At 71.8% G+C, this 57671-nt stretch carries 50 protein-coding genes (2 of these 50 running past the window's edge); 35 read left to right on the plus strand and 15 right to left on the minus strand.

The features are described from left to right. The 5 genes from QC283_RS21565 to QC283_RS21585 form a co-directional block, all read left to right on the plus strand. A protein-coding gene (locus QC283_RS21565) for an NAD(P)/FAD-dependent oxidoreductase (RefSeq protein WP_279563247.1) crosses the window boundary here: on the plus strand, positions 1 to 523 show its final stretch. Its footprint begins 752 nt before the window's first position; only the last 523 of its 1275 coding nucleotides appear in the window; its start codon lies off the left edge, out of view; its stop codon occupies positions 521 to 523. Positions 524 to 599: 76 nt separating this feature from the next. Further along, on the plus strand, positions 600 to 965 hold the full coding sequence (locus tag QC283_RS21570) for an Rv2175c family DNA-binding protein (RefSeq protein WP_279563248.1): 366 nt from the start codon (positions 600 to 602) through the stop codon (positions 963 to 965). A 228-nt stretch (positions 966 to 1193) separates the two neighbouring features. Next, positions 1194 to 1856 (plus strand): thiamine phosphate synthase, encoded by a 663-nt coding sequence (gene thiE, locus QC283_RS21575; RefSeq protein WP_279563249.1) that lies wholly within the window; start codon positions 1194 to 1196, stop codon positions 1854 to 1856. 99 nt (positions 1857 to 1955) lie between these two features. Beyond that, positions 1956 to 2879: a methylenetetrahydrofolate reductase [NAD(P)H] gene (gene metF / locus QC283_RS21580; protein WP_279563250.1), complete on the plus strand. Its 924-nt coding sequence runs from the start codon at positions 1956 to 1958 to the stop codon at positions 2877 to 2879. Positions 2880 to 2935: 56 nt separating this feature from the next. Then, the gene (locus QC283_RS21585; protein ID WP_279563251.1) at positions 2936 to 3937 is read left to right on the plus strand and encodes an SCO2102 family sporulation regulator; all 1002 of its coding nucleotides are present in this window, start codon (positions 2936 to 2938) and stop codon (positions 3935 to 3937) included. 46 nt (positions 3938 to 3983) lie between these two features. Here the strand turns inward: QC283_RS21585 and QC283_RS21590 are convergent, their stop codons facing one another. After that, on the minus strand, positions 3984 to 5483 hold the full coding sequence (locus QC283_RS21590; protein WP_279563252.1) for a phytoene desaturase family protein: 1500 nt from the start codon (positions 5481 to 5483) through the stop codon (positions 3984 to 3986). Positions 5484 to 6018: 535 nt separating this feature from the next. Beyond that, complete coding sequence (locus tag QC283_RS21595; protein ID WP_279563253.1) at positions 6019 to 6648, minus strand: TetR/AcrR family transcriptional regulator; 630 nt, start codon at positions 6646 to 6648, stop codon at positions 6019 to 6021. 160 nt (positions 6649 to 6808) lie between these two features. Here QC283_RS21595 and QC283_RS21600 point away from each other — a divergent pair, with 160 nt between their 5' ends. The 3 genes from QC283_RS21600 to QC283_RS21610 all read left to right on the plus strand — a co-directional run bounded on the left by QC283_RS21600 (position 6809) and on the right by QC283_RS21610 (position 9233). After that, positions 6809 to 7507, plus strand: a complete 699-nt coding sequence (locus tag QC283_RS21600) for an SAV_6107 family HEPN domain-containing protein (protein ID WP_279563254.1) — start codon at positions 6809 to 6811, stop codon at positions 7505 to 7507. 182 nt (positions 7508 to 7689) lie between these two features. Next, entirely contained in the window at positions 7690 to 8517 is an 828-nt protein-coding gene (locus tag QC283_RS21605; RefSeq protein ID WP_279563255.1) for a methyltransferase, read from the plus strand. A gap of 278 nt (positions 8518 to 8795) precedes the next feature. Continuing rightward, positions 8796 to 9233 (plus strand): DUF3040 domain-containing protein, encoded by a 438-nt coding sequence (locus QC283_RS21610; protein WP_279563256.1) that lies wholly within the window; start codon positions 8796 to 8798, stop codon positions 9231 to 9233. 423 nt (positions 9234 to 9656) lie between these two features. Here the strand turns inward: QC283_RS21610 and QC283_RS21615 are convergent, their stop codons facing one another. The 4 genes from QC283_RS21615 to QC283_RS21630 form a co-directional block, all read right to left on the minus strand. Further along, a complete protein-coding gene (locus QC283_RS21615; RefSeq protein ID WP_279563257.1) occupies positions 9657 to 12047 on the minus strand; it encodes a transglutaminase TgpA family protein in 2391 nt (796 codons plus the stop codon). 115 nt (positions 12048 to 12162) lie between these two features. After that, positions 12163 to 13527 (minus strand): DUF58 domain-containing protein, encoded by a 1365-nt coding sequence (locus QC283_RS21620; RefSeq protein WP_279563258.1) that lies wholly within the window; start codon positions 13525 to 13527, stop codon positions 12163 to 12165. Then, positions 13527 to 14600: an AAA family ATPase gene (locus QC283_RS21625; protein WP_383527511.1), complete on the minus strand. Its 1074-nt coding sequence runs from the start codon at positions 14598 to 14600 to the stop codon at positions 13527 to 13529. The genes QC283_RS21620 and QC283_RS21625 overlap by 1 nt, the downstream gene beginning before the upstream one ends. A gap of 259 nt (positions 14601 to 14859) precedes the next feature. Continuing rightward, complete coding sequence (locus QC283_RS21630) at positions 14860 to 15408, minus strand: beta-class carbonic anhydrase (RefSeq protein WP_279563260.1); 549 nt, start codon at positions 15406 to 15408, stop codon at positions 14860 to 14862. A gap of 422 nt (positions 15409 to 15830) precedes the next feature. Between QC283_RS21630 and rsmH the strand changes: the two genes are divergently transcribed. From rsmH to divIVA, 16 genes are all read left to right on the plus strand, one after another. Continuing rightward, the gene (gene rsmH / locus QC283_RS21635; protein WP_279563261.1) at positions 15831 to 16787 is read left to right on the plus strand and encodes a 16S rRNA (cytosine(1402)-N(4))-methyltransferase RsmH; all 957 of its coding nucleotides are present in this window, start codon (positions 15831 to 15833) and stop codon (positions 16785 to 16787) included. A gap of 59 nt (positions 16788 to 16846) precedes the next feature. Next, a complete protein-coding gene (locus tag QC283_RS21640) occupies positions 16847 to 17344 on the plus strand; it encodes a septum formation initiator family protein (protein ID WP_279563262.1) in 498 nt (165 codons plus the stop codon). Then, the gene (locus QC283_RS21645; RefSeq protein ID WP_279563263.1) at positions 17341 to 19308 is read left to right on the plus strand and encodes a peptidoglycan D,D-transpeptidase FtsI family protein; all 1968 of its coding nucleotides are present in this window, start codon (positions 17341 to 17343) and stop codon (positions 19306 to 19308) included. The genes QC283_RS21640 and QC283_RS21645 overlap by 4 nt, the downstream gene beginning before the upstream one ends. Before the next feature lie 236 nt (positions 19309 to 19544). Beyond that, positions 19545 to 21065 carry a UDP-N-acetylmuramoyl-L-alanyl-D-glutamate--2,6-diaminopimelate ligase gene (locus QC283_RS21650; protein ID WP_279563384.1) on the plus strand — a complete coding sequence of 507 codons (1521 nt, stop codon included), beginning with the start codon at positions 19545 to 19547 and terminating at the stop codon, positions 21063 to 21065. 37 nt (positions 21066 to 21102) lie between these two features. Continuing rightward, on the plus strand, positions 21103 to 22518 hold the full coding sequence (locus QC283_RS21655) for a UDP-N-acetylmuramoyl-tripeptide--D-alanyl-D-alanine ligase (protein WP_279563264.1): 1416 nt from the start codon (positions 21103 to 21105) through the stop codon (positions 22516 to 22518). Further along, positions 22518 to 23609, plus strand: coding sequence for a phospho-N-acetylmuramoyl-pentapeptide-transferase (gene mraY / locus QC283_RS21660; protein WP_279563385.1), 1092 nt, complete (start codon positions 22518 to 22520; stop codon positions 23607 to 23609). Before QC283_RS21655 ends, mraY begins: the two co-directional genes overlap by 1 nt. 11 nt (positions 23610 to 23620) lie before the next feature. Further along, positions 23621 to 25036: a UDP-N-acetylmuramoyl-L-alanine--D-glutamate ligase gene (murD, locus tag QC283_RS21665; protein ID WP_279563386.1), complete on the plus strand. Its 1416-nt coding sequence runs from the start codon at positions 23621 to 23623 to the stop codon at positions 25034 to 25036. Between the two features lie 75 nt (positions 25037 to 25111). Then, complete coding sequence (gene ftsW / locus QC283_RS21670; RefSeq protein WP_279563265.1) at positions 25112 to 26482, plus strand: putative lipid II flippase FtsW; 1371 nt, start codon at positions 25112 to 25114, stop codon at positions 26480 to 26482. A gap of 6 nt (positions 26483 to 26488) precedes the next feature. Further along, positions 26489 to 27583 (plus strand): undecaprenyldiphospho-muramoylpentapeptide beta-N-acetylglucosaminyltransferase, encoded by a 1095-nt coding sequence (murG, locus tag QC283_RS21675; RefSeq protein WP_279563266.1) that lies wholly within the window; start codon positions 26489 to 26491, stop codon positions 27581 to 27583. Positions 27584 to 27642: 59 nt separating this feature from the next. Beyond that, positions 27643 to 28437 carry a cell division protein FtsQ gene (gene ftsQ / locus QC283_RS21680; RefSeq protein ID WP_279563267.1) on the plus strand — a complete coding sequence of 265 codons (795 nt, stop codon included), beginning with the start codon at positions 27643 to 27645 and terminating at the stop codon, positions 28435 to 28437. A gap of 288 nt (positions 28438 to 28725) precedes the next feature. Next, a complete protein-coding gene (gene ftsZ / locus QC283_RS21685) occupies positions 28726 to 29928 on the plus strand; it encodes a cell division protein FtsZ (protein ID WP_279563268.1) in 1203 nt (400 codons plus the stop codon). Next, the gene (gene pgeF, locus QC283_RS21690) at positions 29925 to 30653 is read left to right on the plus strand and encodes a peptidoglycan editing factor PgeF (protein WP_279563269.1); all 729 of its coding nucleotides are present in this window, start codon (positions 29925 to 29927) and stop codon (positions 30651 to 30653) included. The genes ftsZ and pgeF overlap by 4 nt, the downstream gene beginning before the upstream one ends. A gap of 6 nt (positions 30654 to 30659) precedes the next feature. After that, entirely contained in the window at positions 30660 to 31379 is a 720-nt protein-coding gene (locus tag QC283_RS21695; protein WP_279563270.1) for a YggS family pyridoxal phosphate-dependent enzyme, read from the plus strand. 129 nt (positions 31380 to 31508) lie between these two features. After that, positions 31509 to 32150, plus strand: coding sequence for a cell division protein SepF (locus QC283_RS21700; RefSeq protein ID WP_279563271.1), 642 nt, complete (start codon positions 31509 to 31511; stop codon positions 32148 to 32150). An 81-nt stretch (positions 32151 to 32231) separates the two neighbouring features. Beyond that, positions 32232 to 32516, plus strand: a complete 285-nt coding sequence (locus QC283_RS21705; RefSeq protein ID WP_003976737.1) for a YggT family protein — start codon at positions 32232 to 32234, stop codon at positions 32514 to 32516. Between the two features lie 55 nt (positions 32517 to 32571). Then, positions 32572 to 33768: an apical growth/hyphal branching protein DivIVA gene (gene divIVA / locus QC283_RS21710; protein ID WP_279563272.1), complete on the plus strand. Its 1197-nt coding sequence runs from the start codon at positions 32572 to 32574 to the stop codon at positions 33766 to 33768. A gap of 180 nt (positions 33769 to 33948) precedes the next feature. On the opposite strand, the gene ileS is transcribed toward divIVA, so the two are convergent. After that, positions 33949 to 37095, minus strand: coding sequence for an isoleucine--tRNA ligase (gene ileS / locus QC283_RS21715; RefSeq protein ID WP_279563273.1), 3147 nt, complete (start codon positions 37093 to 37095; stop codon positions 33949 to 33951). A 594-nt stretch (positions 37096 to 37689) separates the two neighbouring features. Between ileS and QC283_RS21720 the strand changes: the two genes are divergently transcribed. From QC283_RS21720 to QC283_RS21740, 5 genes are all read left to right on the plus strand, one after another. Further along, entirely contained in the window at positions 37690 to 38478 is a 789-nt protein-coding gene (locus QC283_RS21720) for a TraR/DksA family transcriptional regulator (protein ID WP_279563274.1), read from the plus strand. 109 nt (positions 38479 to 38587) lie between these two features. Then, on the plus strand, positions 38588 to 39181 hold the full coding sequence (lspA, locus tag QC283_RS21725) for a signal peptidase II (protein WP_279563275.1): 594 nt from the start codon (positions 38588 to 38590) through the stop codon (positions 39179 to 39181). Between the two features lie 77 nt (positions 39182 to 39258). Beyond that, entirely contained in the window at positions 39259 to 40203 is a 945-nt protein-coding gene (locus tag QC283_RS21730; RefSeq protein ID WP_279563276.1) for an RluA family pseudouridine synthase, read from the plus strand. Then, positions 40200 to 40685, plus strand: a complete 486-nt coding sequence (locus QC283_RS21735) for a GNAT family N-acetyltransferase (RefSeq protein ID WP_279563277.1) — start codon at positions 40200 to 40202, stop codon at positions 40683 to 40685. The genes QC283_RS21730 and QC283_RS21735 overlap by 4 nt, the downstream gene beginning before the upstream one ends. An 89-nt stretch (positions 40686 to 40774) precedes the next feature. Then, a complete protein-coding gene (locus QC283_RS21740; protein WP_279563278.1) occupies positions 40775 to 42361 on the plus strand; it encodes a Na+/H+ antiporter in 1587 nt (528 codons plus the stop codon). A 45-nt stretch (positions 42362 to 42406) separates the two neighbouring features. Here QC283_RS21740 and QC283_RS21745 read toward each other — a convergent pair whose 3' ends face one another. After that, a complete protein-coding gene (locus QC283_RS21745) occupies positions 42407 to 43531 on the minus strand; it encodes a mechanosensitive ion channel family protein (RefSeq protein ID WP_279563279.1) in 1125 nt (374 codons plus the stop codon). Between the two features lie 60 nt (positions 43532 to 43591). Between QC283_RS21745 and QC283_RS21750 the strand changes: the two genes are divergently transcribed. Then, positions 43592 to 44236: a dienelactone hydrolase family protein gene (locus QC283_RS21750; protein ID WP_279563387.1), complete on the plus strand. Its 645-nt coding sequence runs from the start codon at positions 43592 to 43594 to the stop codon at positions 44234 to 44236. Here the strand turns inward: QC283_RS21750 and QC283_RS21755 are convergent. The 4 genes from QC283_RS21755 to QC283_RS21770 all read right to left on the minus strand — a co-directional run bounded on the left by QC283_RS21755 (position 44221) and on the right by QC283_RS21770 (position 48978). Beyond that, a complete protein-coding gene (locus QC283_RS21755) occupies positions 44221 to 45906 on the minus strand; it encodes an alkaline phosphatase D family protein (RefSeq protein WP_443032659.1) in 1686 nt (561 codons plus the stop codon). The two genes, QC283_RS21750 and QC283_RS21755, sit on opposite strands and share 16 nt — an antisense overlap. Positions 45907 to 45981: 75 nt before the next feature. Continuing rightward, entirely contained in the window at positions 45982 to 46782 is an 801-nt protein-coding gene (locus QC283_RS21760) for a DsbA family protein (protein WP_279563280.1), read from the minus strand. Positions 46783 to 46860: 78 nt separating this feature from the next. After that, complete coding sequence (locus QC283_RS21765; protein ID WP_279563281.1) at positions 46861 to 47568, minus strand: hypothetical protein; 708 nt, start codon at positions 47566 to 47568, stop codon at positions 46861 to 46863. A gap of 69 nt (positions 47569 to 47637) precedes the next feature. Next, positions 47638 to 48978: a DUF2252 domain-containing protein gene (locus tag QC283_RS21770; RefSeq protein WP_279563282.1), complete on the minus strand. Its 1341-nt coding sequence runs from the start codon at positions 48976 to 48978 to the stop codon at positions 47638 to 47640. 292 nt (positions 48979 to 49270) lie between these two features. On the opposite strand from QC283_RS21770, the gene dnaE reads away from it, so the two are divergent. Further along, entirely contained in the window at positions 49271 to 52810 is a 3540-nt protein-coding gene (gene dnaE / locus QC283_RS21775) for a DNA polymerase III subunit alpha (RefSeq protein WP_279563283.1), read from the plus strand. 127 nt (positions 52811 to 52937) lie between these two features. On the opposite strand, the gene QC283_RS21780 is transcribed toward dnaE, so the two are convergent. Continuing rightward, positions 52938 to 53102, minus strand: a complete 165-nt coding sequence (locus QC283_RS21780; protein WP_279563284.1) for a hypothetical protein — start codon at positions 53100 to 53102, stop codon at positions 52938 to 52940. 237 nt (positions 53103 to 53339) lie between these two features. Here QC283_RS21780 and QC283_RS21785 point away from each other — a divergent pair, with 237 nt between their 5' ends. The 4 genes from QC283_RS21785 to QC283_RS21800 all read left to right on the plus strand — a co-directional run bounded on the left by QC283_RS21785 (position 53340) and on the right by QC283_RS21800 (position 57376). Beyond that, positions 53340 to 54560 carry an NYN domain-containing protein gene (locus tag QC283_RS21785; protein ID WP_279563285.1) on the plus strand — a complete coding sequence of 407 codons (1221 nt, stop codon included), beginning with the start codon at positions 53340 to 53342 and terminating at the stop codon, positions 54558 to 54560. A gap of 185 nt (positions 54561 to 54745) precedes the next feature. Then, positions 54746 to 55720, plus strand: a complete 975-nt coding sequence (locus tag QC283_RS21790) for an ABC transporter ATP-binding protein (RefSeq protein WP_279563389.1) — start codon at positions 54746 to 54748, stop codon at positions 55718 to 55720. Positions 55721 to 55809: 89 nt separating this feature from the next. Then, positions 55810 to 56634: an ABC transporter permease gene (locus QC283_RS21795; RefSeq protein WP_279563286.1), complete on the plus strand. Its 825-nt coding sequence runs from the start codon at positions 55810 to 55812 to the stop codon at positions 56632 to 56634. A gap of 34 nt (positions 56635 to 56668) precedes the next feature. Further along, positions 56669 to 57376, plus strand: a complete 708-nt coding sequence (locus tag QC283_RS21800) for an AAA family ATPase (RefSeq protein ID WP_279563287.1) — start codon at positions 56669 to 56671, stop codon at positions 57374 to 57376. A gap of 37 nt (positions 57377 to 57413) precedes the next feature. On the opposite strand, the gene QC283_RS39645 is transcribed toward QC283_RS21800, so the two are convergent. Next, positions 57414 to 57488, minus strand: a complete 75-nt coding sequence (locus tag QC283_RS39645) for a 50S ribosomal protein bL37 (RefSeq protein ID WP_383525684.1) — start codon at positions 57486 to 57488, stop codon at positions 57414 to 57416. A 51-nt stretch (positions 57489 to 57539) separates the two neighbouring features. Next, on the minus strand, positions 57540 to 57671 hold the 3' portion of the coding sequence (ybaK, locus tag QC283_RS21805) for a Cys-tRNA(Pro) deacylase (protein ID WP_279563288.1). Its footprint extends 369 nt past the window's final position; the window shows 132 of its 501 coding nt (coding positions 370-501); its start codon lies off the right edge, out of view — the gene reads right to left on this strand; the stop codon is at positions 57540 to 57542.

Raw genomic sequence — 57671 nt, forward strand, 5'->3', positions numbered from 1 at the left:
CGCCCGGCCCGCCACCGCCTGGCTCGCCGGCTCGGGGATCGCTCTCGGCGCGCAGGGGGAGGTCCTGGCCGACGACCGCCTGCGCACCTCGGCGCCGGACGTCCACGCGGTCGGCGACTGCGCATCCTTCCCCTCCGGCCGCTACGGCGAGCGGCTGCTGGTGCACCACTGGGACAACGCCCTCCAGGGGCCGCGCACGGTCGCCGCCGACATCGTCGGAGCCGTCGGCGGCGAGGCTGTGGCGGCCTACGACCCGGTGCCGTACTTCTGGTCCGAGCAGTTCGGCCGCTTCGTCCAGTACGCCGGTCATCACACGGCCGCCGACACCACCCTGTGGCGCGGTGACCCCTCGGGGCCGGCCTGGACGGTCTGCTGGCTGCGCGAGGGCCGCCTGGCCGCCCTGCTGGCGGTGGGCCGCCCCCGGGACCTGGCCCAGGGCAAACGCCTGATCCAGGCGGGTGCGACGATGGACCCGCGGCTGCTGGCCGACCCGGCGAGGCCGCTGAAGGCGGCGACCGCGTAGTCCCTCCGGCGGGTGCCCGGCCCGGGCCGGACGGGTCCGGCTTCCGACTGTCAGTGCCAGATGGCAGGCTTGGGTCGTGACCGAGATTGACGCAAAGACCGATGCTCTCGTGCCTGCCTGGCTCACCGTTCCCGACATCGCCGAGATGCTCGGTGTCGAGGTGACCCGCGTACGCCAGCTGATCAAGGAAGGCCAGCTCATCGCCGTACGCCGCGGTGAGAACCGCGCGCTGCACATCCCCGCGGCCTTCATCGACGAGGACAAGGTCGTCAAAGGCCTGGTCGGGACCCTGACGCTGCTGCGGGACGACGGCTGGACGGCCGAGGAGATGCTGGAGTGGCTCTTCACGCCCGACGAGACCCTGCCCGGCACCCCCGCGCAGGCGCTGAGCGAGAATCGCGGCACGGAGGTGAAGCGCCGCGCCCAGGCGCTCGCCGTCTGACCTGACACACCACCGTGCGTGCGGGCCGCGGCCCACGGCCCCAGCGGCCGGTCCGCCGCCCGCACGCCACATGCCACACGCCATGCCACACGCCACGACCGCGATCCACTGCCGCCGAGCGGGGGACATCCGGGCCGTGGCGGCGCCCGCGGCGCCACCGCGGCACGCAAGCCAAGGCCGTGCGGCCCCGCGCGGGCCCCGCGCCACCGAACCCTGGGGGACACCAGCATGCCCGGCACCGACGCCACCGCCACCGCCCGATCCCGGCTCGCCGACGCCCGGCTCTACCTGTGCACGGACGCCCGCCGTGACCAGGGCGACCTGCCCGAGTTCCTGGACGCGGTGCTGGCCGGCGGCGTCGACATCGTGCAGCTGCGCGACAAGGGCATGGAGGCGGGGGAGGAGCTGGAGCACCTCGAGGTCTTCGCCGAGGCCTGCGCCCGCCACGGCAGGCTCCTCGCGGTGAACGACCGGGCGGACGTCGCCCACGCCGCCCGCGCCGACGTGCTGCACCTCGGACAGGGCGACCTGCCGGTGCCCGCCGCCCGGGCGATCCTCGGCGACGACGTCCTCGTGGGCCGCTCCACGCACGCCGAGTCCGAGGCCGCCTCCGCCGCCGTCCAGGACGGCGTGGACTACTTCTGCACCGGCCCGTGCTGGCCCACTCCCACCAAGCCCGGCCGCCACGCGCCCGGCCTCGGCCTGGTCCGTCACACGGCGTCCCTGGGCACCGACCGCCCCTGGTTCGCCATCGGCGGCATCGACCTCGGCAACCTCGACGAGGTACTGGAGGCCGGTGCCCGGCGCGTCGTCGTCGTCCGGGCGATCACCGCGGCCGACGACCCGGGCGCGGCGGCCGCCGAGTTCGCGAAGCGACTGCGGCAGGCGTAGATCGAGGACTGTGTCCAAGGAGTGGACAACAACTCGACAATGCGGACAAATATCCCGCATCCGGTTGGGTGACCGCCGCCCCCTGGCTAACCTGCCCGTATGGCCCTCGGAACCGCAACCACCAGGACTGATCGCGCACGCACCGTGCGCGACATGCTCGCGTCCGGCAAGACGACGTACTCGTTCGAGTTCTCCGCGCCGAAGACGGCCAAGGGCGAGAAGAACCTGTGGAGCGCGCTGCGGCGGGTCGAGGCGGTCGCGCCCGACTTCGTCTCCGTGACCTACGGCGCCGGCGGTTCCACACGCGCGGGGACGGTCAAGGAGACCGAGCAGATCGTCGCCGACACGACGCTGACCCCCGTGGCCCACCTCACCGCCGTCGACCACTCCGTCGCCGAGCTGCGCAACATCATCGGTCAGTACGCGGACGCCGGGATCCGCAATATGCTGGCGGTGCGCGGCGACCCGCCCGGCGACCCCACGGCCGACTGGGTCCCGCACCCGCAGGGGCTGACCTACGCCGCCGAACTGGTCCGGCTCATCAAGGAGTCGGGCGACTTCTGCGTCGGCGTCGCGGCCTTCCCGGAGATGCACCCGCGCTCCGCCGACTGGGACACGGACGTGACGCACTTCGTCGACAAGTGCCGGGCCGGCGCCGACTACGCGATCACGCAGATGTTCTTCCAGCCCGAGTCCTACCTGCGCCTGCGCGACCGGGTCGCCGCGGCCGGCTGCGAGACCCCGGTGATTCCCGAGGTCATGCCGGTGACCAGTGTGAAGATGCTGGAGAGGTTGCCAAAGCTCAGCAACGCCTCGTTCCCGGCCGAGCTGAAAGAGCGGATCCTCGGAGCAAAGGACGATCCGACCGCTGTACGCTCCATTGGCATCGAGTTCGCCACGGAGTTCTGCGCGCGGCTACTGGCCGAGGGTGTGCCCGGACTGCACTTCATCACGCTCAACAACTCCACGGCGACCCTGGAAATCTACGAGAACCTGGGCCTGCACCACCCACCGCGGGCCTAGACCGGTCGCACGTATTTACGACACACTGCGTAACGGCCACTGGGAGAGGGGCGTACATGGGCTGGACGGTCCTCTACATCGCGTTCGGCGGCGTCGCACTGTGGCTGCTCGGTGAGGTGCTGCTGCAGTACAAGGCGCGGCTGCGCTACCGGCTGCTCGCCTTCGGCGGCTTCCTCGGTGTCGTGATCGGTGTCCTGATCCCGTCCGTCGTCGTCATCGGGCTGGGCGCGGCCGCCTTCGCGGTCGGTCAGACCTACGTCACGCTGTCGTTCCGCCGAGGCTTCGAGGCCGGCTGGGCGGTCAACGCCCCGTCGAGCCTCGTCGGCAAACGCGGCCGTCCCGAACGCGGCCGCCGGGAACCGACGTTGGAGGTCTCCGGTCTCGAAGCGGCCGAGGGCGCCCGGCACGACCACGACGCCTACGGTGACGGCGCACAGAGCCATGCCGCGGGGCAGGGCGGCCTCCCGTACGGCCACGACGACTACGGCCACGACGACCGCGACGACGTCTTCACCCCGGCCCGCGCGGCCGACCCCACGGCCGCGGAGACCACCGCCGTCTACGAGCCGCAGCCCATGCCGGACGACACCGGCTCGTACGGTGTCTACGCCGACGCCGGCTTCGGCCACGACCAGCAGGCACCGGCCGGGGCCGCGCAGGGCGCCGACCCGTCCTACGCCTACGACTACCCGGGCTACGGGCAGCAGCAGGGGTACGGCTACGACACCGGCGGCCAGCAGCAGTACGCCGCCTACTCCGACCCGTACATCGGCACCCACAACTACAGCGGTGCGTCGTACGACACCGGCTCCTACGACACGACCGGCGGGCAGCAGTACGGCCAGCAGGGCTACGGGCAGGACCAGTACGCCACCGGCACGCCCGGCGGCTACGGCGGCGAGACCCCGGCCGGCGGGGTCTGGGTGCCGCAGCAGCGCAGCACCGACGACCCCTACGGCGGCGAACTCCCGCAGGAGCAGACGTACCCGTACCAGGGCGACGGCCGGCCGCAGGGCCAGAACCAGGGCCAGGGCTACGACGAGCAGTACCGTTTCTGACGCGGCCCGCGTGGCCTCAGCCGCCCGGTGAGGGGCGCCCGCCCGCTCACTGGGAGCCCCGGAACTCCGGTCCCTCCACGACGAGTCCGGCGACCAGCGCGCCCGACATGCCCGCGTGCGGCAGGCCTCCACCGGGGTGGGACCAGCCGCCGGCCGTGAACAGCCCGCCGACGCGCGTGCCGTTCGCCGCGTGCAGCAGGCGTCCGCCGCCCCCCGCCAGCGCCGGAACGGGCACCGCGCCGCCCTCCGCACCGGTCGCCTCCGCGACATCGGCCGGGGTGCGCACCTCCTGCCACAGCAGACGCTCACGCAGATCCGGAATCGCACGCTCGGCGACCTCGACGAGGCGCCCGGCGAGGTCTCCGGCATCGGCCCCGCCGCCGGCGGGCACCACCGAGGTCAGGGTGACCGCCTCGTGGTCCGCGTCCGGGACCAGCGCCGCGTCATCGGGGCGCAGGACCGTGACGGTCGGACGCGCGGGCACGCCGGGTGCCGGGCCGAACAGCGCGTCCAACTCGGCCGCACGGTCCGGCGCGTGCACCACCGTCCGGTGCGCCGTGCCCGGGGGACGGCCGCCGCGCAGCGCCAGCAGCACCGTCAGCCGGCTCGCCCCACCGCGCTGCGCGGGCACCTCGCCGTCGCCCCGCACCGCCGACCCCCCGCACAGGCGGTCCAGCACACCGGGCGCCACACCGGCCACCACGAACTCCGCCTCGGCGACGCCGCCCTCGGCCAGCTCCACCCCCGCCACCCGGCCGTCCTTCTCGACGACTGCCGTGACCTCGGTGCCGAAGCGGAACTCGACCCGGCGGGCCAGACACCGCTCGTACACCGCCCGCGCCAGCTCCCGCAGACCGCCGCCGCGCACATACCACACACCGAAGGCGTACTCCATGTACGGCAGCACGGCGGCGTTCGCCGGGGCGGTGCGGGGGTCCAGGCCGTACGCGAGCGCGTGGCTCTCCAGGAGGGCGGCGAGCCGGGCGTCCCGCAGCTCCCAGGCGCCGACCTCGGCGAGCGTGTCGGCCCGGCGGGTGCGCAGCAGCCGCTTGTGCGGGACCGCGGGATAGGGCTCGCGCTCGGCCAGCACCTCCCAGTTCGGCCACAGCGGCTCCTCCAGGAGCGGGCGGCGCGTCCGGTCCCAGGTCTCCCGGGCCCGCACCAGGAAGTCGCCCCAGCGCTGTCCGGCGGCCCGGCCGAGCGCCTCGTCCAGGGAGGCGACGACGCCCGCCCGGGAGGCGTTCGGCAGGGAGACCTCCGTGCCGTCCGCGAACACGTGCCGTGCCGACGGGTCGACCTGGACCAGCTCGACACACGCCTCCAGCGGCTCCTTGCCGGTCTTGACGAACAGATCGCGCCACACCGCGGGCAGGGGCAGCAGACCGGGGCCGGTGTCGAAGGAGAAGCCGTCCCGCTCGAAGCGGCCCAGGGCGCCGCCGTACGTCCGAGCCCGCTCGTACACCGCCACCCGGTGGCCCGCGACGGCCAGCCGGGCGGCGGCCGCCATCGCGCCCATCCCGGCGCCGATCACCGCAATCCGTGCCATGCCAGGGACTTTATCCGCCGCCACCGACAATCCGGCCCCAGGGGCCACCGGGCCGCACACCTGCGGGAACGGCCGGACACCTGCGGGAACGGCCGGACACCTGCGGGAACGGCCGGCGACCGACCAGTTCCGGGTACCGCGACGGGCGCGCGTGACCGGCCGGGGACACACCGCTGTGGGCCGGGGTACGCACGACTGAGTACCCGTACCTAGCCCGGTAGATGAGTACCCGCGCGGATGGGCCACCACCTGCGAGAACGAGAGAGTGGAGGCACGGAGAGGGGCACGGCTCCGGAACCGGCGACACGGGGCGCCGGAACGGAGCCGGGCCCGCGATCCGCTCCTTCCGCCGACCGCGGTCGGCGGGAGCGAGGCACGGGGGATCCCGGGGGAACGACCGAGGACGGGAGTTCCGACGGGGGGACGTACGGGGGAGCAGGAGAAGGCGCCGGTCCGACGGTGGCCCGCGGGGGACGCGGCCACCACGGGCCGGCGCTCTTCGCACGCGGCCGGTCATCCGGGCGCGGTCCCCGGCTCAGGGGCGTCCGCTCACGCGCCCCTGCAGCAGCCGCGACAGGGCCGCGTGCACGTCGTCGAGGGAGCGTTCCGCCTGGAACGCCTTCCAGTCCAGCGCCGCCACCAGGACCATGCCGACCAGCGCCGCAGCGGTCAGCGGTACGTCGATCTCCTCGCTGAACTCACCGCTCGCCACGCCCTCGCGCAGCACGCCCTCCACCACCGCGACGGCCTCCTGCCGGACCACCAGCAGCGTGGACTGCCAGGCCCGGTTGGTCCGCCACAGCTCGGCCACGTAGAGCTGGGTGAAGGCCGGGTAGCGGTCGATGAAGACGAGCCCCGCGCGGACCATCGCGTCCAGGGCGTCGACCCGGCCGCGGCCCTCCCGCGCCGTCCGCTGTGCCGCCTCCCGCAGCGACGCGGTGAGGAGCCCGACACCATGGCGCAGCAACTCCTCGAAGAGGACGGACTTGCTGGCGAAGTTGTAGTAGACCGTGCCCTTCGCGACCCCGGCGCGTTCGGCGATCTCGTCCACGGTGGTGGCGGAGAAGCCCTGCTCGGCGATGAGGGTGACGGCCGCCTCGTAGAGCTTCTGCCGGGTGGCCTCGCGACGGCTGCCGCCGTGCGTGGCGGCGCTGCTGCTTTCCATGGTCCCGATTGTCACAGCACCTTTCCGGACCAGCCGACTCGAACCTACGACCGAAGCAAAAGTCCAGGTCGGGGCGGATTGTCAGTGGCATACCTCACGATGGGCACATACGGCACCTCCTGCCCGGGCGTGCCGTCACGGAGACGACAGGAGGATCGTCATGGCCCACTCGTCCGCAGCCGCCGCCCGGCGGCGCCGCGCGGCCGGCCCTGCACCCTCACTGACCGGCCCGGCGAGCGACGTGCACCCCGTGCTCCGCCGGACGACCGCCCCGCCCGCCGCCCTCGACCTGCTCGCCCAGGCCCGGACCGGACTGGAGGAGGCCACCGTCCTCGAAACGCCGAACGAGCGCTACGCGACGGCCCATCTCGCCGCCCTGCGCACCGCGGCCGCGGTGCTCGCCGCACGAGGCCGTCCCGAGACCACCCCACGGGCCCGGGCCCGCATCCGCAGCGCCTGGGAAGTGCTGCCCGAGATCGCCCCCGAGCTCTCCGACTGGAGCGCGCTGTTCGCCGCGGGCGCCCGGCGCCGGGCGCGGGCCGAGGCGGGCATCCAGGGCGCCGCCAACCGGCGTGACGCCGACGACCTGATACGCGACGTGGCGATGTTCCTGCGCCTCGTGGAGCGGATGCTGGTCCTCCAGCCGGTGCTGCCCCAGCCCCGCCCCGACGCGGACCGGCCGGAGACGGACCGGCCGGACACGGACCGCCCCGCCGCCGACCGGCCCGGCGCCGACCACCCATCCGCCGACCGGCCGGGCTTGAGCGGACCGGGCTCCGACGGACCGGGCTCCGACCGTCCGGGAGGCGGCCGGGCGGGAGACGGCCGGGCGGGTCACCACCTGCCGGACGTGGGATGAGTGCTTCGGCGAAGGGGGCCCGGGCTCCCGCGGGGCCGGTGGTACGGGATGACCGGTCGGCGCACCGGAGGCAATAGGGTGGGAGGCGCCTGAAGCCTGCCCCTTCCCGGTACCCGGGCCGGGGCGGCAGCCCGTTCGCTCCGCCCGTGCCGAGGCGGTGCCGCGCCGAGGAGTCAACTGCCGTGTCGGACCCGATGCGCCCGCCCGTCTCCCCCCACCGCCCGCAGACGGCGTCGCCGCGCTCGGAGCCCTCTCGTTCCCGCGCCGCCCTGCGTACCGCTGTGGTCTGGGACGTTCTCCAGGACGCCCTCGACCGTCGGGTCAAGGCCACGGGCCGCCAGGCGCTGGACGTCCTGGACACCGGAGGCGGCAGCGGCAACTTCGCCGTGCCCGTGGCCCGCCTCGGCCACCGCGTCACCGTCGTCGACCCGAGCCCCAACGCGCTGTTCGCCCTGGAGCGCCGCGCCGCCGAGGCCGACGTCGCCGACCGTGTGCGGGGCGTCCAGGGAGACGCCCACGGCCTCTTCGACGTGGTCGAGCGCGGCGGCTACGACGTGGTGCTGTGCCACGGCGTCCTGGAGTACGTGGACGACCCCGCGGAGGGCATCCGCAACGTGGTGGCCGCCCTGCGCGCCGAGGGCGTCCTCAGCCTGCTCGCCGCGGGCCTCGGCGGGGCCGTGCTCGCGCGTGCCCTCGCCGGCCACTTCACGGAGGCCCGGCAGGCCCTCGGTGACCCGGACGGCCGCTGGGGCACGGGTGATCCCGTGCCGCGCCGGTTCACCGCCGAACAGCTCACCGGACTGGTCGAGGCCGCGGGGCTGCGGATCGGCGCCGTGCACGGCGTACGGGTCTTCGCCGACCTCGTTCCGGGAGTACTGGTGGACACGGAGCCCGGAGCCATGGAGGCGCTGCTGAAGCTGGAGGCCGCGGCGGCCGAACTCGCCGCGTTCCACTCCGTGGCCACCCAGCTTCACGTGCTCGGTGAGACGCGAGGGACCCAGGAGGCCTGAGCCGCCCGGTGGGGTAAGGCGCTGATCAGGGACGCGACTGCAGATGGAGTACGCCACAGGCCCCCCGAACGGCGGCCAGTCGCCGTATGATCGAGGGAGACCGCCCGGCATGACGGGTCGGCCGCTGGGGAATGGGAACTTCAGCGAGCCGGCACGGCCATGACGGAGACCGGTTGGCCAATTGGCGTAGAGGGGCGGGTTTCACGGGGGCGATTCCCTGCCTATCCTGAAGGGACCCCCCCGGGTCGCCCCGGCGACTGCACGATGAGGAGGACTCCGTGCCGCTCTCGGAGCACGAGCAGCGAATGCTCGAGCAGATGGAGCGAGCGCTGTACGCCGAAGATCCCAAGTTCGCGACAGCGCTCGAGGGAAGCGGGCTGCGTACGTACACCCGGCGACGGGTCTACCAAGCGGTCGCGGGCTTCCTCGTAGGTATTGCGCTCCTCATGGCCGGTATGGTCGCCCAGCAGGTCTGGCTCAGTGTGGTGGGCTTCCTCGTCATGCTGGGCTGCGCGGTTCTCGCCGTGACCGGCTGGCGCAAGGCCCCGAAGCCGGGCGAGCAGCCCGCCGCCGGCGCAGGTGGTGGCGGGGCCGGTGGAGGCGGTGCCGGAGGTGGACCGCAGGCGCGCCGTCAGGGGCGGCAGAAGCGCTCCATGATGGACCGCATCGACGAGCGCTGGCAGCGCCGCAGGGATGAGCAGCAGGGCGGCCAGTAGCCTCCCAGCAGCCGCTCAGCAGAACATCCGCGTGAGGGGGTGACCACCGTCCGGGTGGTCACCCCCTCACGCGTACCCATGTGTGCCGGAGGTGCCGGAGGTGCCGGAGGCCGCGGAGCGGGGGCGGTCGGTCACCCGGCGAGCGCGATGGGTGTCCCGGAGGGGACACGGTGGGCAGCCCGACGGGTCCGGGCCGGGCCGGGGCCGGCGCATCCGCGCGGGCTTGGCGCCCCTGGCCGCCCAGTGCAGAGCCTCTGGCAGCCCAGGCCACACCACCGACTCGTCTCCACGTCCCGGTCCCGCGCGGGACGCGGCCCCGCTCCGTGGGTTCAGCCCGGTCGGTCCGGCCGGTGGGTTCAGCCCCGTCGGTCCGGCCCGTGGGCTCAGCCCGGTCGGTCCGGACCGACTTCGGCCCGTCGGCTCTCAGCCCTGCTGCCCCGATGCCTTCCGCCACGTGGGCCGGGCCGCCACGGCCCGCTGCTTCAACGCCGCCCACCGGGCCGAGACCGCCCAGACCACCCGCACGGTCGAACGCGGTGCGAACCGTGCGCGCAGCCGCGTGCCACGGCCGACCGCGGCCCGCAGACCGGCGCTCGCCCGGTGGACGTCCTCCGTGAGACCCGCCGTCAGGCGCGGCCGGGGCGCGTAGAGAACCTGCTCCACGGCATCCGCGACCCGGTGCACCGCCGCCGCGGCCGTCGGCTCGAGCCGGCCGAGCCGAACGATCCGAGCCGCCGCCTTGCGCGGGGTCTGAGACTCCTCCGGCAGGATCCCGAAGTCCCATGCCGTATCGGTCAGCTCCTGCCAGACCGCGAGGGTGTGCGGCCCCGCGTCCGCCTCGGCGCGGCCGTGCGCCCCCAGCCGTACCGACCGGGTGCGCAGCCGCCACAGCATCGGCGCGAGCGGGATCAGCGGCACCGCGAGCCCGCCCAGGACCCAGGCCAGCACCCCGTACCACTTCGGACCGTCCCCGCCCGTGACCGGCACGGCCACCGCCGACTCGCCACCACAGGCGTCCAGCTTCTTGTCCTGGGCCGTGCAGCTCTCGCTCGTCGAGGGCGCCGCCGACGGCTCCGTCTCCGCGTTCCGGGACGGCAGCGCGGGGTCCGGAACGGTGCTGCCCGGCGTCTCCGTCTGCGTGTACGACGGGGTCGTCCCGCGGGTCGGCGTCGGCTCGAAGCGGGTCCAGCCCACGCCCTCGAAGTACACCTCGGGCCAGGCGTGGGCGTCCCGCAGCCCCACCGACACCGAGCCGTCCGCCTGCGGGGAGCCCGGCGCGAAGCCGACCGCCACCCTGGCCGGTATGTCCAGGGAGCGGGCCATGGCCGCCATGGCGAAGGAGAAGTGGACGCAGAAGCCCTGCTTGTCCTTGAGGAAGCGGGCGATCGCCTGCGAGCCGCTGCCGACCTTGACCTCGGTGTCGTACTCGAAACCGCCGTTGACCGCGAAGTACTCCTGGAGCTTGACCGCCTGCTCGTAGGAGTTCGCCGCGCCCGCGGTGACCTGGCGGGCGGTTTCGGAGACCACCTCGGGCAGCGAGTCCGGCAGCTCGGTGTGCTCCCGCTTCAGTGCCGCGGGCGGCGGCGGAGCGGCGGCGAGCTGGTCCGCCGTCGGCTGCACGTTCAGGCTCCGCACCTCGTACGTCAGCCCGCGCGTGTTCTGCCCGTGGTCGCCGACCAGTGTCATGCCGACGGGCTCGTAGCGCCAGCTGCCCGCGATGCGCACGCCGCTCGGCGGGTACGGCATCGGCAGCCAGTCCTGGGCGTACCAGTCCGCGGCCGAGATGGTGGTCCGGGTCTCCACCCGCTTGGTGTCGGGGCCGAGGCCGACCGGTGTGGGGAACGAGCCGTCCGGCACGGCGGTGATGTGCCGCTTGGACGGCTTCCAGGTGGTGCCGTCGAAGTCGTCCAGGGAGACGATGCGCAGGTACAGGTTCGACAGGTCCTCCGAGTCGGTGTCGACGGAGAGGACCTCCCGGTTCTCGTCGACGTTGAGGCTGTCGCGCAGGGAGACCAGGGGGTTCACCGCGGAGATCGTGCCGCCGCCCCCGCTCCCGGAGCCGACGCCCGTCTTGGCGCTGTCCAGCAGCCCGCCGTCCATCGCGGGCAGGGCGAGCGGTACCACCAGGGCGACGCCCAGCGCGAACGCGCCGATGCGCCGCCCGGTGCGGACCGGGGCGACCGCGCCGCTCCGCTCCCCGCCCGGAGTGCGCGGTGTGCCGCCGAAGACCCGGCCCCACTGCGAGAGCCGGTCACGTCCCTCGGCCAGGAGCAGCATCAGGTAGCCGGCCGCCGCGACGAGGAACCACAGCCAGTCGGTGCCGCCCTCGGACAGCCCCGCGGCCACCGAGTACAGCGCGAGCAGCGGCAGCCCGGCGGGGGCGGCGCTGCGGAAGGTCACCGCGAGGGCGTCCACCAGCAGCCCGATCACCAGGACACCGCCGACCAGCATCAGCCGGATGCCGTCGGACTCCAGCGGCGCCGGGATCGCGTACCGGGCGATGTCGTCGCCGCCCTGTCGCAGCAGGTCGGCGAAGCGCTGGAAGGCCTGCGGGCCGGGGACCAGCCCGGCGAGCGCCTGCTGCCGGGCGAAGACCAGGGTCAGGAACACCAGCGTGACCAGGGCCTGCGCGGCGATGGTCAGCGGCCGGGCCAGCGGAACCCGGCGGGCCGCCGCGCCCACCCCGGACTGGACCGCCAGCAGCAGCGCGGCCTGCAGGATCCAGGTGGCCGGGTCGACCAGGGGCAGCAGCGCGCACGCCGCCATCAACGTGGCCGCCCACGCGCACAACGCCAGCCGCGCCCGCCCGCTCATCGCGTGCCCTCCCGGCCGGTGGCCGTCGTGGGCCCGGTGTGCTCGTGGCCCGCCGGTGGCCGGTGTCGCTCAGGCGTGCCTGCCCGGGCGTGTGCCGCAGGTCGTTCCGTCGCGCTCATCGCGTGCCCTCCCCGCCGCTCGCCGCCGTCAGGCCCGTGCGTTCGTGGTCCGCCAGGCGCCACAGCTCCTCCATGGTGGCCCCCCGTGGCACGATCACGGCGGTCCAGCCCGCCTCGCGCAGCATCCGCAGCCGTTCCTCGCCCCTGTCCGACGGACCGGGCACGTCGGCCGGTTCCCGCGCCCAGGTCTCACTGTCCAGGACGAAGGCGACCGCGCCGCCGCTGCGCTGCCGCATCTTGGCGGCCACCGTGGCCTGCTCCTCGTCCAGGTCGCCGAAGAACGCCACCAGCAGCCCCTCGTTCCCGCCGCGCAGCATGTCGTACCCCTGGGACAGGCCCGTGCTGTCGGAGTGGTCGATCACCGCGAGGGTGTCCATCATCAGCCCGGCCGCGTCGGCCGTGCCCTGGCTCGCGCCGGCGAAGCCGTCGGTGCCCTCGCCGGGCACCGAGTTGCCGGTGTCCGTGAGCAGCCGGACGGAGAAGCCCCGCTCCAGCATGTGCACCAGCACGGAGGCGGCGCCGGAGACCGCCCACTCGAAGGCCGAGTCGGGCCCGGTGCCTTCGTAGGCCACGACCCGGGTGTCCAGGAGCACCGTGCAGCGGGCGCGCTGCGGCTGCTCCTCGCGGCGCACCATCAGCTCGCCGTAGCGCGCGGTGGAGCGCCAGTGCACGCGGCGCAGGTCGTCGCCGTAGCGGTACCCGCGCGGAATCACGTCGTCGTCGCCCGCCAGCGCGAGCGAGCGCTGCCGGCCCTCCCCGTATCCCTTGGCCTCTCCGCTCAGCCGCACCGGAGGCAGCGCCTCCACGCGCGGGATCACGGTCAGGGTGTCGTACGTCGAGAAGGAGCGGGTCAGCTCGCACAGCCCGAACGGGTCGGTCAGGCGCAACTGGAGCGGGCCCAGCGGATAGCGTCCGCGCAGGTCCGAGCGGACCCGGTAGGACACCTCGCGGCGACCGCCCGGCTCCACCCGGTCGAGTACGAAGCGGGGGCGCGGTCCGAGGACGTAGGGCACCCGGTCCTGGAGCATCAGCAGGCCGGTGGGGAGCCGCGAGACGTTGTCGACTCGCAGATGCACCCGGGCCTCGCTGCCCGCGGGCACCCGCCCGGGGGAGAGCCGGCGGCTGCCCGCGACCCGGTACCGGGTGCGGTAGAGCACGGTCGCGCAGACCAGCGGCAGCACACCCAGCAGCAGTCCCACCCGGAGCAGGTCGCTCTGGCCGAGGACGTAGGCACAGACCGCGGCGGCGATGCCCGCGGCGAGGAAGGAGCGCCCGCGGGTGGTCAGCCCGGTCAGGGCGGTACGGATGCCGCCGCCCTCGCCCCGGTCGTCCTGTGACCGGTCCGTCCCCCCGGCGTCCATCACAGCCTCCGCGGCGCTTGGTGGTCGTACGTCGACGAGCCGCGGCCGGTGCCGAAGCCCGTGGCCTGCTGGGATGCCGCGGGCACCGGGGTGCGCTGGAGGATCTCCTGGACGACCTGCTCGGCGGTGCGGCGGTTCAGCTGCGCCTGGGCGGTGGGCAGCAGGCGGTGGGCCAGGACGGCGACCGCGAGGGCCTGCACGTCGTCCGGCAGCGCGTACTCCCGGCCGCTCAGGGCGGCGGACGCCTTCGCCGCGCGCAGCAGATGCAGCGTGGCGCGCGGCGAGGCGCCGAGTCTGAGATCCGGGTGGGTGCGCGTGGCGGCGACCAGGTCCACGGCGTACCGCCGGACCGGGTCGGCGACATGGACGCCCCGGACCGCCTCGATCAGCTTCAGGATCTCGTGCGCGTGCGCCACCGGTTGCAGGTCGTCCAGCGGGTTCACCCCGCCGTGCACGTCGAGCATCTGCAACTCGGCGTCCGGGCTGGGATAGCCGATGGAGACGCGCGCCATGAAACGGTCGCGCTGGGCCTCCGGCAGCGGGTAGGTGCCCTCCATCTCGACCGGGTTCTGCGTCGCCACCACCATGAAGGGGCTGGGCAGCTCGTAGGTCTGGCCGTCGATGGTGACCTGTCGCTCCTCCATCGACTCCAGCAGGGCGGACTGCGTCTTCGGCGAGGCGCGGTTGATCTCGTCGCCGATGACCACCTGCGCGAAGATCGCGCCCGGTTTGAACTCGAAGTCCCGGCGCTGCTGGTCCCAGATGGACACCCCGGTGATGTCCGACGGCAGCAGGTCCGGCGTGAACTGGATCCGGCGCACGGAACAGTCGATGGACCGCGCCAGCGCCTTGGCCAGCATGGTCTTGCCGACTCCCGGGACGTCCTCGATCAGCAGGTGTCCCTCGGCGAGCAGCACGGTCAGCGAGAGCCTCACGACCTCGGGCTTGCCCTCGATCACGCTCTCCACCGAACCGCGCACCCGCTCGACCACAGCGGTCAGATCATCCCCAACCCTTGAATACGCTTGGGCGGGGGCGCCCCCATGGCTCGCCTGATCGTCATAGGTCGTCACCGGCCCTCCTCGGCCTTTCCCCGCGCTTCCTGGGAAGCGGGAGTACCCCAACTTGCCGGGCGGGCCCCCGCATCGCGGACCGGCCCACCCCGAATCACGGACAGCGCGCGAAAATAGTTCCGCACGACACCACTTCCCCGCATTCTTGCTGCCGTTACCGATTCGTGTCACTCGCCTGTGGACAACTGGCCGCGATATGTCGGGCCTTGCGTCCTTTGCGGCGCTTGCGCGGCGGGACTCGTCGGGGTGGGCGACGGGATCAGGCGGGGTCGACCTCGCGCAGCAGGCCCGTCCTCACGTCGAAGACGAAGCCGCGCACGTCCTCGGTGTGCAGCAGGAACGGCGAGGTACGCACCCGCTCCATCGACTGCCGCACGTCCTGGTCGGCGTCCCGGAAGGCCTCCACCGCCCACGCCGGGCGCTGGCCGACCTCCAGCTCCAGATCGTGCCGGAACTCCTCGGTGATGGACTCCATGCCGCAGCCGGTGTGGTGGATGAGGGCCACACTGCGGGTGCCGAGCGCCCGCTGGCTGATGGTGAGCGAGCGGATCACGTCGTCGGTGACGACACCGCCCGCGTTGCGGATGGTGTGGCAGTCACCGAGCGCCAGGCCGAGCGCCGCGTGCAGGTCGAGACGCGCGTCCATACAGGCCACGACGGCGACGCGCTGTACGGGGCGGGCGTCCATCCCGGGGTCGGTGAACGCGGCGGCGTAGCGCTTGTTCGCCTCGACGAGCCGGTCGGTGACGGTGTGGTCGCCGACCGTGGCGGATCCGGAGCCGGCGGGTACCGATGCAGAAGTCGTCATATCCATGACGTTACTGGCCGTCCCCCCGCGCGGCCCGCTGTGAAGCGGGACAAAGAACGCCATCGAGGCCGGTTGTGAGCCAACCCACAGGGGGAGCGGACGCGTCCGTACGAGTGAAAAGCCGTACGGCACCGGTTTGCGGACGCCGTACCCGCGACGCGCAGGCCGGTTGATTGACCGGGCGACAGGGTGGACTAAAGTGACGCGAAGCGGGAGGCGAGGCTCTCCCTGCTGGACTGAAATCCCCGGAGACCTGGGCGACGTCCCGCCAGATCTCCCCACGTGCGCGGCGCGTACGTACGGCTCGGCCTCCTCCCGCTCCCGGCCGGCCGACGCTTTTGGCGCCGGCAGGCCTCCCCTTCACGAGCGGGAGGGGACCCGGCGGTGCGTGACGCCGCGCCGGACCTGAGAGGCCGCCCCACTTGAGCCAGAGTCGACACGTCCCGGTGATGCTCCAGCGGTGTCTGGACCTGCTGGAGCCCGCCCTGACGGAGCCGGGCGCCGTGGTCGTCGACTGCACGCTGGGACTCGGCGGGCACAGCGAGGCGCTCCTCGAACGCTTCCCCGAGGCCCGGCTCGTCGCCCTCGACCGGGACAAGGAGGCCCTGCGCCTGTCCGGCGAGCGGCTCGCGCCGCACGGTGAGCGCGCCACCCTCGTGCACGCCGTGTACGACGAGCTGCCCGACGTACTGGACCGGCTCGGCATCCCGCGCGTCCAGGGCGTGCTGTTCGACCTCGGCGTGTCCTCCATGCAGCTCGACGAGGCGGACCGCGGCTTCGCCTACGCCCAGGACGCCCCGCTCGACATGCGGATGGACCAGACGACCGGCATGAGCGCCGCCGAGGTCCTCAACACCTACCCGCCGGGCGAACTGGTCCGCATCCTGCGCGCGTACGGCGAGGAGAAGCAGGCCAAGCGCATCGTGTCCGCGGTCGTGCGCGAGCGCGAGAAGGAGCCGTTCAGCAACAGCGCGCGCCTCGTGGAACTGATCCGCGCCGCGCTGCCGCAGGCCGCCAAGCGCACCGGCGGCAACCCGGCCAAGCGCACCTTCCAGGCCCTGCGCATCGAGGTCAACGGGGAGCTGTCCGTCCTGGAGCGGGCGATCCCGGCCGCCGTCGAGGCCCTCGGCGTGGGCGGGCGGATCGCCGTGCTGTCGTACCACTCCCTGGAGGACCGGCTGGTCAAGCAGGTGTTCGCGGCCGGCGCCGCCAACACGGCGCCGCCCGGACTGCCGGTCGTTCCCGAACGCTACGCGCCCCGGCTCAAGCTCCTCACCCGTGGTGCCGAACTTCCCACCGAGGAGGAGATCGCCGAGAACCGGCGGGCGGCACCGGCACGGCTGCGCGGAGCCCAGCGCATCAGGGAGTCCATCGGGTGAAACGAGCGAGGCAGGCCAGGAGCGGGCCCGGACGGCCCACCCGGGCCCAGGGAGGGCGAGTGAGCGGGAAACCCGAACTGAAGGGGAGGGCGGCCCGGCTGGCCCGGCTCCTGCCGCCCGCGGGCGGACGCGGCCAGGCGGCCCGGGCTCCGTTCGTCCTCCTCGTGGTCGTCCTCCTCGGCGGCGGCCTCATCGGGCTCCTGGTGCTGAACTCCGCCATGAGCGAGGGCTCGTTCCAACTGGACGACCTGAAGCAGAAGACCAAGGAGCTCACCGACGAGGAGCAGGCGCTCCAGCGGGACATCGACGCGTACTCCGCGCCCCGGGCCCTCCAGCGCCGCGCCCGTGAACTGGGCATGGTGCCCGGCGGCGATCCCGCCTTCCTGGCCCCCGACGGCACCGTCAAGGGCTCGCCGAGCCCCGCGCCCGCCGCCGCCACCCCGCTGGTCCTCGCCCCCGAGGCGCTCACGGCACCCCCCGCCACGGCACCCCCCACCACCGCGGCCACCCCCACCAGCACGACCACCCCCGCCCCGACCCCGACTCCCGGCAGGTGACGGAAGTGTCCGACAGGGAACCGCCGCGCCGCCGAGTGCCCGGACCCGCCAGGCCCGTCCGCCCCGGCGGACGGCGGCAGCCCGGTCCCGGCGCCCGGCCCGCCCGCCGGCCGGGCCCGCCCCGGCCCGCCGCACCCCGCACCATCCGGCTGGGCAGCCCCCGCCCGCGCCTGCGCATGATCGGCCTCGCGCTGACCCTGGTGCTCTCCGCCTTCGTCGTGCGGCTGCTCCAGGTGCAGGCCGTCGACGCCGGCACCTACGCCGCCAAGGCCGAGCAGAACCACTACGTCGTGCACGCCCTGCCCGCCGAGCGCGGCGGGATCACCGACCGCAACGGCGTCGCCCTCGCGTCCACCGTGGACGCCTACGACATCACCGCCGACCCCACGCTGTTCACCCGTGAGCAGCTGGACGTCGGTGACGGCCCCGAGCAGGCGGCCGCGCTCCTCGCGCCGATCCTCGGCGAGGACCCGGCGGACCTGGTCGACCGGCTCCGTCCGGAGAACGGGAAACTGCGCTACGTCGTCCTCGCCCGCCGGCAGACCCCGCAGGTCTGGAACCAGATCAAGGACCTGAAGACCGCGCTCGCCAAGAAGGCGGAGACGGACAAGTCCGCGGTCAACGTCCTCGCGGGTGTCCTCGCCGACCCCAGCAGTAAGCGCGTGTATCCGGGCGGCGACCTCGCGGCCGGCGTCATCGGCTGGGTCGGAGCGGACGGGAAGGGCGGCGGCGGCCTCGAACGGAAGCTGGACAAGACGCTGGCCGGCAAGGACGGCGAGATCCGCTACGTGCAGTCCGGCGGCCGGCAGGTGCCCACCGCCGGCTCCACCGGGACGCCCGCCGTGCCCGGCAGCGACGTCGAGCTCACCATCGACCGCGACATCCAGTGGGCCGCGCAGCACGCCATCAGCGAGCAGGTGGAGAAGTCCAAGGCGGACGGCGGCTACGTCATCGTCCAGGACACGGCCACCGGAGAGATCCTCGCCATGGCCAACTCGCCCGGCTTCGACCCCGCCGACCTCGCCCACGCCGACCCGGACGCGCTGGGCAACGCCGCCCTCCAGGACGCCTTCGAGCCCGGCTCCACCGCCAAGGTGATGTCGATGGCGGCCGTACTGGAGGAGAACGCCGCCACGCCGATGACCCACCTCGTCATCCCGAACCGGCTCAAGCGCGGAGACCGGCTCTTCAAGGACGACATCGACCACCCCACCTGGTACCTCACGCTCAACGGCGTGCTCGCCAAGTCCAGCAACATCGGCACCATCATGGCCACCGGCGAGCTGGGCAGGACGCAGGAGGAGGCCAACAAGGTGCTCTACTCCTACCTCCGCAAGTTCGGCCTCGGCAGCCACAGCGGTCTCGGCTTCCCCGGCGAGACGAAGGGCATCCTGGCGCCGCCCGACCAGTGGTCGACCTCGCAGCAGTACACGATTCCTTTCGGCCAGGGCGTCTCCGTGACCGCGCTGCAGGCGGCCTCCGTGTACTCGACCATCGCCAACGGCGGCGTCCGCGTCGAGCCCACCCTCGTACGCGGCACCAAGGGGGAGGACGGACGTTTCACCCCGGCCGCCGAACCCGAGAAGACCCGTGTGATCAGTGAGAAGACGGCGAAGACCCTTTCGCAGATGCTGGAGTCCGTCGTCGACGACGAGGAGGGCACCGGCACCAAGGCACGCATTCCCGGCTACCGGGTCGCGGGCAAGACGGGCACGGCCAACCGGGTGGATCCGGCCACCGGCAAGTACCACGGCTACACCTCGTCGTTCGCGGGTTTCGCCCCCGCAGACAAGCCTCGTGTCACCGTCTACTGCGCCATCCAGAACGCGACCGAGGGCAGCTACTTCGGCGGCCAGATCTGTGGCCCCATCTACAAGCAGGTCATGGAGTTCGCCCTGAAGACCCTCCAGGTCCCGCCGACCGGGGCCGACCCCGCGAACCTCCCGGTCACCTTCAAGCCCTGACCCGGGGCGACGGACCCGGACCAGCACCCAGCAAGCCAGAGCCAATACCGAGCCCGTACCGAGCCAGCGCCGATTCAGTACCGAGCCACCAGGAACCACCCGTGACGACGATCACCCCCGATCCCGGGAACCAGAGCACCTCCCCCACCTCACTTCGCCCGGAAGCGGGTACGCCCGGTACGCTCACCGCCGTGCCACACGCTGATCAGTCCCAAACCACCCAGAAGGGCCACCCCGTGACCTATCCGGGACCGCCCCGGCCGGCGCGGATCTCCGCCACAACCCTGGCGGAACTCGCCGGTCAGCTGGGTGTCACCGCACCGGACAGCAGCGCGGAGGTCACGGGCATCACCCATGACTCGCGTGCCGTCCGCCCCGGTGACCTGTACGCCGCCCTCCCCGGAGCCCGCGCCCACGGCGCCGACTTCGTCACCCAGGCCGCCGGCCTCGGCGCCGCCGCCGTGCTGACCGACCCGGCCGGCGCGGAGCGCGCCGCCGCCACCGGTCTGCCGGCGCTCGTCGTCGACGACCCGCGCGCGCGGATGGGTGAACTGGCGGCCACGATCTACGGCCACCCCGGCCGCGATCTCCTCCAGATCGGCATCACGGGCACCTCCGGCAAGACCACCACGGCCTACCTCGTCGAGGGCGGCCTGCGCACGGCGAAGTCCACCGGGCTCATCGGCACGGTCGAGATGCGCATCGGCGACGAGCGCATCAAGTCCGAGCGCACCACGCCCGAGGCCACCGACCTCCAGGCGCTGTTCGCGGTGATGCGCGAGCGCGGCACCGAGGCGGTCGCCATGGAGGTCTCCAGCCACGCCCTCGTGCTCGGCCGGGTCGACGCCTGCGTCTTCGACCTCGCGGTCTTCACCAACCTCAGCCCGGAGCACATGGAGTTCCACTCGGGCATGGAGGACTACTTCCAGGCCAAGGCGCAGCTGTTCACGCCGGAGCGCAGCAGGCTCGGCGTCGTCAACGTGGACGACGAGTACGGACGCCGCCTCGCGAACGAGGCCACCGTCCCGGTCGTCACCTACTCCGCCGAGGGCCACCCCGACGCCGACTGGCGCGCCGACGAGGTCGAGGTCGGCCCGCTGGACTCGACGTTCACCGTGCTCGGGCCGAAGGGCGAGCGGATCGCCGCCAAGTCGCCGCTGGCCGGCCCGTTCAACGTGGCGAACACGCTCGCCGCGATCGTCGCCCTGGCCGCGGCCGGCCTCGACCCGCAGGCCGCCGCCGACGGCATCGCCGCGGTGCCGGGCGTGCCCGGCCGCCTGGAGCGCGTGGACGAGGGCCAGCCCTACTTCGCGGTGGTCGACTACGCCCACAAGACCGACGCGGTCGAGTCCGTCCTCAAGGCGCTGCGCAAGGTCACCGAGGGCAAGCTGCACGCCGTGCTCGGCTGCGGCGGCGACCGGGACACCACCAAGCGGGAGCCGATGGGCGCCGCCGTGGCCCGGTTCGCCGACACCGCCGTACTGACCTCCGACAACCCCCGCTCCGAGGACCCCCTCGCGATCCTCGCCACCATGCTCCAGGGCGCGTCCTCCGTGCCCGCGTACGAGCGCGGCGAGGTGCAGGTCTTCGAGGACCGGGCCGCCGCGATCGCCGCCGCCGTCGCCCGGGCCGAGCCCGGCGACACCGTGCTGGTGGCGGGCAAGGGCCACGAGCAGGGCCAGGACATCGCCGGGGTGGTCCGTCCCTTCGACGACCGCCAGGTGCTTCGCGAAGCCATCCAGAAGACCCAGGGATGAAATCCCGCATGATCCATATGATCCAGGGGACGAACTTGTGATCACCCTCTCTCTCGCCGAGATCGCAGAAGTCGTCGGCGGGCGGATGCATGACATACCGGACGCGTCCGCGCAGGTCACCGGGCCGGTTGTCCGGGACTCCCGGGAAGCGGGGCCCGGCTGCCTCTTCGTCGCCTTCGTCGGCGAGCGGGTGGACGGCCACGACTTCGCGCCGGCGGTCGTCGAGGCGGGCGCGGTGGCCGTGCTCGGCTCCCGCCCCGTCGGCGTGCCCGCGATCGTCGTGGACGACGTCCAGGCCGCCCTCGGCGCCCTCGCCCGGCACGTCGTACGACGCCTCGGCGCCACCCTCGTGGCCCTCACCGGGTCCGCCGGCAAGACCAGCACCAAGGACCTCATCGCCCAGGTGCTGCGCCGCGAGGCGCCCACGGTCTTCACGCCCGGTTCCATGAACAACGAGGTCGGGCTGCCGCTCACCGCGCTCACCGCCACCGAGGAGACGCGCTTCCTCGTCCTGGAGATGGGCGCCCGCGGCATCGGCCACATCCGCTACCTCGCCGAACTGACCCCGCCGAAGGTCGGCCTCGTCCTCAACGTCGGCTCCGCGCACATCGGCGAGTTCGGCGGCCGGGAGCAGATCGCCCAGGCCAAGGGCGAGCTCGTCGAGGCGCTGCCGCCGGCCGAGGAGGGCGGCACCGCGGTCCTCAACGCGGACGATCCCCTCGTACGGGCCATGGCCTCCCGAACGAAGGCGAAGGTGATCCTTTTCGGAGAGTCCGACGAAGCGGACGTACGCGCCGAGAATGTGCGACTCACGGACAGCGGACAGCCCGCCTTCAGGCTTCACACACCCTCCGGTGCAAGCGATGTGACCATGCGCCTGTACGGTGAGCACCACGTGTCGAACGCGCTCGCCGCGGCCGCCGTCGCCCACGAGTTGGGCATGTCCGCAGACGAGATCGCCACCGCGCTCTCCGAGGCGGGCTCCCTCTCCCGCTGGCGGATGGAGGTCACCGAGCGCCCGGACGGCGTGACGGTCGTCAACGACGCCTACAACGCGAACCCCGAGTCCATGCGAGCCGCCCTGCGCGCGCTCGTGGCCATGGGCAAGGGACGTCGTACGTGGGCGGTGCTCGGCAAGATGGCCGAGCTCGGGGACGAGGCGCTCGCCGAGCACGACGCGGTCGGGCGGCTCGCCGTCCGGCTCAACGTCAGCAAGCTCGTCGCGGTCGGGGGCAGGGAAGCCCGATGGCTGCAACTGGGCGCATACAACGAGGGTTCGTGGGGTGAGGAGTCGGTGCACGTGTCCGACGCACAGGCGGCGGTCGACCTGTTGCGCAGCGAGTTGCGCCCAGGGGACGTCGTGCTCGTGAAGGCGTCCCGTTCGGTGGGTCTGGAGAGCGTCGCCACGGCGCTGCTGGAGACCGGCGCCGAGGGTGAGGTTGCCGCCCGATGATGAAGCAGATCCTGTTCGCGGGAGTCATCGGCCTCTTCCTGACGCTGGTCGGCACTCCGCTGCTGATCAAGCTCCTGGCCCGCAAGGGCTACGGCCAGTACATCCGCGACGACGGGCCGCGCGAGCACGCCAGCAAGCGCGGTACGCCGACGATGGGCGGTATCGCCTTCATCTTCGCGACGGTCGCCGCGTACTTCCTCGCCAAGGTGATCACCGGCTACACGGACCCCGAGGTCGACGCCGCGCCGACCTTCTCGGGCCTGCTGGTGCTCGGCCTGATGGTGGGCATGGGCCTGGTCGGCTTCCTCGACGACTACATCAAGATCGTCAAACGGCGGTCGCTGGGCCTGCGGGCCAAGGCGAAGATGGCCGGCCAGCTGATCGTCGGCATCGCCTTCGCCGTGCTCTCGCTGCAGTTCGCGGACAACCGGGGCAACACCCCGGCGTCCACGAAGCTGTCGTTCATCACCGACTTCGGCTGGACCATCGGCCCGGTGCTGTTCGTCATCTGGGCGCTGTTCATGATCCTCGCGATGTCGAACGGCGTGAACCTGACCGACGGCCTGGACGGTCTGGCCACCGGCGCCTCCGTCCTGGTCTTCGGCGCCTACACTTTCATCGGCGTCTGGCAGTTCCAGGAGTCCTGCGCCAACGCGCTGACCCTGACCAACCCGGGCGCCTGCTACGAGGTGAGAGACCCCCTCGACCTCGCCGTGGTCGCCTCCGCGCTGATGGGTTCCTGCCTCGGCTTCCTGTGGTGGAACACCTCGCCGGCCAAGATCTTCATGGGTGACACCGGCTCGCTCGCGCTCGGCGGCGTGCTCGCGGGTCTGGCGATCTGCTCGCGCACCGAACTGCTGATGGCCATCCTCGGCGGCCTGTTCGTCCTGATCACCATGTCGGTGGTCATCCAGGTCGGCTCCTTCCGCCTCACCGGCAAACGGGTCTTCCGGATGGCGCCACTCCAGCACCACTTCGAACTCAAAGGCTGGTCCGAGGTCCTTGTCGTGGTCCGCTTCTGGATCATCCAGGGCATCTGTGTGATCGTCGGACTGGGCCTCTTCTACGCGGGATGGGCAGCGGACAAGTGACCTCCTCCTCGGTGCCTTTCGACTTCCAGGGCACGCACGTCACCGTCGCGGGACTGGGCGTCTCCGGTGTCCCGGCGGCCAAGGTCCTGCACGGCCTGGGCGCGCGCGTCACCGTCGTCAACGACGGCGACGACGAGCGCGCGCGGGCGCAGGCGGCCGAACTGGAGGCGCTCGGTGTCACCGTGCGCCTCGGCGACGGGGACACGCTGCCCGACGGCACCGAGCTGATCGTCACGGCGCCCGGCTGGAAGCCCACCAAGCCGCTGTTCACGGCCGCCGGGGAGGCCGACGTCCCGGTCTGGGGCGACGTCGAACTGGCCTGGCGCCTGCGCGGCCTCGACGGACGGAAGGCCGCGCCCTGGCTGGCCGTCACCGGCACCAACGGCAAGACCACCACCGTGCAGATGCTGGCGTCGATCCTGAAGGCCGCGGGCCTGCGCACCGCCGCCGTCGGCAACATCGGCGTCTCGCTGCTGGACGCGGTCACCGGCGAGACGGAGTACGACGTCCTGGCCGTGGAGCTGTCCAGCTACCAGCTCCACTGGGCGCCCTCCCCGCGCCCCCACTCGGCCGCCGTGCTCAACCTCGCCCCCGACCACCTCGACTGGCACGGCTCCATGGAGGCCTACGCCGCCGACAAGGGCCGGATCTACGAGGGAAACACCGTCGCCTGCGTCTACAACGTCGCCGACAAGGCGACCGAGGACCTGGTCCGCGAGGCCGACGTCGAGGAGGGCTGCCGGGCGATCGGCTTCACCCTCGGCACCCCGGCACCGGGCCAACTCGGCGTGGTGGAGGGCATCCTGGTCGACCGCGCCTTCGTCGAGGACCGGCAGAAGAACGCCCAGGAACTCGCCGAGGTCTCCGACGTCGACCCGCCGGCCCCGCACAACATCGCCAACGCCCTCGCCGCGGCGGCCCTCGCCCGTGCCTACGGCGTCCCCGCCGCGGCCGTACGGGACGGGCTGCGCGCCTTCACGCCCGACGCCCACCGCATCGCGCACGTCGCCGACGTCGACGGCGTGGCGTACGTGGACGACTCCAAGGCCACCAACACCCACGCCACCGAGGCCTCGTTGGCGGCGTACGGGTCGATCGTCTGGATCGCCGGCGGGCTGGCCAAGGGCGCGACCTTCGACGAGCTGGTCGCGGGGGCGGCCGAGCGGCTGCGCGGGGCGGTGCTGATCGGCGCCGACCGCGCCCTGATCCGCGAAGCCCTGGCGCGACACGCCCCCGAGGTACCCGTGGTCGACCTCGACCGGACCGACACTGGGGCGATGCTCCAGGCCGTCCGGGAGGCCCAGCGGCTCGCCCGGCCCGGCGACACGGTCCTGCTGGCCCCGGCCTGTGCCTCGATGGACATGTTCACCAACTACAACAAGCGCGGTGACGCGTTCGCGGAGGCCGTTCGCGAACTCGGCGCCTGACCCGCCGCCTCCTGCGCCGGGTGACTTCGGGAGGACGGGTGGGACGGTCCATGCCGACGTACAGCGGAGGCCGCGATGCCGGGTAGCCCCCAGAGCCGTACCGGACGACCGCCCGCACAGCGGGCCGTCAAGCGATCCGCCGCGCCGGGGCCGCCGCACGAGAACCCGCTGCTCCGCCTGCACCGCCGGCTGCGCCGCGCCTGGGACCGGCCGCTGACCGCGTACTACCTGATCTCCGGCGGCAGCGCGCTGCTGACCGTGCTCGGCCTGGTGATGGTCTACTCGGCCTCCCAGATCACCGCGCTCCAGCTGTCGCTGCCGGGGTCGTACTTCTTCCGCAAGCAGGCCCTGGCGGCGCTGATCGGCGCCGGACTGCTGGTGGCCGCGATGAAGATGCCGGTGAAGCTGCACCGGGCGCTGGCCTACCCGATCCTCGCCGGTGCCGTCGTCCTGATGATCCTGGTGCAGGTACCGGGGATAGGGATGGCGGTCAACGGCAACCAGAACTGGATCGCGCTGGGCGGCTCCTTCCAGATCCAGCCCAGCGAGTTCGGCAAGCTGGCCCTGGTGCTGTGGGGCGCCGACCTGCTGGCCCGCAAGCAGGACAAGAGGCTGCTGACGCAGTGGAAGCACATGCTGGTGCCCCTGGTGCCGGCGGCGTTCATGCTGCTCGGGCTGATCATGCTCGGCGGCGACATGGGCACGGCGATCATCCTGACGGCGATCCTGTTCGGCCTGCTGTGGCTGGCCGGCGCGCCCACGCGGCTGTTCGCCGGTGTGCTGTCGATCGCCGTGCTGCTCGGCTTCATCCTCATCAAGACCAGCCCCAACCGCATGGCCCGGCTGGACTGCATCGGCGCCACCGACCCGGGCCCCGGCGACGCCTGCTGGCAGGCCGTGCACGGTATCTACGCCCTCGCCTCGGGCGGACTGTTCGGTTCCGGACTCGGTGCCAGTGTGGAGAAATGGGGCCAACTCCCCGAAGCCCACACCGACTTCATCTTCGCCGTTACCGGTGAGGAACTGGGCCTGGCGGGGACGCTGTCGGTGCTCGCCCTGTTCGCGGCTCTAGGCTATGCGGGTATCCGCGTGGCCGGACGTACGGAGGACCCCTTCGTGAGGTATGCCGCGGGAGGCGTGACCACCTGGATCACGGCCCAGGCCGTGATCAACATGGGTGCGGTCCTCGGGCTGCTGCCGATCGCCGGTGTCCCCCTCCCGCTGTTCTCCTACGGGGGTTCGGCCCTGCTGCCGACCATGTTCGCCATCGGACTGCTCATCGCCTTCGCGCGCGACGAGCCCGGTGCGCGGGCGGCGCTTGCGCTGCGGCAACCTCGCTTTGGTAGAAAGCGGGGAGCCGGGGTTTCCGGGTCCAAGCGGAGCCCCCGGAGTTGGAACACGATGCGACGGCGTGCCTCTGGGGCGCGTTCGTCCGGAGAGCGGTGAATTTCGGTGCATGTCGTACTCGCCGGCGGAGGAACCGCGGGCCACATCGAGCCCGCGCTCGCCCTCGCGGACGCCCTGCGCAGGCAGGATCCCACCGTGGGGATCACGGCCCTGGGCACGGAACGCGGCCTCGAGACCCGCCTCGTACCCGAGCGCGGGTACGAACTGGCGCTGATCCCGGCCGTACCGCTGCCGCGCAAGCCCACCCCCGAACTGATCACCGTCCCGGGCCGGCTGCGCGGGACGATCAAGGCGACCGAGCAGATCCTGGAGCGCACCAGGGCGGACGCCGTGGTCGGCTTCGGCGGCTACGTCGCCCTGCCCGGCTACCTCGCGGCCAAGCGGCTCGGGGTGCCGATCGTCGTCCACGAGGCCAACGCCCGCCCCGGGCTGGCCAACAAGATCGGCTCGCGGTACGCCGCGCAGGTCGCCGTCTCCACCCCCGACAGCAAGCTGCGCAACTCCCGCTACATCGGCATCCCGCTGCGCCGTGCCGTCGCCACCCTGGACCGCGCCGCCGCGCGTCCCGAGGCCCGCGCGGCGTTCGGGCTCGACCCCAATCTGCCGACGCTGCTGGTCTCCGGCGGTTCGCAGGGCGCCCGCCGCCTCAACGAGGTGGTGCAGCGGGTCGCGCCCTGGCTCCAGCAGGCCGGCATCCAGATCCTGCACGCGGTCGGGCCCAAGAACGAACTGCCGCAGGTGCACCAGATGCCGGGGATGCCCCCGTACATCCCGGTAAGTTATCTGGACCGGATGGACCTCGCGTACGCCGCGGCCGACATGATGCTCTGCCGCGCGGGTGCGATGACCGTCGCCGAACTCTCCGCCGTCGGACTCCCGGCCGCCTACGTCCCGCTGCCCGTCGGCAACGGCGAACAGCGGCTCAACGCCCAGCCGGTGGTCAAGGCCGGCGGTGGACTGCTGGTCGACGACGCGGAACTGACGCCCGAGTGGCTCCAGCACAACGTCCTGCCCGTGCTCGCCGACCCGCACCGGCTGTACGAGATGTCCCGCGCCGCCGCCGAGTTCGGCCGCCGGGACGCCGACGACCTGCTCGTCGGCATGGTGTACGAGGCGATCGCCGCTCGTGCGCACCGCTAGGGAACGTATCGGCGAGTGAGGCGTTCCGGAGGTGAACCGAGCCAGGAAAGGGAGTGCGCGTGGCCGGAACGACCGCCGCCGAGCGCGGTGAACGCCAGCGGAAGTCGTCCGGCCCGCCCCGTGCGGGGCGGTTCGGCCCACCCCGCCTTCGTACGATCATCATCCTGGCCGTTGCTCTCGTGCTCGTCGCGGGCGCGACCAGCTGGCTGCTCTACGGCTCGGACTGGACGCGGGTGGAACGCGTGTCCGTCTCCGGTACCCGTGTTCTGACGGGCGCTCAGGTGCGCGCGGCCGCCGACGTGCCGGTCGGTGACCCGTTGGTCTCCGTCGACACCGAGGCGGTCGAGGCGCGGCTGCGACAGGAATTGCCCCGCGTCGACGAGGTCGTCGTGGAACGTTCCTGGCCGCACGGAATCGACCTGAAAGTGACGGAACGTACCCCGGTTCTGATTGTCCAAAAGGGCCGAAAGTTCGTGGAAGTGGACGATGAAGGCGTCCGTTTCGCCACGGTTTCCCGGGCGCCGAAAAACGTGCCCACGCTGGAATTGGAACCCGCCCGGTCGGGGACGGCGGCGGCGAGTCTGCGGCGCTTCGACGAGGACCGCCTGGTGCGGGAGGCGGTCCGGGTGACCGGCCGGCTCCCGGACGCGGTCGCCAAGGACACGCGGGTCGTCAAGGTCCGTTCCTACGACGACATCTCGCTGGAGTTGAGCGGCGACCGGACTGTGGCGTGGGGGAGCGGTGAACGGGGTGTACGGAAAGCGCGTGTACTCACCGCGCTGATGAAAGCGGCGCCCGACGCGCGGCACTTCGACGTGAGTGTCCCCACCGCCCCGGCGTCATCGGCAAGTTGACGGGTATACGTGCAGGCCAGCACCCTGGTTGGGCAGCGCTACGGCTGATCACATAGGGTGAAAAGAAAAACGGGAGGTTCGGCGTGTTCGTTGAACGTGCGCCACTTGTCGACTTAGTGTCCTGTTCAGAAGACTCCAAGGAACAGACACACTGGTAACCCTAAACTTCAGCGTTAGGGTTCGGGTCGGCGCTACGGACCGTCCCATTCGGCATCAGTCGTCGGGTCGCGGGGGCAGCAGTGCTCCGGCGGATCGACGACACGTAACTCGAGGCGAGAGGCCTTCGACGTGGCAGCACCGCAGAACTACCTCGCAGTCATCAAAGTCATCGGTGTCGGCGGCGGTGGTGTCAATGCCATCAACCGGATGATCGAGGTCGGTCTCAAGGGCGTCGAGTTCATCGCCATCAACACCGACGCGCAAGCTCTGTTGATGAGCGACGCCGACGTCAAGCTCGACGTCGGCCGCGAACTCACCCGCGGACTCGGCGCCGGAGCCAACCCGGCAGTCGGCCGCAAGGCCGCCGAGGACCACCGCGAGGAGATCGAGGAGGTCCTCAAGGGGGCCGACATGGTCTTCGTGACAGCCGGAGAAGGCGGCGGCACCGGCACCGGCGGCGCGCCCGTCGTGGCCAACATCGCCCGCTCGCTCGGCGCCCTCACCATCGGCGTGGTCACCCGCCCGTTCACCTTCGAGGGACGGCGCCGGGCCAACCAGGCCGAGGACGGCATCGCCGAACTCCGCGAAGAGGTCGACACCCTCATCGTCATCCCCAACGACCGGCTGCTGTCCATCTCGGACCGCCAGGTCAGCGTGCTCGACGCGTTCAAGTCCGCGGACCAGGTGCTGCTGTCCGGTGTGCAGGGCATCACCGACCTCATCACCACGCCCGGCCTGATCAACCTGGACTTCGCCGACGTGAAGTCGGTCATGTCCGAGGCCGGTTCGGCCCTCATGGGCATCGGCTCGGCCCGCGGCGACGACCGCGCGGTGGCCGCGGCCGAGATGGCGATCTCCTCGCCGCTGCTCGAAGCCTCCATCGACGGCGCCCGCGGCGTGCTGCTCTCCATCTCCGGCGGCTCCGACCTCGGCCTGTTCGAGATCAACGAGGCCGCCCAGCTGGTCAGTGAGGCCGCCCACCCCGAGGCCAACATCATCTTCGGCGCGGTCATCGACGACGCCCTGGGTGACGAGGTCCGGGTCACCGTGATCGCGGCCGGCTTCGACGGGGGCCAGCCGCCGTCCAAGCGGGACAACGTCCTCGGCTCGTCCTCGGCCAAGCGCGAGGAGCCCACCCCGGTGCGGCAGGCCGAGAGCCGTCCGTCCTTCGGGTCGCTCGGCAGCGTCAAGCCGAAGGAGGACCCGGAGCCGGCCCCCGCGCCGGAGCCGGTGAGCGACCTGCCGCCGGTCTCCGCGCCGCCGGTCCCGCCGTCCCGGACCTACTCGGACAGCGCCGCCGAGGAACTGGACGTGCCGGACTTCCTGAAGTGATAGGACAGCGCGACACCGTGAACGGCGCGCACTTCGGCTTCACCGACCGGTGGGGCGGAGTGAGCGCCGTTCCGTACGAGGAGCTCAATCTCGGCGGCGCGGTCGGTGACGACCCCGGCGCCGTCACGGCCAACCGGGAGCTGGCGGCCAAGTCGCTGGGCGTCGAGGCGGCCCGGGTGGTCTGGATGAACCAGGTGCACGGCGCCGACGTCGCCGTGGTCGACGGCCCCTGGGGAGAGGGCCCGGTTCCGCTGGTCGACGCGGTCGTCACCGCCGAACGCGGTCTCCCCCTCGCCGTTCTCACCGCCGACTGCGTGCCCGTCCTGCTGGCGGACCCCGTCGCCGGCGTCACCGCCGCGGCCCACGCGGGCCGGCCCGGCCTGGTCGCCGGGGTGGTCCCCGCCGCCGTACGGGCCATGGCCGAACTCGGCGCGGACCCCGCCCGGATCGTCGCCCGCACCGGACCCGCCGTGTGCGGCCGGTGCTACGAGGTGCCGGAGCGGATGCGGGCCGAGGTCGCCGCCGCCGAACCGGAGGCGTACGCCGAGACCGGTTGGGGCACACCGGCGGTCGATGTGTGCGCCGGCGTGCACGCGCAGCTCGAACGCCTCGGGGTGTGCGACCGGGCGCGGTCGCCGGTGTGCACCCTGGAGTCGAAGGACCACTTCTCGTACCGACGCGACCGCACCACCGGGCGGCTCGCGGGCTATGTCTGGCTGGACTGATGGGGCATGACGGACCGTAAGCAGGAACTCGCCGCGAATCTGGCGAAAGTGGAAGAGCGCATCGCCGCCGCGTGCGAGGCCGTGGGCCGTCGCCGCGACGAGGTGACCCTGATCGTGGTCACCAAGACCTACCCGGCGGACGATGTGCGCATTCTCTCGGGACTGGGCGTGCGCCATGTCGCCGAGAACCGCGACCAGGACGCGGCCCCCAAGGCCGCCGAGTGCTCGGATCTGTCGCTTTCGTGGCATTTCGTCGGCCAGTTGCAGACCAACAAGGTGCGGTCCGTGGTCGGCTACGCGGACGTCGTGCAGTCCATCGACCGCGCCAGGCTCGTCACGGCCCTGTCCAAGGAGGCCGTGCGGGCCGGGCGCGAGGTGGGCTGCCTGCTCCAGGTCGCGCTCGACGCGGGGGAGGGCGGGCGAGGCGAGCGTGGCGGCGTCTCGCCCGGGGGAATCGAAGAGTTGGCCGACCTCGTCGCCGGATCGGAGGGGCTGCGGCTCGACGGACTGATGACCGTCGCCCCGCTCACCGGCGCATACGCGGGACGCCAACAGGCCGCCTTCGAGCGCCTCATGGATTTGTCGACCTACGTGCGCCGAACCCATCCGGCTGCGAACATGGTCTCCGCAGGGATGAGTGCGGACCTCGAGCAGGCCGTGGCAGCCGGAGCGACACATGTGCGCGTCGGCAGTGCGGTACTCGGAGTCCGCCCCGGGCTCGGGTAACGTCGCCAAGAAGTCGGACCACAGCAGAAAATATGGTCATTACCGCCGAAAGGCGGACGCAACGACCTCGTGGATCGCGGGCATTTGGCAGTCGTCAGCCGATCCACCACAGAGCGGAGGACTCAGAGCATGGCCGGCGCGATGCGCAAGATGGCGGTCTACCTCGGCCTCGTGGAGGACGATGGGTACGACGGCCGGGGGTTCGACCCCGATGACGACTTCGAACCGGAACTGGACCCGGAGCCCGAGCGGGACCACCGGCGGCACGAACCGGCGCACCAGCCGCATGTGTCACATCAGCCCCTAAGGGACGAAGAGGTACGAGTCGTACAACCGCCCGCGCAACGCGAGCCGGTGCCACGTGCCACTTCGCTCGCGGCGGAATCGGGCCGCCCGGCGCGTATCGCGCCCGTGGCATCCATCACACAAGAACGCGCGAGCCTGGAAAAGAGCGCACCGGTCATCATGCCCAAGGTCGTGTCCGAACGAGAGCCCTACCGGATCACCACGCTTCACCCCCGGACCTACAACGAGGCCCGTACCATCGGGGAACACTTCCGTGAGGCCACGCCGGTGATCATGAATCTGACTGAGATGGATGACACAGATGCGAAGCGACTTGTCGACTTTGCGGCCGGTTTGGTGTTTGGTCTTCACGGCAGTATCGAGCGGGTGACGCAGAAGGTGTTCCTGCTGTCTCCTGCTAACGTCGATGTCACGGCGGAGGACAAGGCCCGCATCGCAGAGGGCGGGTTCTTCAACCAGAGCTGAGACGCACCACCGGTACAGAGCAAGAACGCGGATCCGAGAACGGGTCCGAGAGATGGTTCAGGGGAGAGGGAAGCACAGGTCATGAGCGTGGTCCTGGATGTCGTCTACATCGCGCTGATGTGCTTCCTCATCGTGCTCATCTTCCGGTTGGTCATGGACTACGTGTTCCAGTTCGCCCGCTCGTGGCAACCCGGCAAGGCGATGGTGGTCGTTCTGGAGGCCACCTACACTGTCACCGATCCACCGTTGAAGCTTCTGCGGCGGTTCATCCCGCCGCTGCGTCTCGGGGGCGTGGCGCTCGACCTGTCCTTCTTCGTACTGATGATCATCGTCTACATCCTGATCTCGATCGTGAGCCAGCTGTGAGCGATGACAGAGATACGGGCTTGCCGAATGCCGACGACAACGTTGAGGTGAAGAGATGCCGTTGACCCCCGAGGACGTGCGGAACAAGCAGTTCACGACCGTCCGCCTCCGAGAAGGCTATGACGAGGACGAGGTCGATGCCTTCCTCGATGAAGTCGAAGCCGAACTGACCCGCCTGCTCCGCGAGAACGAGGACCTGCGGGCCAAGCTGGCCGCGGCGACGCGCGCGGCTGCGCAGAACCAGCAGAACATGCGCAAGCCTCCGGAACCGCCGCAGGACCAGCAGCAGCAACAGCAGCATCAGCAGCAGCACCCGCCGCAGCAGGGGGGTATGCCGCAGCAGGGCATGCGAGGTCCCGGTGCTCCGGTGCCCGCCGGCATATCGGGCCCGCCGCAGCAGCAGATGGGTGGCCCCATGGGTGGTCCGCCCCAGCTGCCGAGCGGTGCCCCGCAGCTGCCCGCCGGCCCCGGCGGACAGGGCGGCCCGCAGGGTCCCGGCCCGATGGGTCAGGGTCCGGGGCCGATGGGCCAGGGCGGCCCCGGACCGATGCAGGGCCAGATGGGCCCCGGTCCGATGGGCGGCCCCATGGGCGGCCCGCAGGGGCACGGCGGTCCTGGTGGCCCCGGCATGCCCGGTCAGGGCGGCCCCGGCGGCGACAGCGCCGCGCGTGTCCTCTCGCTGGCCCAGCAGACCGCCGACCAGGCGATCGCCGAGGCCCGTTCCGAGGCCAACAAGATCGTCGGCGAGGCACGTTCGCGTGCCGAGGGTCTTGAGCGGGACGCCCGGGCCAAGGCGGACGCCCTGGAGCGGGACGCGCAGGAGAAGCACCGCGTCGCGATGGGCTCCCTGGAGTCCGCCCGCGCCACGCTGGAGCGCAAGGTCGAGGACCTGCGCGGCTTCGAGCGCGAGTACCGGACGCGGCTGAAGTCGTACCTGGAGTCGCAGCTGCGTCAGCTGGAGACCCAGGCGGACGACTCGCTCGCCCCGCCGCGTACGCCCGCGACGGCCTCTCTGCCGCCGTCCCCGGCGCCTTCCATGGCACCGGCCGGCGCGAGTGCCCCGTCGTACGGCGGCGGCAACCAGTCGATGGGCAACGGGCCGAGCCAGAACGGTCCGTCCTACGGCGGTCAGCAGCAGATGTCGCCCGCGATGACCCAGCCGATGGCTCCGGTGCGGCCGCAGGGGCCGTCGCCGATGGGACAGGCGCCTTCGCCGATGCGCGGGTTCCTGATCGACGAGGACGACAACTGACGGGTTGACGAACGGTAGTACGGCGTAGCCGTCGGCAGCGTTCAGGGCGGGCCCCGGGTTTCTGACCCGGGGCCCGCCCTTTTGCCGCGCGCGGGGCCGGTGCGCCACCCCGTGCGGGCGCGGCTGTGCCGGCATGACGAAAGGCCCAGCCCCCGCGGGGACCGGGCCTTTCGCGGTCGGTTACCGCTTGCGCAGACGGAACGTCAGGGACAGCCCCTCGTCCGTGAACGGGGCGCCGTACGTGTCGTCCGCCTCGCCCTGGCCGAAGTCCGTCGCGAGGACCTCGTCGGAGATCAGGTCCGAGTGGCCGGTCAGGGCGGCGATCGTCGCCGGGTCCGTGGCCGTCCACCGCAGCGCGATCCGGTCGGCCACGTCGAGGCCGCTGTTCTTGCGGGCCTCCTGGATCAGGCGGATCGCGTCCCGGGCGAGGCCCGCCAGGCGGAGCTCCTCGGTGATCTCCAGGTCCAGGGCGACGGTGGCGCCCGAGTCGGAGGCGACCGACCAGCCTTCGCGCGGCGTCTCCGTGATGATCACCTCGTCGGGAGCGAGGGTGACCGTCTCACCGTCGACCTCCACCGAGGCCGTGCCCTCGCGCAGGGCGAGGGAGAGCGCGGCGGCGTCCGCGTTCGCGACGGCCTTCGCGACGTCCTGGACGCGCTTGCCGAACCGCTTGCCCAGCGCACGGAAGTTGGCCTTCGCCGTCGTGTCGACGAGGGAGCCGCCGACCTCGCTCAGCGACGCGAGGGACTCGACGTTCAGCTCCTCCGTGATCTGCGAGTGCAGCTCGGGGGAGAGCGTCTCGAAGCCCGCCACCGCGATCAGCGCGCGCCTGAGCGGCTGCCGGGTCTTGACGCCCGACTCGGCGCGCGTGGCGCGGCCCAGCTCGACCAGGCGGCGGACCAGGACCATCTGCTTCGACAGCTCGGGGTCGATCGCCGACAGGTCCGCCTGTGGCCAGGTGGACAGGTGCACGGACTCGGGGGCGCCCGGGGTGACCGGAACGACCAGGTCCTGCCAGACCCGCTCGGTGATGAACGGGGTCAGCGGGGCCATGAGCCTGGTGACCGTCTCGACGACCTCGTGCAGCGTGCGCAGCGCCGCCTTGTCGCCCTGCCAGAAGCGGCGGCGGGAGCGGCGTACGTACCAGTTCGACAGGTCGTCGACGAACGCGGACAGCAGCTTGCCGGCGCGCTGGGTGTCGTAGGCGTCCAGCGCCTGCGTGACCTGGTCGGTCAGGGCGTGCAGTTCGGAGAGCAGCCAGCGGTCCAGCACCGGGCGGTCGGCCGGGGCCGGGTCGGCCTCGCTCGGCGCCCAGCCCGTGGTGCGGGCGTACAGGGCCTGGAAGGCGACCGTGTTCCAGTAGGTGAGGAGCGTCTTGCGGACGACCTCCTGGATGGTGCCGTGGCCGACGCGGCGGGCCGCCCACGGGGAGCCGCCGGCCGCCATGAACCACCGGACGGCGTCGGCGCCGTGCCGGTCCATCAGCGGGACCGGGTCCAGGGTGTTGCCGAGGTGCTTGGACATCTTGCGGCCGTCCTCGGCGAGGATGTGGCCGAGGCAGACGACGTTCTCGTAGCTCGACTTGTCGAAGACGAGGGTGCCGACCGCCATCAGTGTGTAGAACCAGCCGCGGGTCTGGTCGATGGCCTCGGAGATGAACTGCGCCGGGTAGCGGGACTCGAACAGTTCCTTGTTCTTGTGCGGGTAGCCCCACTGCGCGAACGGCATCGAACCCGAGTCGTACCAGGCGTCGATGACCTCCGGCACGCGCGTGGCCGTCCTGCCGCACCCGTCCTGCGGGCAGGCGAAGGTGACCTCGTCGATGTACGGGCGGTGCGGGTCCAGGGCGGACTGGTCGGTGCCGGTCAGTTCGGTCAGTTCGGCGCGGGAGCCGGCGACCGTGAGGTGGTCGTCCTCGCAGCGCCAGATGGGCAGCGGGGTGCCCCAGTAGCGGTTGCGGGAGAGCGCCCAGTCGATGTTGTTGTCCAGCCAGTCGCCGTACCGGCCGTGCTTGACCGAGTCCGGGAACCAGTTGGTCTTCTCGTTCTCCTCGAGGAGACGGTCCTTGACGGCGGTGGTGCGGATGTACCAGGACGGCTGCGCGTAGTACAGCAGCGCGGTGTGGCAGCGCCAGCAGTGCGGGTAGCTGTGCTCGTACGGGATGTGCCTGAAGAGCAGGCCCCGGGTGTCCAGGTCCTCCGTCAGCTTTTCGTCGGCCTTCTTGAAGAAGACGCCGCCGACCAGCGGGACGTCCTCCTCGAAGGTGCCGTCCGGGCGGACGGGGTTGACCACCGGCAGGCCGTAGGAGCGGCAGACCTTGAGGTCGTCCTCACCGAAGGCGGGGGACTGGTGGACCAGACCCGTGCCGTCCTCGGTGGTGACGTAGTCGGCGTTCACCACGTAGTGCGCCGGCTCCGCGAACTCCACCAGCTCGAACGGCCGCTGGTACGTCCAGCGCTCCATCTCGGCGCCGGTGAAGGACTGCCCGGTGGTCTCCCAGCCCTCGCCGAGGGCCTTGGCGACCAGCGGCTCGGCGACGACCAGCTTCTCCTCGCCGTTCGTCGCGACGACGTAGGTGACGTCGGGGTGTGCTGCGACCGCGGTGTTGGAGACCAGGGTCCACGGGGTCGTCGTCCAGACGACCAGCGCGGCCTCGCCTGCCAGCGGACCGGAGGTCAGCGGGAAGCGGACGTAGACGGACGGGTCGACGACCGTCTCGTAGCCCTGCGCCAGCTCGTGGTCGGACAGGCCGGTGCCGCAGCGGGGGCACCAGGGGGCGACGCGGTGGTCCTGGACCAGCAGGCCCTTGTCGAAGATCTCCTTCAACGACCACCAGACGGACTCGATGTACTCGGGGTCCATCGTGCGGTACGGGTCCTGGAGGTCTGCCCAGTAGCCCATGCGGGTGGTGAGCTCTTCGAAGGCGTCGGTGTGGCGGGTCACCGACTCGCGGCACTTGGCGTTGAACTCGGCGATGCCGTACGCCTCGATGTCCTGCTTCCCGGAGAAGCCGAGCTCCTTCTCCACCGCCAGCTCGACCGGCAGACCGTGGCAGTCCCAGCCGGCCTTGCGGCCCACGTGGTACCCGCGCATGGTGCGGAAGCGGGGGAAGACGTCCTTGAAGACGCGGGCTTCGATGTGGTGGGCGCCCGGCATGCCGTTGGCGGTGGGCGGGCCCTCGTAGAACACCCACTCGGGGCGGCCCTCGGACTGCTCCAGGCTCTTGGCGAAGATCTTCTGCTCGCGCCAGAAGTCGAGCACCGCGTGTTCGAGCGCGGGCAGGTCGACCTGGGCGGGCACCTGGCGGTACTGCGGCTGCGTATTCAACGAGCTTCCTCCGGCGGACGTGCTGCCTTCCGTCGGAGGGACGAGAGCTGTGCTCCCGCGGTACCACCCTCCTTGGCTCCCCGGTGCTTCGTGTGCGCCGGTGAGCCCCCTCATTGGGGTCGCGAGCCGGTTCTACTCGCCGTGACCGTCCCGTCACGGCTTTCCTCCGGCGGCTCCGGGGTGATCTTCACGTCGCGCTCGCCCCCGGGCTCACACCGTCCCCGGGTCGCTCTGGGCCGCTTACGCCGCTACTCGTCCCCATCCACGCCTTTCGCTGCGCCCAGTGTACGGCGCCGCGCGGACAGCGGCCGACCGGTTTTCGGCACCGCGGGGAGCGGGGGCGCTCCAGGGCCTCCGTCAGGCTGGGCGTGACCCGAATGCCGTCGAGGGCGTCCGGCTCCCGGGCGGTCCGGCCGGGCGGAGTCGCGGCGGATTACCGCGCGGGGAGCTGGGCACAACGCATGCATGCTCGCCGCGCGGCGCACGGTGGGCGGGCGAATCGGGCGGCGTGCCCCGTTGCCGCGGGACCCGAGTCGATTTATCGTCCCAGCACGATTCGCGCGCAAGATCGCAATATGTGAAGGGGCCGCGGCCATGGTGGGGAAGAAGACCGCCGTACAGCAGTCGGAGGCGACTGCGAAGAAGACCGCGGCGAAGAAGGCCGCGGCGGAGGAGAGCACCGCGGCGAAGAAGACGGCGGAGAAGAACACGGCGGAGAAGAGAACGGCAGAGACGACGGCAGAGGACGCGGCAGAGAAGACCGCGGCGAAGCGGCAGGGTCCGGCGAGCAGGACCGCGGCGAAGAAGACCGTGGCGAAGAAGACCGCGGCCAAGAAGAGCACGGCGAAGAAGAGCACGGCCAAGAAGGCGGGCGCGGCCGAGGCCGCGGAGCAGACGGGAGCCACGACGGTGGTTGCGAAGAAGACTCCTGGCACGGCCACGGCGGCCAAGTCCGCCGTTCCCAAGGCCCGCGGCGCCGCGGACCCCGGTGACCTCGCGGTACGCCCCGGCGAGGATCCCTGGACGCCACAGGAGGTCGAGGAGGCGCGCGGCGAGCTGCAGTCCGAGTCCGACCGGCTGCGCTCCGAGATCGACTCCTCCGAGCGGTCGCTGCAGGGCATGATGCGGGACTCCGGGGACGGCGCGGGCGACGACGAGGCGGACACCGGCAGCAAGAACATCACGCGCGAACACGAACTGGCGCTGGCCGCCACCGCGCGTGAGGTGCTCACCCAGACCGAGCGCGCCCTGGAACGCCTGGACGCGGGCACCTACGGCCTGTGCGAGAACTGCGGCAACCCCATCGGCAAGGCGCGCATGCAGGCCTTCCCGAGGGCCACCCTGTGCGTCGAGTGCAAGCAGAAGCAGGAGCGCCGGTACTGATCCGCCGCCGTTCGCCGCCGTCCGCCTCCGTATGCGTCCTGAGCACGTACGGGACGCAGGACGTGCCGTACCCTCGTCCTCAGTCAGGTACCTAGGTTGAGGGACTCACGTGGCAGAGGCGGAGCGCATCATCGGTACGCCGGACACCCCGGACGCGGCCGGGGACGGACAGGAGCGGCCCGACGCCGAGCAGGAGCAGCCCCCGGAGCGCCCCCGGGGCAAGCGGCGGATCGCCGTGCTGTTCGCGGTCGCCGCGTTCGCGTACCTCCTCGACCTGGTCAGCAAGATGATCGTGGTCGCCAAGCTGGAGCACCAGGAGCCCATCGAGATCGTCGGGGACTGGCTGCGGTTCGTGGCGATCCGCAACGCGGGCGCGGCCTTCGGCTTCGGCGAGGCCTTCACCGTGATCTTCACGGTGATCGCGGCGTCCGTGATCGTCGTGATCGCCCGCCTCGCGCGCAAGCTCTACAGCCTGCCGTGGGCGATCGCGCTCGGCATGCTGCTGGGCGGCGCCCTCGGCAACCTCACCGACCGGATCTTCCGCGCGCCCGGCGTCTTCCAGGGCGCGGTCGTGGACTTCATCGCGCCCAAGCACTTCGCCGTCTTCAACCTCGCCGACTCGGCGATCGTCTGCGGTGGCATCCTGATCGTGATCCTCTCCTTCCGGGGCCTGGACCCGGACGGGACCGTCCACAAGGACTGACCGTCGACAAGGGCTGACCGTCCGCGAGGACTGAGCGCGCGTTCGGGTGTGTCCGGTCCGTCCGGCATACTCGACGGGTGAGCACGATTCCCGAGATCCGTACCCTGCCCGTGCCCGACGGCCTGGAGGGCGAGCGTGTCGACGCCGCCATCTCCCGCATGTTCGGCTTCTCCCGTACCAAGGCCGCGGAGCTCGCCGCGGCGGGCAAGGTCCAGGTCGACGGATCGGTGGTCGGCAAGTCCGAGCGCGTCCACGGCGGCGCCTGGCTCGAGGTGGAGATGCCGCAGGCGCCCGCGCCGGTGCAGGTGGTCGCCGAACCCGTCGAGGGTATGGAGATCGTGCACGACGACGACGACGTGGTCGTGATCGTCAAGCCGGTCGGCGTCGCCGCCCACCCGTCCCCGGGCTGGAACGGCCCGACGGTCATCGGCGGACTGGCCGCCGCCGGATACCGCGTCTCCACCTCCGGTGCCGCCGAGCGGCAGGGCATCGTGCACCGCCTCGACGTGGGCACCTCCGGCCTGATGGCGGTGGCCAAGTCGGAGCGCGCGTACACCTCGCTCAAGCGCCAGTTCAAGGAGCGCACGGTCGACAAGCGCTACCACACGCTCGTGCAGGGCCACCCCGACCCGACCAGCGGCACCATCGACGCCCCCATCGGCCGTCACCCCCAGCACGACTACAAGTGGGCCGTCACGGCCGAGGGCAAGCCCTCCGTCACGCACTACGACCTCATCGAGGCCTTCCGCGCCGCCTCCCTGCTCGACGTGAAGCTGGAGACCGGCCGCACCCACCAGATCCGCGTCCACATGGCCGCCCACCGGCACCCCTGCGTCGGCGACCTGACCTACGGCGCCGACCCCACGCTCGCCAAGCGGCTGCGCCTGACCCGCCAGTGGCTGCACGCCGTACGGCTCGGTTTCGAGCACCCCGGCGACGGCCAGTGGGTCGAGTACGCCAGCGACTACCCGGAGGACCTCCAGCAGGCCCTGGACCTGGTCCGCGAGGAGACCTACGGATGAGCGCCCCGGCCCGGACGCCCTCGTACGAGGTGCGGCTCGCCGAGGACCTCGGCGACCGGGAGGCGTGCTTCGCGGTGCGCAAGGACGTCTTCGTCGGCGAGCAGAAGGTCCCCGAGGACATCGAGTACGACGCCTACGACGCCGACGCCGTGCACGTCCTGGCGGTCCGGGAGGACGGCGTACCGCTGGGCACCGGCCGGCTGCTGCACGGAGCGGCCGCCGCGGCGAAGAACGGCGACGGCGACCCGGCCGTCGGCTCCCTGGGCAGGCTCGCGGTGGCCGCGCACGCCCGCGGGCTGGGCGTCGGGGCCGCGCTGGTGCGGGCCGTCGAGGACGCGGCACGCGCGCGGGGACTCACCGCGGTGGACCTGCACGCGCAGACCCACGCCCTGGGTTTCTACGAGCGACTGGGGTACGAGGCGTACGGACCCGAGTTTCCCGACGCCGGGATTCCCCACCGCGCGATGCGCCGCGCCCTGTGACCGGGGCGCCGAACGGGCTGGTGGGGCCGGCGACGTGGCAGGCTTGAGGTCCGCCGTCTGAACGCCGAGACCCCACCGGAGCGCTGACCGTGGATCAGTTGGCCCTGTTGTTCCTGCTGCTGCTCGGGGCCCTGCTGAGCGTCCCGGTCGGTGCCCGGCTCGGGCTGCCGGCGCCGGTGCTGATGACGGTCCTCGGGATCGTCCTGGCGCTGCTCGAGTTCGTGCCCAACGTCGACATCCCGCCCGAGCTGATCCTGCCCGCGCTGCTGCCGCCGCTGCTGTACGCGGCCGTGCGGCGCACGTCCTGGCGGCAGTTCGCGGCCAACAAACGCCCGATCTTCCTGCTGGCGGTCGCGCTGGTCCTCGTCACCATGACCTGTGTGGCCGCGGTGGCGAGCGCCGTCGTGCCGGGGCTGCCGATCGCCGCCGCCTTCGCGCTGGGCGCGCTGGTGGCGCCGCCCGACCCGGTCGCGGCGACCGCCGTCGCCGGGCAACTGGGACTGCCGCGCCGCCTGGTCTCCATCCTGGAGGGCGAGGGGCTGTTCAACGACGTCACGGCCATCGTCCTGTACCACGTGGCCATCGCCGCGGCCGTCGGCGGCACCTTCTCGCCGTGGCGGGCCGGACTCGACCTGGTGCTGTCCGCCGTCGTCGCCGTCGCGGTCGGCCTCGCCCTGGGCTGGGCCACCAACAGACTGCTGAGCGTACTGGGGGACGCCACCCTGCAGATCGGCCTGACACTGCTGGTGCCGTACGGGTCCTACGTCCTGGCCGAGGAGCTGCACGGCTCCGGAGTGCTCGCGGTGCTCACCACCGCGATGTTCCTCGCCGAGTACGCCTTCGACGCCGACGACGTGATGACCCGGCTCGCCGGACACACCGTGTGGGACGTCGTCGACACGCTCGTGACCGGCGTCGCCTTCGGGCTGGTCGGCCTGGAACTGCACAACGCGATCCGCACGGCCTCCGGACGCTGGACCGAACTGCTCGGCTGGGCCGCGGTGATCGCCGGCGTGGTGATCCTGGTGCGGCTGGTGTGGCTGCTGCCGGCCACCTGGCTGACGAAGCGGCTGCACGCCAGGCGCGACCACGACGAGGACATCCCCATGTCCGTGCGGGAGACCGTCGTCATGTGGTGGTCGGGCATGCGGGGCGTCGCCTCGGTCGCGCTGGCGCTCGCGATCCCGCTGGAGACGGACGACGGGTCCGCCTTCCCGCACCGCGAGGAGATCATCTTCGTCGCGTTCGGCGTGATCATGGTCACGCTGCTGCTGCAGGGGCTGACGCTGCCGTGGCTGGTGGGCCGGCTCGGGGTGCGGGCGGACACCGAGCGGGAGAAGGAGTACGAGAAGGAGCTGGCCGTACGGGCGGCGAAGGCGGCGAAGCAGCGGCTCCGGGAGATCGAGTCGGTCGAGGAACTGCCGGAGGAGCTGGCCGAGCAGTTGCTGCGGCGGGCCTTCGACATCGGGATGCGGATCAGCCCCGACGTCGGCGACGAGGAGCGGCGCGAGGCGCAGGAGCAGCGGGCCAGGCGGGCGAAGCGGATCCGCCGTATCCAGGGCGAGATGATGAGCGCCGCCCGGCACGAGGTGCTGGCCGCGCGCAGCGAGGCCGGAGCCGACCCGGAGATCGTGGACCGCGTACTACGCCAGCTCGACGTCCGCAGCCTGCGCTGAGGCGGCCCCGCGGCCCGCGCCGGGGCGGGCCCGCCGTCCGCGCGGTCACAGGCTCTTGGCCGGCTGTTCCGGGAAGCGGCGGGGGCCGCCGTCGGAGGAGCGGCGGGGGCGGGGCGGGCCGTCGAGGGGCGGGCGCGGGACCGCGTCCGCCGTGTTGATCCGCGGCAGGGCGTACGGGTGCTCGTCGGCGAGCCAGCGGATCATCCCCTCGCGGACCGTGACCCGTACCGTCCAGATGTCGTCCGCGTCCTTCGCCGTCACCAGGGCCCGCACCTGCATGGTGTTCGGGGTGGTGTCCGTGACGGTCAGGTTGTAGTCGCGGCCGTCCCAGGCCGGGCACTCGCGCAGGATGTCGCGCAGCCGCTCCCGCATCGGCTCCAGCGGCGCCGAGTGGTCGAGGTGCCAGTACACGGTCCCGGTCATCTGCGGGGTGCCGCGCGACCAGTTCTCGAACGGCTTCGACGTGAAGTACGACACCGGCATGGTGATCCGGCGCTCGTCCCAGGTGCGCACGGTCAGGAACGTGAGGGTGATCTCCTCGACGGTGCCCCACTCCCCGTCCACCACGACCGTGTCGCCCATGCGCACCATGTCGCCGAAGGCGATCTGGAACCCGGCGAACATGTTGCCCAGCGTGGACTGGGCGGCCACACCGGCGACGATGCCCAGGATGCCGGCCGAGGCCAGCAGCGAGGCGCCCGCCGCCTGCATCGCGGGGAACGTCAGCAGCATCGACGACACGGCGACCACGCCGACGACCGCCGAGACCACCCGCATGATCAACGACACCTGCGTACGCACCCGCCGGACCCGGGCCGGGTTCCGCTGGGCGTGGGCGTGCGCGTAGCGGGAGTACGACGTCTCGACGACCGCCGCGGCGATCCGGATCACCAGCCAGGCCGCCGAGCCGATCAGTACCAGCGTCAGCGTCCGGCCGACCCCCTCCCGGTGGTCGGGGAACACCTGTGCCTCGACGTACGACCCCCTCAGCAGCGCCGAGCAGAGGAGGAGCTGGTAGGGGATGCGGGCACGGCGCAGCAGCCCCCACAGGGGCGTCTCGGGGTGCCGTCCGTCGGCCTTGCGCAGCAGCAGGTCGGTGGCCCAGCCGATGACCAGGGTCAGCAGGACGGAGCCGCCGACCACGATCAGGGGGCGGAGTATGGTCTCCATCCCTCGAACGTAACCGCACCCACCGCGCCGCGAACCTGTGACTTCCGTCCCGTCCCGGGTATCGCCGCGCACCGCGTTGTCACACCCGGCTGGCACCATGGCCTCATGAACATCGTGCTCTTTCACTCGACCCTTGGCCCCAGGCCCGCGGTGCGGCAGGCCGCCGACCGGCTGCGCGAAGCCGGGCACCAGGTGTGGACACCGGACCTCTTCGAGGGCCGGACGTTCGACACGGTCGAGGAGGGCATGGCCCACCAGGAGGAGATCGGCAAGGAGGAGCTGCTGAAGCGCGCCGTGCTGGCCGCCGCCCCCTATTCCGAACGGGGACTGGTGTACGCCGGGTTCTCGCTCGGCGCCTCCATCGCCCAGACCCTCGCCCTCGGTGACCACCGTTCCCGTGGTCTGCTGCTCCTGCACGGCACGTCTGACATCGCGGCCAACGCCTCGGTCGACGACCTGCCGGTCCAGCTGCACGTCGCGGAGCCGGACGCCTTCGAGACGGACGACTGGCTGAGCGCCTGGTATCTCCAGATGGGCCGGACCGGCGCCGACGTCGAGGTGTACCGATACGCCGGGGCCGGCCACCTCTACACCGACCCCGGCCTGCCGGACTACGACGAGGAGGCGGCCGAGGCCACCTGGCGGGTGGCGCTCGGCTTCCTCGAGACGCTTCAGGAGGCGGACGCCTCTCAGACGGGCGCGTAGACCCGCTGCACCCGCTGCGTACCGCTGCGGGTGCGGTACGACCGCGCCCACTTCGACGTGGCGTCCGGCTCCGTGCGGTCGGAGACGACGTAGTAGTCCATCTGCGTCCGGTCCGCGGTGATGTCCAGCACGCCGTAGCCGTGCCGGTCGGTGTCGACCCAGTGGACGTGCCGGTTCGCGGCCCGGATGAACGGTGCGGCGATCGCCGAGACCGTCCCCTCGGGGACCTTGAGGATGTCGTCGAGGTTGTCGGAGGTCACCGAGGTGACGACGAACTCCGTGGCGGCCGAGGCGGACAGCGGGTACGTGGCGGCGTTGTGCGGCACGTCGTTGGCCCAGGCCATGTGGATGTCGCCGGTCAGGAAGACCGTGTTGCGGACGGCGTTCGCGCGCAGGTGCGCCAGCAGTTCGCGGCGGTCGTCGGTGTACCCGTCCCACTGGTCGGTGTTGAGGGCGAGGCCCTCCCTGGGCAGCCCGAGCAGCTCGGCGAGGGGCCCCAGCAGTTCGGCGGGGATCGAGCCGATGGCGAACGGCGAGATCATCACCGAGTTGCCGACCAGCCGCCACGTGGTGTCCGAGGAGGCGAGACCCGACTTGAGCCAGTCGAGCTGGGCGCGGCCGGTGAGGGTGCGCTCCGGGTCGTCGACCTCGCCGTCGCCGAGCGCCACCTGCTGCGAGCGGAAGGAGCGCAGGTCCAGCAGCGACAGGTCGGCCAGCTTGCCGAAGCGCAGCCTGCGGTAGGTGGTGCCGGCGATCGCGGGGCGCACCGGCATCCACTCGAAGTAGGCCCGCTTGGCGTCGGCCTGACGCGCCGCCCAGGTGCCCTCGGCGCCCTCGGTGTGGTTCCCGGCGCCGCCCGACCAGGTGTCGTTGGCGATCTCGTGGTCGTCCCAGATCGCCACGACCGGCGCCGCGGCGTGCAGCGCCTGGAGGTCGGGGTCGGTCTTGTACCGGCCGTGCCGGGTGCGGTAGTCCGCGAGGGTGAGGATCTCGTGCGCGGGCGCGTGCGGGCGTACGACGGTGTCGCGGGTGCCGTACTCGCCGGTGCCGTACTCGTAGATGTAGTCGCCCAGGTGCAGCCAGGCGTCCAGGTCGCCGCGCGCCGCGAGATGCCGGTACGACGAGAAGTGGCCGGCTTCCCAGTTGGAGCAGGAGACCACGCCGAAGCGCAGGCCCGCCACCGCCGCGTCGGCCGCGGGGGCGGTGCGGGTGCGGGCGGCGGGGGAGTCGGTGGGGCCGGCGGAGAAGCGGAACCAGTAGTCCGTGGCGGGTGACAGGCCCCGGATGTCGGCCTTGACGGTGTGGTCGGAGGCGGCCGTCGCCGTGGTGGACCCCTTGGTGACGATGTTCGTGAACGCCTTGTCCGTGGCGACGACCCAGCTCACCTCGGTGTCCGGGCCGGCCCCGGAACCCGGTATGGACTCGGGGGTCGGGGTCACCCGGGTCCACAGCAGGACGCCGTCGGGCAGCGGATCGCCGGAGGCGACGCCGTGCAGGAAGGCGGGGGCGACGCCGGCGGCACTGGCGGGCGGCGCCGCGGCGAGCGGGGCGGCCAGGACGGCGCCGGCCGCCGCGGCCTTGACGACCGTACGGCGGCTCGGGATCAGGGTGTTGGCCCCGTCGGCGGTCGACGGAACGGTGTTCTCGGATGGTCTGTGTCGACTGGTCACGACCGATCAGGTTACTGATCGGTATGCGAGCGGGCGGGCGAACTCGGGAAGTTCGCCCGCCCGTTCACGCGGGATTCACTTCGTGACGCCCGCGTCCTTGAGGGCCTTCTGCCACTCGGCGTCCGTGCCCGGCGTCTCGATCACCTTGTCGTTGATCTTGACGGTCGGGGTCGACTGGACGTCCTCGGCCTTCTGGAAGGCGTCGCTCATCTTCATCGCCCAGGCGTCGTAGGTGCCCTTCTCCACGGCGTCCTGGAACTTCTTGTTGTTCTTCAGGGCGTCGACCGTGTCCGCCACCTCGATCAGGTAGTCGTCCTTGGCGAACTCGTCGGTCGACTCCGACGGGTGGTGCTCGGAGGAGTAGAGCGCCGTCTTGTAGTCGATGAACGCCTCGGGGCTGACGTTCAGCGCGGCACCGAGCGCGCTCAGCGCGTTCTTCGAGCCCTCGCCGCCGAGGTTCCCGTCGAGGAAGGTGCCGATCGTGAAGGACAGCTTGTAGGTGCCGTCCTCCATGCCCTTGTTGACGGACTCGCCGACGCCCTGCTCGAAGGAGGCGCAGCCCGGGCAGCGCGGGTCCTCGTAGAGGTGGACGACGTGGTCGGACTCGGAGTCGCCGACGAGGACCGTGGTGCCGTTCTTGCCGGAGGTGTTGGCCGGGGCCACCACCTTGGCCTCGGCGGCCTTGTCCCAGCCCGAGGGCTCGTTCATCTGCATGACGGCGTAGCCGATGCCGCCGGCTATCGCCAGTACGCCGACGATGGAGCAGGCCACGACGACCTGCCGCTTGGTCTTGTCGCGCTTGGCCTGGCGCTCGCGCTCCTCGCGCAGGCGCTCACGCGCCGCCGTCTTGGCCGCCTGGGTGTTCCGCTTGCTCATGGTGGTGATCTCTCCGGGGACGCGCACACGGGGGTGTGCGGAGTGCGTATGGGGGACTGCCGGGTGCTCGGTGACGGGTCACACGAAGGCGGCCGGGCACGGTGGTCCGCGCCGTCCCAGGGAGTGCGTGAGGATCCGCTCGCGGGCGCCGGTGGTGCGGCGGGCCGGGGCCGCCGGGCAGCGCACCTCGGGGGGCCGGCGTACGCTCACGGCCGCGACGGCGAGCAGCAGCGGCCGGAAGGTGGTCGCGGCCATCGCGCTCAGCAGCTGGGCGAGCGCCCGCTCGCCGCGCCGCAGCCAGGCCGCCGCCAGCAGGCCGACGCCGACGTGCGCGCCGAGCAGCAGCCAGGCGGTCGCGGGGCCGGAGTCGGCCAGCACGGTCGCCAGCCGGTCGGTCTCGGCGCCCGTCACCCGGGTCAGCGGGGCGGCGACGCCGGCGTGGACGCCGGTCCCGCCGCCGCACAGCACGTCGAAGCCGACGGAGCGCAGCGGGCCCGTGACCGGGCCGCCCGTCCGTCCGTAGCAGACGTGCTGGCCGGTGGTGAAGAGCGTGTCGGCGGCCAGCTCCAGCGGGATCAGCAGGGCGGCGATCCGCCCGAAGCCGCGCTCGCGCCGCCCGGCCAGGGCGTACGCGATCAGGAAGACGGCGGCGGCGACCCCGGCCACGGTGGGCAGCGGCAGCGGGACCCCGGACAGCAGCACGTGCGACGCGGTGCTGAGTGTCACGACGAGTGCCGTGAACAGCGCCGCGCGTACGGCTCTGAGCGGGGTTCCGGATATGTCCATAGCGATTGAAGAGTGTGTCATGGGACCCGGTAAGGGACCCCTAAAGGGTTCCTGTGCGAGAGCCGACGGTTACAGACCCGGGATCCGGCCGTTGCGGAAGAGGTCGACGAAGGTCTGGTGGTCGGCACGCGCGCGTGCGCCGTACCGGTGGGCGAAGTCGACCAGCAGGGGGGCGAAACCCTCCTCGTCGGCGGCGATGGCCGCGTCGATGGCCCGCTCGGTGGAGAAGGGCACCAGGGACTCGCCCGACTGGTCGTCGGCCGCCGCGTGCATGGCGGCCGTGGCCCGGCCCAGGTCGGCGACGACCTCGGCGATCTCCTCCGGGTCGTCGATGTCACCCCAGTCCAGGTCGACGGCGTACGGCGAGACCTCCGCGACCAGCTGGCCCGAGCCGTCCAGCTCGGTCCAGCCCAGCCACGGGTCGGCGTGCGCCTGGAGGGCGCGCTGGGAGATCACCGTGCGGTGGCCCTCGTGCTGGAAGTAGTCCCGGATGGCCTGGTCGTTGATGTGCCGGGAGACCGCCGGGGTCTGGGCCTGCTTGATGTAGATCACGACGTCGTTCTCCAGGGCGTCGCTGTTGCCCTCCAGGAGGATGTTGTACGAGGGCAGGCCGGCGGATCCGATGCCGATGCCGCGGCGGCCGACGACGTCCTTCACGCGGTAGGAGTCCGGGCGGGTCAGGGACGACTCCGGGAGCGTCTCCAGGTAGCCGTCGAAGGCCGCGAGCACCTTGTAGCGGGTGGCCGCGTCCAGCTCGATGGAGCCGCCGCCCGGGGCGAAACGGCGCTCGAAGTCGCGGATCTCGGTCATCGTCTCCAGCAGCCCGAAACGGGTCAGGGAACGGGCGACACGCAGGGCGCCCAGCAACGGCCCGTCCGCGGTGTCCAGCGTGAACGGCGGCACCTCGTCGCTCTTGGCGCCGGTGGCCAGGGCGCGGATCCGCTCGCGGTACGCGTCCGCGTACACCCGCACCAGCTCGGTGATCTGCTCGTCGCTGAGCGCCTTCGCGTACCCGATCAGCGCGATGGAGGCGGCGAAGCGCTTGAGGTCCCAGGTGAAGGGGCCGACGTAGGCCTCGTCGAAGTCGTTGACGTTGAAGATCAGCCGGCCGGTCGAGTCCATGTACGTGCCGAAGTTCTCCGCGTGCAGGTCGCCGTGGATCCACACCCGGGAGGTCCGCTCGTCCAGGTACGGGCCGCCGTGCTGCGAACCGAACTCCTGGTCCACGGTCAAATCATGGTAAAACAGGCCTGCCGTGCCGCGGTAGAAGGCGAAGGCCGAGGCAGCCATCTTCCGGAACTTCACGCGGAACGCCGCCGGATCCGCGGCCAGCAGCTGGCCGAAGGCGGTGTCGAAGACGGCGAGGATCTCCTCGCCGCGGTGCTCCTCGTTGAGCTGCGGGACCGACATGCCTGGTGCCTCCTGGTGCGGGTGGTGCGTGACGAGTGGAGCGCGTCTCCACTCGGACCAACGTTCGAAGGGGTGCGGGAGTGCCCGCGCCCAGGGGCCCGCCCCGACACGCGGGCCCGCCCCCGAAGGTACGCGTGGATCGCCTCGGAGTGTCAGTGGCGAGGCATAGACTTCGACGCTGACCCCCGGACCGACCGCGGCCCGCCGCCGGCCCGTCGCCCACCCGTCGCCCGACCGCCACCCCCCCATCGAGGCGCCGCGCGCCACAGCATTCGACTCAAGGAGGCCGAACGTGTCCAAGCCGCCGTTCACGCACCTGCACGTCCACACCCAGTACTCGCTGCTGGACGGTGCCGCGCGGCTCAAGGACATGTTCGACGCCTGCAATGAAATGGGCATGTCGCACATCGCCATGTCCGACCACGGCAACCTGCACGGGGCGTACGACTTCTTCCACTCCGCGAAGAAGGCCGGAGTCACCCCGATCATCGGGATCGAGGCGTACGTCGCCCCCGAGTCGCGCCGCAACAAGCGCAAGATCCAGTGGGGCCAGCCGCACCAGAAGCGGGACGACGTCTCCGGTTCGGGCGGTTACACCCACAAGACCATGTGGGCGACCAACAGCACCGGCCTGCACAACCTCTTCAAGCTCTCCTCCGACGCGTACGCCGAGGGCTGGCTGCAGAAGTGGCCCCGGATGGACAAGGAGACGATCTCCCAGTGGTCCGAGGGGATCGTCGCCTCCACCGGCTGCCCCTCCGGCGAGGTGCAGACCCGGCTGCGCCTCGGCCACTTCGACGAGGCCGTCCAGGCCGCCTCCGACTACCAGGACATCTTCGGCAAGGACCGGTACTTCCTGGAGCTGATGGACCACGGCATCGACATCGAGCACCGCGTGCGCGAGGACCTGCTGCGGATCGGCAAGAAGCTCGGCATCCCGCCCCTGGTGACGAACGACTCGCACTACACCTACGCGCACGAGGCGACCGCCCACGACGCCCTGCTGTGCATCCAGACCGGCAAGAACCTCTCCGACCCGGACCGCTTCCGGTTCGACGGCACCGGCTACTACCTGAAGTCGACGGACGAGATGTACGCCATCGACTCCTCCGACGCCTGGCAGGAGGGCTGCGCCAACACGCGCCTGATCGCCGAGATGATCGACACCACCGGCATGTTCGAGAAGCGCGACCTCATGCCGAAGTTCGACATCCCCGACGGCTTCACCGAGGTCACCTGGTTCCAGGAGGAGGTCCGCCGCGGCATGGAGCGCCGCTTCTCGGGCCAGGTCCCCGAGGACCGTCAGAAGCAGGCCGAGTACGAGATGGACGTCATCATCCAGATGGGGTTCCCGGGCTACTTCCTGGTGGTCGCCGACTTCATCATGTGGGCCAAGAACCAGGGCATCGCGGTCGGCCCCGGCCGAGGCTCCGCGGCCGGTTCGATCGTGGCGTACGCCATGGGCATCACCGACCTCGACCCGATCCCGCACGGTCTGATCTTCGAGCGGTTCCTCAACCCCGAGCGCGTCTCCATGCCCGACGTCGACATCGACTTCGACGAGCGCAGGCGCGTCGAGGTGATCAGGTACGTGACGGAGAAGTACGGCGCCGACAAGGTCGCCATGATCGGCACGTACGGCAAGATCAAGGCGAAGAACGCCATCAAGGACTCCGCGCGCGTGCTGGGCTACCCGTACGCCATGGGCGACCGGCTCACCAAGGCCATGCCCGCCGACGTCCTCGGCAAGGGCATCGACCTCAACGGCATCACGGACCCCACGCACCCGCGCTACAGCGAGGCCGGCGAGATCCGCTCGATGTACGAGAACGAGCCGGACGTGAAGAAGGTCATCGACACCGCCAAGGGCGTCGAGGGCCTGGTGCGGCAGATGGGCGTGCACGCCGCCGGCGTGATCATGTCCAGCGAGCCCATCGTCGACCACGCCCCCATCTGGGTGCGGCACACGGACGGCGTGACCATCACGCAGTGGGACTACCCGCAGTGCGAGTCGCTCGGCCTGCTGAAGATGGACTTCCTCGGCCTGCGCAACCTCACGATCATGGACGACGCCGTCAAGATGGTGAAGTCCAACAAGGGCGTCGACCTCGACCTGCTGTCGCTGCCGCTGGACGACCCCAAGACCTTCGACCTGCTCCAGCGGGGCGACACGCTCGGCGTCTTCCAGTTCGACGGCGGACCGATGCGCTCGCTGCTGCGGCTGATGAAGCCCGACAACTTCGAGGACATCTCCGCCGTCTCCGCGCTCTACCGTCCCGGCCCCATGGGCATGGACTCGCACACCAACTACGCGCTGCGCAAGAACGGCCTGCAGGAGATCACGCCGATCCACAAGGAGCTGGAGGAACCCCTCCAGGAGGTGCTGTCCGTCACCTACGGCCTGATCGTCTACCAGGAGCAGGTGCAGAAGGCCGCCCAGATCATCGCGGGCTACTCGCTCGGCGAGGCCGACATCCTCCGCCGCGTGATGGGCAAGAAGAAGCCCGACGAACTGGCGAAGAACTTCGTCCTCTTCCAGGAGGGCGCCCGCAAGAAGGGCTACAGCGACGAGGCCATCCAGGCCCTGTGGGACGTGCTGGTCCCCTTCGCCGGCTACGCCTTCAACAAGGCGCACTCGGCCGCGTACGGACTGGTCTCGTACTGGACGGCGTACCTGAAGGCGAACCACCCGGCCGAGTACATGGCCGGTCTGCTCACCTCGGTCAAGGACGACAAGGACAAGTCGGCCGTCTACCTCAACGAGTGCCGGCGCATGGGCATCAAGGTCCTCCCGCCCAACGTCAACGAGTCCATGTCGAACTTCGCCGCGCAGGGCGACGACGTGATCCTCTTCGGCCTCTCCGCCGTCCGCAACGTCGGCACCAACGTCGTCGAGTCGATCATCAGGTGCCGCAAGGCCAAGGGGAAGTACGCCTCCTTCCCCGACTACCTGGACAAGGTGGAGGCCGTCGTCTGCAACAAGCGGACGACGGAGTCGCTGATCAAGGCCGGCGCCTTCGACGAGATGGGGCACACCCGCAAGGGCCTCACCGCGCAGTACGAGCCGATGATCGACAACGTGGTCGCGGTCAAGCGCAAGGAGGCCGAGGGCCAGTTCGACCTCTTCGGCGGCATGGGCGAGGAGCAGAACGACGAGCCCGGCTTCGGACTCGACGTCGTCTTCGGCGAGGACGAGTGGGACAAGACCTATCTGCTCGCCCAGGAGCGGGAGATGCTCGGTCTCTACGTCTCCGACCACCCGCTCTTCGGCCTGGAGCACGTGCTGTCCGACAAGGCCGACGCGGGCATCTCCCAGCTCACCGGCGGTGACTTCGGCGACGGCGCGGTCGTCACCATCGGCGGCATCATCTCCGGCCTCCAGCGCAAGATGACCAAGCAGGGCAACGCCTGGGCCATCGCCACCGTGGAGGACCTCGCGGGTTCCATCGAGTGCATGTTCTTCCCGGCGACGTACCAGCTGGTGTCCACCCAACTCGTCGAGGACGCCGTGGTGTTCGTCAAGGGGCGCCTGGACAAGCGGGAGGACGTGCCCCGGCTGGTCGCCATGGAGCTGATGGTCCCCGACCTGTCCAACGCGGGCGCCAACGCCCCCGTGGTCCTCACCATCCCGGCCACCCGGGTCACTCCGCCGATGGTCAGCCGCCTCGGCGAGATCCTCACCCACCACCGGGGCGACAGCGAGGTGCGGATCAAGCTCCAGGGGCCGAGGAAGACGACGGTGCTGCGGCTGGACCGGCACCGGGTGAAGCCCGATCCGGCCCTGTTCGGCGACCTGAAGGTGCTGCTCGGTCCGTCCTGCCTGGCGGGCTGAGCACGCCGGGCGGCCGAAGCGGCCGGGGCCCTGGAGGGGTCCGAGGTTCCCGTAGTGACCGAGGGGCGTACCCGTTGCCGGGTGCGCCCCTCGGGTGTGCGGGCCGCAACGGCCCGTCCTGCGGGTGTCAGTTGTGGCCGAAGCGCTTCTGCCGCTTGCGGGAGGCGACGTCGCCGGGCGTCAGCTGCGGGCCGTGCTGCTCCTCGCGGTCCATCACGGGCGACTCGGCCGTCTGCTGGGCGCGCTCGGTCTGGGGCTGCTTACGATCACGGTTGTTCTTGTTCTTGGCCATGGTGATCTACCTCCTGAGGGGGATCTGGGGGCCAGGTCCGGGATCAGATTCACATAGGCCAACCAAGAACGCATATCGGGCAATTACCGTCCGTGACGCGGGCTCGTCGGGGCGCGAGGGCGAACCGGTTGTGCGGAAACGCCACGCCGAAGATCGAGTTCGGGCCGTTAACCTCCGCGTGGTCGGGCAGACTCGAAGGAAGCCCGAAGCAAACCTCCCGGAAAGAGGGTGGATCGCGTGGACCGCTGCATCGTCCTGGTGGACGCCGGGTATCTGCTGGGGGCCGCCGCCAGTCTCCTCGCCGGAGAGCCGTCGCGCTCACGCATCACCGTCGATCACGCCGCCCTCATCCAGGGGCTCCGCGATCGCGCCGAGTCCGACACGCAGCAGCCCCTGCTGCGCATCTACTGGTTCGACGGCGCCCCCGACCGAGTCCCGCAGCCCGAACACCGCCGGCTGCGCGTCATGCCACGGGTCACCGTCCGGCTCGGCGCCCTCACCCGCAGCGACGGCCGCTGGGCGCAGAAGGGCGTGGACGCCGCCATGCACGCCGAACTGACCGAGCTCGCCCGCAACCGCGCCTGCTCCGACGTCGTCCTGGTGACCGGCGACGGTGACCTGCTGCCCGGCATGATGGCCGCCAAGGAGCACGGCGTCGCCGTCCACCTGTGGGCCGTACAGGCCGCCGACGGCGACTACAACCAGTCCGAGGACCTGGTCGCCGAGGCCGACGAACGGCGCGTCCTGGACCGTACGTGGATCACCAAGGCCGTACGCGCCAAGGAACTCGGCGGATTCTGCGCGCCGCCGCCCGCGCCCCGCCCCGAGATCGCCGCGATCCTCTCCGCGCCGCTGCCCGAGTCCGCCCTCTCCGCGGCCGCCGAGCGGCGGCCCGCCGAGGAGCCGGAGCACCCCACGACGACCAGCGCCGCGCACAACGGCACCGAGGAACGCGTACCGCCCGCCAAGGGCGTCCCCACCCCCAAGGACCTCGCCGCCCTGCGCGCCCCCGGAGCCGCCCACCCGGCCCCGCACCCGCCGACCGCCACCCTGCGCTGGTCCTCGGACAAGGGCTGGGTCGACCGGTCCGGCGCCGAGCCGCCCGAGGCCGTCTCGCTGCCGACGCTGGCCCAGCTCACCACCGCCGAGCAGCGCTGGGCCGACCGCGAGGAGGACATCACCACGGTCGGCGGCGACTCGTACGAGGTCGGGCAGGTCTTCGCCCGCCGCTGGCTGGAACGCCTCGGCGACCACGGCCACCTGCAGAAACTCTCCGGGATGTACCCCCGCATCCCGCACCGCGTCGACGGCGAGCTGCTGCGGTACGCGGCCCGCTTCGGACTGCTGGCCCACAAGGACGACCAGATCGACGAGCACGACCGGTACGCGATCCGGGCCGGATTCTGGCGGGAGATCGACGTCCGGACGGCGACCGAGCGCACCCCGGCGGTGGAGTGAGACTCCCCGGCGCTCCTCCGCTTCCCTCCGGCTCACCCTCGGTGTCCCCTCGGCTTCCCTCCGGCTTTCCCGGCTGAATCGACACTTATGGGCGGACCCGAGGGCGGGGCGGAGGGGCGGACCCCGTACTCTCGTCCCTTGTGAGTACGCGCGCGGCACAGGCACTTCGACCCGGTGACGATGCCGTGTGCGTGGTGCGCGGACTGACCAAGACCTATCCGCCGGTACGCGGCAGGCGCGGCGCTCCCGCCACCCCCGAGGTACGGGCCACCGACGACGTGACCCTGGAGATCCGCCGCGGCGAGATCTTCGGACTGCTCGGACCGAACGGCGCCGGCAAGTCCACCCTCGTACGCCAGCTCACCGGGCTGATGCGCCCGGACCGCGGCAGCGTGGAGATCCTCGGGCACGACATCGTGCGCCACCCGCAGCGGGCCGCGCGGATCCTCGCCTACCTCGGGCAGGAGTCCAGCGCCCTGGACGAGCTGACCGTCTCCCTCGCCGCCGAGACCACCGGACGGCTGCGCGGCCTGGAGGTGCGGCAGGCCCGCGCCGAACGGGACGCCGTCCTCGACGAGCTGGGCCTGACCCCGCTCGCCGCCCGCCCGATCAAGAAACTCTCCGGCGGACAGCGCCGCCTGGCCTGCTTCGCCGCCGCGCTGGTGGGGGAGCGCTCGCTGCTCGTCCTGGACGAGCCGACCACCGGTATGGACCCGGTGGCCCGGCGCGCGGTGTGGGGGGCCGTCGACCGGCGACGCGCCGAGAACGGCGCCACCGTGCTGCTCGTCACCCACAACGTCATCGAGGCCGAGACCGTGATGGACCGGGTCGCCGTCCTCGACCGGGGGCGCGTGATCGCCTGCGACACGCCCTCCGGGCTCAAGGAGAAGGTCGCCGGAGAGGTCCGCGTCGACCTGGTGTGGCGCGAGACGGCGCCACTGCATGTCCCGGAGGTCGCCGCCCTGCGCGACCGCGCCACCGAGTCGGGCCGCCGCTGGACACTGCGGCTCGCCCCCGAGGAGGCCCGCGCGGTCGTCGCCACCGTCACCGGCGGCGCCGCTTTCGCCGCACTGGACGACTTCACCCTCGCCACGCCCAGCCTGGAGGATGTCTACCTGGCGCTGGGCGGTGCCGCGCGACAGGGACTGGTGAGGGCTTGACTCCGCGAACGGTGAGCACCCCGGCCGCCGCATCCGTACCCATCAGGGCGACCGCTTCGAACGACCCGACCGAAGGGGAGCAGCGCGACGTGAGTGTCGTACCCGCCGATGTCCTGCCGGGCGGCGCCCTGGCCGCCGAGAAGCAGGGCGCCACCGGCGCGGCCGAGCTCGGCCCCAAGGCACGGCTGTGGCCCTCCCTGGTGGCCGTCTACCGGGCACAGCTGTCCCGGGCGCGGGTCGCGCGCATCCCGCTGCTGTTCGTGGCCACCTTCCAGTCGGTCGGGATCATGATCCTGATGCGCGGGGTCGTGGACGGCGGCGGCGAGGCGCGGGCCGTGGTCGCCGGTTCGGCGGTACTCGTCGTGGCCTTCGTCGCCCTGAACCTCCTCGCCCAGTACTTCGGCCAGCTGCGCGCCAGCGGCGGCCTCGACCACTACGCGACGCTGCCGGTGCCGCCCGCCGCGGTGGTGCTGGGCGCGGCGGGCGCGTACGCGTCCTTCACCGTGCCGGGGACCGTGGTGACGGCGGTGTTCGGGTGCCTGCTGTTCGGGCTGCCGATGACGCATCTGTGGGTGCTGGTGGCCGTGATCCCGCTGGCGGGCGCCGCGCTCGCCGGGCTGGGCGCGGCTCTGGGCCTGCTCGCGCCCCGGCCCGAGTTCGCCACGCTCCTCGGCCAGCTGGGCATGTCGGCGGCGCTGCTGCTGGGCGTGCTGCCGGCCGAGCGGCTGCCGGAGGTGGTCCGCCTGGCGCGGGACCTGCTGCCCTCCACGTACGGCGTGGAGGCCTTCGCGCGCACCTTCGGGGAACGACCCGACTGGGCCTTCGTCCTCGGTGACCTCGCGGTGTGCGCCGTCGTCGGCGTGATCTCGCTGGCCGTGGCGACCTGGGCGTACCGCCGGGCCGCCGTCCGGTGACGCGCCGCACAGGCGGGTTTGGCACGATGGCGGGGTGACCGCACCTCTGAACCCGCCGCCGCCACCGAACGAACACTCGTCGTATCAGGGCGGGCCGGTGCCACCGCCCGTCGGTGCGCACGCGATGGGCACCGCGCACGGCGCCCCGCACGACCACCACGGCGAACAGGACGGCCCCGGGATGCTGACCGAAGTGCGTCAGGCCGCCGTGACCGTGGTGGCGGTGGCGCTCTCCGGTGCGCTGCTCGGAGTGCTGTGGTGGAAGCTGGCGCCGAGCGTGCCGCTGGTCGGCGGCGTGCTGGGCGACGGCTGGACGGTCGTCCCGGAGAACCCGGAGGGCGAACGGGTGATCGGCGTCGACGGCGTGTTCACACTCCTCGCGCTGGCGTTCGGCGCACTCAGCGCGGTGGTCGTCTTCCTGCTGCGGCGGCGCGGTGGCGTGCCGCTGGTGGTGGCACTGGGCGTCGGCGGGCTGCTCGGGTCGCTGCTGGCGTGGCGGGTCGGGGTGTGGCTGGGCCCCGCACAGGACGTGATCGCCCACGCGAAGGACGTGGGCCAGGGCGTGACGTTCTCCGCACCGCTGAAGCTGAGCGCGAAGGGGGCTCTGCTGGCGTGGTCGGTGGCCGCGCTGGTGGTGCATCTGGGGCTGACGGGGTTGTTCGGACCCCGGGATCCGGAGCCCGATCCCTGGCCCGGGCCGCAGCAGCGGCCGACGGAGCCGTACGGGAAGAAGCCGGCGTAGGCGCCGCCAGGCGGGGCCTACGCCGGCTCAGGCCCCGCTAGGCGGGGCGGCGACCGTGGTTCGCCTTGCGCTTCTTGATGCGCCACCTGCGTTTGCGGGTTCTCTTCGACATGTTCTGTCTGATTAGCCGAGAACGGGGCGCCCGTCGAGGGGGTACGCGCGGTCACGCCCGGCCGATCGGGGCGAGGACCGCTTCCGTCAGCTCGGCCAGGGCCTCGGGGGAGAGTTCGACCTCCAGGCCGCGGCGGCCCGCCGAGACGCAGATCGTGGCGTGATCCGAGGCCGACGCGTCCAG

It is taken from the genome of Streptomyces sp. DH41 (assembly GCF_029813785.1).
GTDB lineage: Bacteria > Actinomycetota > Actinomycetes > Streptomycetales > Streptomycetaceae > Streptomyces.

Bases quoted from the DNA above. Each gene is read 5' to 3' on its own strand.
- QC283_RS21770 (WP_279563282.1), bottom strand. From the start codon at position 48,978: ATGTCGGTCCCGCAGCTCAACGAGGAGCACCGCGGCGAGGAGATCCTC.
- QC283_RS21760 (WP_279563280.1), bottom strand. From the start codon at position 46,782: ATGAGCAAGCGGAACACCCAGGCGGCCAAGACGGCGGCGCGTGAGCGC.
- QC283_RS21735 (WP_279563277.1), top strand. From the start codon at position 40,200: ATGAGCGCCCCGGCCCGGACGCCCTCGTACGAGGTGCGGCTCGCCGAG.
- QC283_RS21780 (WP_279563284.1), bottom strand. From the start codon at position 53,102: ATGGCCAAGAACAAGAACAACCGTGATCGTAAGCAGCCCCAGACCGAG.
- QC283_RS21615 (WP_279563257.1), bottom strand. From the start codon at position 12,047: ATGAGCGGGCGGGCGCGGCTGGCGTTGTGCGCGTGGGCGGCCACGTTG.
- QC283_RS21705 (WP_003976737.1), top strand. From the start codon at position 32,232: ATGAGCGTGGTCCTGGATGTCGTCTACATCGCGCTGATGTGCTTCCTC.
- mraY (WP_279563385.1), top strand. From the start codon at position 22,518: ATGAAGCAGATCCTGTTCGCGGGAGTCATCGGCCTCTTCCTGACGCTG.
- thiE (WP_279563249.1), top strand. From the start codon at position 1,194: ATGCCCGGCACCGACGCCACCGCCACCGCCCGATCCCGGCTCGCCGAC.
- QC283_RS21600 (WP_279563254.1), top strand. From the start codon at position 6,809: ATGGCCCACTCGTCCGCAGCCGCCGCCCGGCGGCGCCGCGCGGCCGGC.
- ftsW (WP_279563265.1), top strand. From the start codon at position 25,112: ATGCCGGGTAGCCCCCAGAGCCGTACCGGACGACCGCCCGCACAGCGG.
- QC283_RS21720 (WP_279563274.1), top strand. From the start codon at position 37,690: ATGGTGGGGAAGAAGACCGCCGTACAGCAGTCGGAGGCGACTGCGAAG.
- QC283_RS21585 (WP_279563251.1), top strand. From the start codon at position 2,936: ATGGGCTGGACGGTCCTCTACATCGCGTTCGGCGGCGTCGCACTGTGG.
- QC283_RS21630 (WP_279563260.1), bottom strand. From the start codon at position 15,408: ATGACGACTTCTGCATCGGTACCCGCCGGCTCCGGATCCGCCACGGTC.
- metF (WP_279563250.1), top strand. From the start codon at position 1,956: ATGGCCCTCGGAACCGCAACCACCAGGACTGATCGCGCACGCACCGTG.
- QC283_RS21700 (WP_279563271.1), top strand. From the start codon at position 31,509: ATGGCCGGCGCGATGCGCAAGATGGCGGTCTACCTCGGCCTCGTGGAG.
- QC283_RS21620 (WP_279563258.1), bottom strand. From the start codon at position 13,527: ATGGACGCCGGGGGGACGGACCGGTCACAGGACGACCGGGGCGAGGGC.
- QC283_RS21765 (WP_279563281.1), bottom strand. From the start codon at position 47,568: ATGGACATATCCGGAACCCCGCTCAGAGCCGTACGCGCGGCGCTGTTC.
- divIVA (WP_279563272.1), top strand. From the start codon at position 32,572: ATGCCGTTGACCCCCGAGGACGTGCGGAACAAGCAGTTCACGACCGTC.
- QC283_RS21695 (WP_279563270.1), top strand. From the start codon at position 30,660: ATGACGGACCGTAAGCAGGAACTCGCCGCGAATCTGGCGAAAGTGGAA.
- QC283_RS21590 (WP_279563252.1), bottom strand. From the start codon at position 5,483: ATGGCACGGATTGCGGTGATCGGCGCCGGGATGGGCGCGATGGCGGCC.
- QC283_RS21745 (WP_279563279.1), bottom strand. From the start codon at position 43,531: ATGGAGACCATACTCCGCCCCCTGATCGTGGTCGGCGGCTCCGTCCTG.
- QC283_RS21595 (WP_279563253.1), bottom strand. From the start codon at position 6,648: ATGGAAAGCAGCAGCGCCGCCACGCACGGCGGCAGCCGTCGCGAGGCC.